The sequence below is a fragment of the Chryseobacterium koreense CCUG 49689 genome, from assembly GCF_001045435.1.
Taxonomy (GTDB): domain Bacteria; phylum Bacteroidota; class Bacteroidia; order Flavobacteriales; family Weeksellaceae; genus Kaistella; species Kaistella koreensis.
Window position 1 is genome coordinate 1 of sequence record NZ_LFNG01000014.1, and the last position, 55,601, is coordinate 55,601.

Annotated in this window: 54 protein-coding genes and 1 tRNA gene; 29 read left to right on the forward strand and 26 right to left on the reverse strand. The window is 39.9% G+C overall.

What is annotated here, in order from left to right; genetic code table 11:
• Window positions 1–233 precede the first annotated feature (233 nt).
• The 5 genes from ACM44_RS10825 to ACM44_RS10845 form a co-directional block, all read right to left on the reverse strand.
• Window positions 234–306 (reverse strand) — tRNA-Phe (locus ACM44_RS10825).
• A gap of 156 nt (window positions 307–462) precedes the next feature.
• Entirely contained in the window at window positions 463–2,286 is a 1,824-nt protein-coding gene (locus ACM44_RS10830; RefSeq protein ID WP_048500069.1) for a lysophospholipid acyltransferase family protein, read from the reverse strand.
• Window positions 2,287–2,289: 3 nt separating this feature from the next.
• Window positions 2,290–3,531, reverse strand: coding sequence for an aspartate kinase (locus ACM44_RS10835; protein WP_048500070.1), 1,242 nt, complete (start codon window positions 3,529–3,531; stop codon window positions 2,290–2,292).
• Between the two features lie 212 nt (window positions 3,532–3,743).
• On the reverse strand, window positions 3,744–5,030 hold the full coding sequence (locus ACM44_RS10840) for an adenylosuccinate synthase (RefSeq protein ID WP_048500071.1): 1,287 nt from the start codon (window positions 5,028–5,030) through the stop codon (window positions 3,744–3,746).
• A gap of 92 nt (window positions 5,031–5,122) precedes the next feature.
• Window positions 5,123–5,791, reverse strand: coding sequence for a DUF2461 domain-containing protein (locus ACM44_RS10845; protein WP_048500072.1), 669 nt, complete (start codon window positions 5,789–5,791; stop codon window positions 5,123–5,125).
• A 178-nt stretch (window positions 5,792–5,969) separates the two neighbouring features.
• On the opposite strand from ACM44_RS10845, the gene ACM44_RS10850 reads away from it, so the two are divergent.
• From ACM44_RS10850 to ACM44_RS10880, 7 genes are all read left to right on the forward strand, one after another.
• Entirely contained in the window at window positions 5,970–7,682 is a 1,713-nt protein-coding gene (locus ACM44_RS10850; RefSeq protein WP_048500073.1) for a DEAD/DEAH box helicase, read from the forward strand.
• A gap of 161 nt (window positions 7,683–7,843) precedes the next feature.
• The gene (locus ACM44_RS10855; protein ID WP_048500074.1) at window positions 7,844–8,482 is read left to right on the forward strand and encodes a DUF47 domain-containing protein; all 639 of its coding nucleotides are present in this window, start codon (window positions 7,844–7,846) and stop codon (window positions 8,480–8,482) included.
• A gap of 27 nt (window positions 8,483–8,509) precedes the next feature.
• Window positions 8,510–9,652: an inorganic phosphate transporter gene (locus ACM44_RS10860; protein ID WP_048500075.1), complete on the forward strand. Its 1,143-nt coding sequence runs from the start codon at window positions 8,510–8,512 to the stop codon at window positions 9,650–9,652.
• 136 nt (window positions 9,653–9,788) lie between these two features.
• Complete coding sequence (locus tag ACM44_RS10865; protein ID WP_048500076.1) at window positions 9,789–10,760, forward strand: polyprenyl synthetase family protein; 972 nt, start codon at window positions 9,789–9,791, stop codon at window positions 10,758–10,760.
• A 67-nt stretch (window positions 10,761–10,827) separates the two neighbouring features.
• Entirely contained in the window at window positions 10,828–11,793 is a 966-nt protein-coding gene (locus ACM44_RS10870; RefSeq protein WP_048500077.1) for a GSCFA domain-containing protein, read from the forward strand.
• Between the two features lie 92 nt (window positions 11,794–11,885).
• On the forward strand, window positions 11,886–12,413 hold the full coding sequence (locus ACM44_RS10875) for a GNAT family N-acetyltransferase (protein ID WP_048500078.1): 528 nt from the start codon (window positions 11,886–11,888) through the stop codon (window positions 12,411–12,413).
• 53 nt (window positions 12,414–12,466) lie between these two features.
• Window positions 12,467–13,237: a TatD family hydrolase gene (locus tag ACM44_RS10880; protein WP_048500079.1), complete on the forward strand. Its 771-nt coding sequence runs from the start codon at window positions 12,467–12,469 to the stop codon at window positions 13,235–13,237.
• A 2-nt stretch (window positions 13,238–13,239) separates the two neighbouring features.
• Here the strand turns inward: ACM44_RS10880 and ACM44_RS10885 are convergent, their stop codons facing one another.
• From ACM44_RS10885 to ACM44_RS14870, 13 genes are all read right to left on the reverse strand, one after another.
• On the reverse strand, window positions 13,240–13,575 hold the full coding sequence (locus ACM44_RS10885; protein ID WP_048500080.1) for a type II toxin-antitoxin system HicB family antitoxin: 336 nt from the start codon (window positions 13,573–13,575) through the stop codon (window positions 13,240–13,242).
• A 3-nt stretch (window positions 13,576–13,578) separates the two neighbouring features.
• A complete protein-coding gene (locus ACM44_RS15780) occupies window positions 13,579–13,773 on the reverse strand; it encodes a type II toxin-antitoxin system HicA family toxin (protein WP_048500081.1) in 195 nt (64 codons plus the stop codon).
• Between the two features lie 193 nt (window positions 13,774–13,966).
• Complete coding sequence (locus ACM44_RS10895) at window positions 13,967–15,250, reverse strand: DEAD/DEAH box helicase (RefSeq protein WP_048500082.1); 1,284 nt, start codon at window positions 15,248–15,250, stop codon at window positions 13,967–13,969.
• A 181-nt stretch (window positions 15,251–15,431) separates the two neighbouring features.
• Entirely contained in the window at window positions 15,432–15,917 is a 486-nt protein-coding gene (locus tag ACM44_RS10900; protein ID WP_048500083.1) for a DUF6438 domain-containing protein, read from the reverse strand.
• A 167-nt stretch (window positions 15,918–16,084) separates the two neighbouring features.
• On the reverse strand, window positions 16,085–17,068 hold the full coding sequence (gene obgE / locus ACM44_RS10905; RefSeq protein ID WP_048500084.1) for a GTPase ObgE: 984 nt from the start codon (window positions 17,066–17,068) through the stop codon (window positions 16,085–16,087).
• 80 nt (window positions 17,069–17,148) lie between these two features.
• On the reverse strand, window positions 17,149–17,730 hold the full coding sequence (locus tag ACM44_RS10910; protein WP_048500085.1) for an adenylate kinase: 582 nt from the start codon (window positions 17,728–17,730) through the stop codon (window positions 17,149–17,151).
• A 116-nt stretch (window positions 17,731–17,846) separates the two neighbouring features.
• Window positions 17,847–18,404 (reverse strand): hypoxanthine phosphoribosyltransferase, encoded by a 558-nt coding sequence (gene hpt / locus ACM44_RS10915; RefSeq protein ID WP_048500086.1) that lies wholly within the window; start codon window positions 18,402–18,404, stop codon window positions 17,847–17,849.
• Window positions 18,405–18,494: 90 nt separating this feature from the next.
• On the reverse strand, window positions 18,495–19,340 hold the full coding sequence (locus ACM44_RS10920; RefSeq protein ID WP_048500087.1) for a glycosyltransferase family 2 protein: 846 nt from the start codon (window positions 19,338–19,340) through the stop codon (window positions 18,495–18,497).
• A complete protein-coding gene (locus ACM44_RS10925; protein ID WP_048500119.1) occupies window positions 19,337–20,152 on the reverse strand; it encodes a glycosyltransferase family 2 protein in 816 nt (271 codons plus the stop codon). The genes ACM44_RS10920 and ACM44_RS10925 overlap by 4 nt, the downstream gene beginning before the upstream one ends.
• A gap of 9 nt (window positions 20,153–20,161) precedes the next feature.
• On the reverse strand, window positions 20,162–20,773 hold the full coding sequence (recR, locus tag ACM44_RS10930) for a recombination mediator RecR (RefSeq protein ID WP_048500088.1): 612 nt from the start codon (window positions 20,771–20,773) through the stop codon (window positions 20,162–20,164).
• Between the two features lie 90 nt (window positions 20,774–20,863).
• Window positions 20,864–21,973, reverse strand: a complete 1,110-nt coding sequence (locus tag ACM44_RS10935; protein WP_048500089.1) for an NAD(P)/FAD-dependent oxidoreductase — start codon at window positions 21,971–21,973, stop codon at window positions 20,864–20,866.
• A 190-nt stretch (window positions 21,974–22,163) separates the two neighbouring features.
• Window positions 22,164–23,828: an alpha-glucan family phosphorylase gene (glgP, locus tag ACM44_RS10940; protein ID WP_048500090.1), complete on the reverse strand. Its 1,665-nt coding sequence runs from the start codon at window positions 23,826–23,828 to the stop codon at window positions 22,164–22,166.
• A 62-nt stretch (window positions 23,829–23,890) separates the two neighbouring features.
• A complete protein-coding gene (locus tag ACM44_RS14870; RefSeq protein ID WP_160304018.1) occupies window positions 23,891–24,691 on the reverse strand; it encodes a DUF3667 domain-containing protein in 801 nt (266 codons plus the stop codon).
• Window positions 24,692–24,821: 130 nt separating this feature from the next.
• Between ACM44_RS14870 and ACM44_RS10950 the strand changes: the two genes are divergently transcribed.
• The 4 genes from ACM44_RS10950 to mtaB all read left to right on the forward strand — a co-directional run bounded on the left by ACM44_RS10950 (window position 24,822) and on the right by mtaB (window position 28,475).
• Complete coding sequence (locus tag ACM44_RS10950) at window positions 24,822–25,619, forward strand: hypothetical protein (RefSeq protein WP_048500091.1); 798 nt, start codon at window positions 24,822–24,824, stop codon at window positions 25,617–25,619.
• Between the two features lie 63 nt (window positions 25,620–25,682).
• Entirely contained in the window at window positions 25,683–26,273 is a 591-nt protein-coding gene (locus ACM44_RS10955) for a DUF1572 family protein (protein ID WP_048500092.1), read from the forward strand.
• Window positions 26,274–26,405: 132 nt separating this feature from the next.
• Window positions 26,406–26,987: a cysteine dioxygenase gene (locus tag ACM44_RS10960; RefSeq protein WP_048500093.1), complete on the forward strand. Its 582-nt coding sequence runs from the start codon at window positions 26,406–26,408 to the stop codon at window positions 26,985–26,987.
• 138 nt (window positions 26,988–27,125) lie between these two features.
• The gene (gene mtaB, locus ACM44_RS10965) at window positions 27,126–28,475 is read left to right on the forward strand and encodes a tRNA (N(6)-L-threonylcarbamoyladenosine(37)-C(2))-methylthiotransferase MtaB (RefSeq protein WP_048500094.1); all 1,350 of its coding nucleotides are present in this window, start codon (window positions 27,126–27,128) and stop codon (window positions 28,473–28,475) included.
• A 38-nt stretch (window positions 28,476–28,513) separates the two neighbouring features.
• Here mtaB and dgt read toward each other — a convergent pair whose 3' ends face one another.
• Complete coding sequence (gene dgt, locus ACM44_RS10970; protein ID WP_048500095.1) at window positions 28,514–29,869, reverse strand: dGTP triphosphohydrolase; 1,356 nt, start codon at window positions 29,867–29,869, stop codon at window positions 28,514–28,516.
• 51 nt (window positions 29,870–29,920) lie between these two features.
• Between dgt and ACM44_RS10975 the strand changes: the two genes are divergently transcribed.
• On the forward strand, window positions 29,921–31,015 hold the full coding sequence (locus ACM44_RS10975) for a hypothetical protein (RefSeq protein ID WP_048500096.1): 1,095 nt from the start codon (window positions 29,921–29,923) through the stop codon (window positions 31,013–31,015).
• A gap of 246 nt (window positions 31,016–31,261) precedes the next feature.
• Here ACM44_RS10975 and ACM44_RS10980 read toward each other — a convergent pair whose 3' ends face one another.
• Together ACM44_RS10980 and gcvP are read right to left on the reverse strand one after the other, a co-directional pair.
• Window positions 31,262–31,615: a hypothetical protein gene (locus ACM44_RS10980; RefSeq protein ID WP_152669342.1), complete on the reverse strand. Its 354-nt coding sequence runs from the start codon at window positions 31,613–31,615 to the stop codon at window positions 31,262–31,264.
• A gap of 89 nt (window positions 31,616–31,704) precedes the next feature.
• Window positions 31,705–34,563 (reverse strand): aminomethyl-transferring glycine dehydrogenase, encoded by a 2,859-nt coding sequence (gene gcvP / locus ACM44_RS10985; RefSeq protein ID WP_048500098.1) that lies wholly within the window; start codon window positions 34,561–34,563, stop codon window positions 31,705–31,707.
• Window positions 34,564–34,783: 220 nt separating this feature from the next.
• Between gcvP and fbp the strand changes: the two genes are divergently transcribed.
• Both fbp and ACM44_RS10995 read left to right on the forward strand, forming a co-directional pair.
• Window positions 34,784–35,800, forward strand: a complete 1,017-nt coding sequence (gene fbp / locus ACM44_RS10990; protein WP_241477175.1) for a class 1 fructose-bisphosphatase — start codon at window positions 34,784–34,786, stop codon at window positions 35,798–35,800.
• A gap of 67 nt (window positions 35,801–35,867) precedes the next feature.
• Complete coding sequence (locus ACM44_RS10995; protein WP_048500100.1) at window positions 35,868–36,893, forward strand: o-succinylbenzoate synthase; 1,026 nt, start codon at window positions 35,868–35,870, stop codon at window positions 36,891–36,893.
• Window positions 36,894–37,044: 151 nt separating this feature from the next.
• Here the strand turns inward: ACM44_RS10995 and ACM44_RS15030 are convergent, their stop codons facing one another.
• Entirely contained in the window at window positions 37,045–38,853 is a 1,809-nt protein-coding gene (locus tag ACM44_RS15030) for a sensor histidine kinase (RefSeq protein ID WP_160304020.1), read from the reverse strand.
• Between the two features lie 58 nt (window positions 38,854–38,911).
• A complete protein-coding gene (locus ACM44_RS11005) occupies window positions 38,912–39,541 on the reverse strand; it encodes a response regulator transcription factor (RefSeq protein WP_048500101.1) in 630 nt (209 codons plus the stop codon).
• A gap of 287 nt (window positions 39,542–39,828) precedes the next feature.
• Between ACM44_RS11005 and ACM44_RS11010 the strand changes: the two genes are divergently transcribed.
• The 15 genes from ACM44_RS11010 to ACM44_RS11075 all read left to right on the forward strand — a co-directional run bounded on the left by ACM44_RS11010 (window position 39,829) and on the right by ACM44_RS11075 (window position 53,565).
• The gene (locus tag ACM44_RS11010; RefSeq protein WP_048500102.1) at window positions 39,829–41,061 is read left to right on the forward strand and encodes a hypothetical protein; all 1,233 of its coding nucleotides are present in this window, start codon (window positions 39,829–39,831) and stop codon (window positions 41,059–41,061) included.
• An 11-nt stretch (window positions 41,062–41,072) separates the two neighbouring features.
• Window positions 41,073–41,573 (forward strand): hypothetical protein, encoded by a 501-nt coding sequence (locus tag ACM44_RS11015; RefSeq protein WP_048500103.1) that lies wholly within the window; start codon window positions 41,073–41,075, stop codon window positions 41,571–41,573.
• A gap of 94 nt (window positions 41,574–41,667) precedes the next feature.
• Window positions 41,668–42,144, forward strand: coding sequence for a lipoprotein (locus tag ACM44_RS11020; protein WP_048500104.1), 477 nt, complete (start codon window positions 41,668–41,670; stop codon window positions 42,142–42,144).
• 3 nt (window positions 42,145–42,147) lie between these two features.
• Complete coding sequence (locus ACM44_RS11025; protein WP_048500105.1) at window positions 42,148–43,098, forward strand: DUF6175 family protein; 951 nt, start codon at window positions 42,148–42,150, stop codon at window positions 43,096–43,098.
• Window positions 43,099–43,102: 4 nt separating this feature from the next.
• Window positions 43,103–44,035 carry a hypothetical protein gene (locus ACM44_RS11030; protein ID WP_048500106.1) on the forward strand — a complete coding sequence of 311 codons (933 nt, stop codon included), beginning with the start codon at window positions 43,103–43,105 and terminating at the stop codon, window positions 44,033–44,035.
• A gap of 2 nt (window positions 44,036–44,037) precedes the next feature.
• Entirely contained in the window at window positions 44,038–44,643 is a 606-nt protein-coding gene (locus tag ACM44_RS11035; RefSeq protein WP_083993717.1) for a porin family protein, read from the forward strand.
• A gap of 59 nt (window positions 44,644–44,702) precedes the next feature.
• Window positions 44,703–44,837 (forward strand): hypothetical protein, encoded by a 135-nt coding sequence (locus ACM44_RS15860; RefSeq protein ID WP_262486480.1) that lies wholly within the window; start codon window positions 44,703–44,705, stop codon window positions 44,835–44,837.
• Between the two features lie 24 nt (window positions 44,838–44,861).
• Window positions 44,862–46,535: a glutamine--tRNA ligase/YqeY domain fusion protein gene (locus ACM44_RS11040; RefSeq protein WP_048500108.1), complete on the forward strand. Its 1,674-nt coding sequence runs from the start codon at window positions 44,862–44,864 to the stop codon at window positions 46,533–46,535.
• Between the two features lie 413 nt (window positions 46,536–46,948).
• Window positions 46,949–48,121 carry a thioredoxin family protein gene (locus ACM44_RS11045; RefSeq protein WP_048500109.1) on the forward strand — a complete coding sequence of 391 codons (1,173 nt, stop codon included), beginning with the start codon at window positions 46,949–46,951 and terminating at the stop codon, window positions 48,119–48,121.
• Between the two features lie 6 nt (window positions 48,122–48,127).
• The gene (locus ACM44_RS11050) at window positions 48,128–48,760 is read left to right on the forward strand and encodes a DUF3575 domain-containing protein (protein ID WP_048500110.1); all 633 of its coding nucleotides are present in this window, start codon (window positions 48,128–48,130) and stop codon (window positions 48,758–48,760) included.
• Window positions 48,760–48,963: a hypothetical protein gene (locus ACM44_RS11055; protein WP_048500111.1), complete on the forward strand. Its 204-nt coding sequence runs from the start codon at window positions 48,760–48,762 to the stop codon at window positions 48,961–48,963. Before ACM44_RS11050 ends, ACM44_RS11055 begins: the two co-directional genes overlap by 1 nt.
• 124 nt (window positions 48,964–49,087) lie before the next feature.
• On the forward strand, window positions 49,088–50,080 hold the full coding sequence (dusB, locus tag ACM44_RS11060) for a tRNA dihydrouridine synthase DusB (protein WP_048500112.1): 993 nt from the start codon (window positions 49,088–49,090) through the stop codon (window positions 50,078–50,080).
• Between the two features lie 151 nt (window positions 50,081–50,231).
• On the forward strand, window positions 50,232–51,134 hold the full coding sequence (locus tag ACM44_RS11065) for an ABC transporter ATP-binding protein (RefSeq protein WP_048500113.1): 903 nt from the start codon (window positions 50,232–50,234) through the stop codon (window positions 51,132–51,134).
• Window positions 51,135–51,231: 97 nt separating this feature from the next.
• Window positions 51,232–52,548, forward strand: a complete 1,317-nt coding sequence (locus ACM44_RS11070; RefSeq protein ID WP_048500114.1) for an ABC transporter permease — start codon at window positions 51,232–51,234, stop codon at window positions 52,546–52,548.
• A gap of 192 nt (window positions 52,549–52,740) precedes the next feature.
• Window positions 52,741–53,565, forward strand: a complete 825-nt coding sequence (locus tag ACM44_RS11075; RefSeq protein WP_048500115.1) for a flavin reductase family protein — start codon at window positions 52,741–52,743, stop codon at window positions 53,563–53,565.
• 1 nt (window position 53,566) lies between these two features.
• Here ACM44_RS11075 and ACM44_RS11080 read toward each other — a convergent pair whose 3' ends face one another.
• The 3 genes from ACM44_RS11080 to ACM44_RS11090 form a co-directional block, all read right to left on the reverse strand.
• Window positions 53,567–54,415 (reverse strand): alpha/beta hydrolase family protein, encoded by an 849-nt coding sequence (locus ACM44_RS11080; protein ID WP_048500116.1) that lies wholly within the window; start codon window positions 54,413–54,415, stop codon window positions 53,567–53,569.
• 27 nt (window positions 54,416–54,442) lie between these two features.
• The gene (locus tag ACM44_RS11085; protein WP_048500117.1) at window positions 54,443–54,931 is read right to left on the reverse strand and encodes a hypothetical protein; all 489 of its coding nucleotides are present in this window, start codon (window positions 54,929–54,931) and stop codon (window positions 54,443–54,445) included.
• A gap of 77 nt (window positions 54,932–55,008) precedes the next feature.
• Window positions 55,009–55,601, reverse strand: a 593-nt coding sequence (locus tag ACM44_RS11090; RefSeq protein ID WP_053215462.1) for a hypothetical protein, incomplete at its 5' end; no start/stop codon positions are given.

Genomic DNA, 55,601 nt, shown 5'->3' on the forward strand with positions numbered 1-55,601 from the left:
TTTTTTTCTTCAAAAGAAATATGTAAAACATCATCAATATTACTAATGGCGGTAATATCGAAATGTTCTATCAAAAATTCAGGTAATAAAAGTCGGAGGATTTCGTAGCTACTTAACATCCAGCAAAATTAATGCTTTCCATAGCTTCCCCCAAGTTTTAAAACTGATCCCAAATTTCGGGGATAATCTCGGCAGCGTAATTAAAAAAACCGCCCTGTTTATGGGGCGGTTTGTGGTTTCTCCAGGAATCGAACCAGGGACACACGGATTTTCAGTCCGTTGCTCTACCAACTGAGCTAAGAAACCATTTGGTAATTGAGTGCGGCAAAAGTATAAACTTTATCGGGATTACACAAACTTTTCAGAAAACTTTTTTGCTTTGGATAAAAACCCGTTGATTTTCAGAAGGATTATTTTCACAAAGTGCTATCTGCAAATATTTATTTGTGGACAGCTGCCCGCTTATTCACCTTCCTCCTTGCGGATTTGTTCGCTTAATTCTTCCAAAACCGGTTTAATGGTGCTTTCCGGAATCTCGCTGATTCGGATATACATCAGTCCGTCTATCGCATCATTGAAACTTGGATCCACATTAAATGAGATCACTTTTGCATTTTGCTTAATATATTTCTTGATCAAAACCGGCAGTTTCATTTGCGGTTCCAGGTCGTCAATAATCTTATCCAGCTTGTTCAGATCCGACTCCACTTCATCAAAAAATAAACTTTTGTCCCGATCTTTTAGCCTTACTTTGAATTCTTTCTTCGGATGAACATATTGGGCAACCGCAGCATCGTAGTAATTCGAACGCATGAACTCGATCATCAGCGATTTTGAAAATTCGGAAAACTTATCAGAGATACTTACCCCGCCCATCAGAAATTTGTATTCGGGGTTTCTCACGCATACATGGATGATTCCGCGCCAGAGAAGGAAAAGCGGCAATGGTCTCTGCTGATAGTCTGCCGAAATATAGGCCCGTCCCATTTCGATGACCTTGCGGAAAAACGGTCTCAATTCTGGATCAAATTCAAAGAGCGAACTGGTGTAAAACCCATCAATTCCGTATTTCTTTAATACTTCCGCTCCTAATGCCATCCGGTATGCGCCCACAACTTTCTTTTCCGCACTGTCCCACAGGAAAAGATGGTGGTAATGCTGGTCATACTCATCCAGGTCGAAAGGCAGGTTGCTTCCCTCTCCCACTTTTCGGAAGGTGAGTTCACGCTGTCTCCCGATCTCCCGCATAATTGATGGGATTTCGGAATAGGTCGCGAAAAAGACTTCATAATTCCCATTTCGGAAGAGCATTTTATCTTTTGGGTATAGCGATTCAATATCTTTCACAATATCGTCTTGTGGGGTTTCGTCGATAATGTTCTGAACCACATTTTCCCGCTTCAATACAGGTATGTTGATCTTCAAATTCGGAATATTGAGCCGCTCTGTAATGGATTTTCGCTTATCATAATAGCTTTTCAGCATATAGATTTTCTTCTGCAGAAACTCCCCCAATTCCTCCACGGATTCGTATTCATCCATCACTTTTACGGAAACGCATTTCCCGAAACGGATTCTGATCGGCTTCTCCCTTTTGTTCATCATTTCAGATGGCAGCATCAAGGTTTGCAGGTCCGGATGGATTTTTGCGGCCTGATAAAACAGTGCACTGTTCTTGGCATGGAAATACATGGGAACCACCGGAACTTTAGCCATTTTGATCAGCTTCAGAGCTGGCTTCTCCCATTTTTTATCTAAAATATCACCGAACTCATTATTCCTGTTTGAAACCTCGCCGGCCGGGAAAATTCCGACACAGCCACCGTTTTGAAGATGGGTGAGCGTTTCGCGCATGCCGGTGGAACTGTTCCTGATTTCCTTTCTGTTTTCAAAAGGATTCACCGGAATCACATACGGTTCCATGGGTTTAATTTTCTCTAAGAGGAAATTTCCCATTACTTTAAAATCGGGACGGATTTCGGTCAAGATTTTCGTCATCAGGATTCCGTCAATCGCACCCAATGGATGATTAGAAACCAAAATGAAAGGACCCGTTTTTGGAATCTTCGCCAGATCTTCCTCAAAGACCACATATTTCAAATCCCTTTCCCGAACGAAAGAATCAAAAAAATCCTTCCCGGTCTTATCTTTCAGAACATCGTAAAGGCGGTTCACCTTATCCAGTTTCGTGAGACGCATCAAGACCGAAGCGATTGGAGTTTTCAAAAACCCAACCTTATTCAGTCCTGAAGCAAGGATTAAATCGTTTTTAGAAATAAGACTCATTGGTTATCCGTTTGTTACGACCTGAATGACTTTATTGGAACTTTGCTCAAAAAGAACATTTTTGTCTTTATAAAAAATATTCAAGTCGTCTAATTTAGCATTTCTAATCGTATAAAGAGACACATTTTTCAAAAGTTCGGTCTGGAAATCTTTTTGAAGCTCTGAATTAAATTCATCGATTTGTCCGTATTTGTCTTCCAGACAAAGTTCCAGGGAAATCGCGGTATTCTGCATCAATGAGATTTTAATTTTATTTTTGACCAATAAGGCGAAAATTTGCGTGAGGTGCTGCTCCGCAATAAAGGAGAAATCCCTGGTAGAAATCCGCAGCATATGTTGATTTTCCTTTAAAATATAGGATTCGGCTTTCTGCGCATCTTCGGAATTTCCAATTTTGGTCCCACTTTTTTTCGGTTCCAAAAATGACTTGACAAAAAATGGGATATTCTTCTGTTTGAGCGGCTGCAATGTCTTTGGGTGAATTACCGAAGCTCCGTAATACGCCATTTCGATCGCCTCTTCATAAGAAATCTGAGAGAGCAGCTGCACATTTTCAAATTTCTGGGGATCGCCGGTCATCACTCCCGGAACATCTTTCCAAATCGTCATCTCTTCGGCGTCCATGCAGTATGCGAAGATTGCCGCAGAGTAATCCGAACCTTCCCTTCCCAAAGTCACCGTGAAATTGTTTTCCTCGGAACCGATGAATCCTTGAGTTACATAGCAAAGGGACTGATCCAGTTTCGAAATATTTTTTTCGGTTGCTTCCCAGTTGACGTTTCCTTCCCGGTAAAAGTTATCCGTTTTGATGTAATCTCTGGCATCAATCCAAGTGTTGGTAAACTGAATGTCATTCAAATATTCACTTAAAATCTTGGAAGAAATCATCTCGCCACAGCTGACGACCTGATCATAAACAAAATTGTAATTCGGCGATTTATTTCGTCTTAAAAATGATTCGATGTCGTCAAAAAACAAAGATATTTCTGCAAAAACCGGGTGACCTGCAGCAAAAATCCCGTTTGAAATCTCCAGGTGGTTTTGCTTGATCTTTTCAATTTCCTGTTGGTAATCAAGTTTGTCAAAATAATTGTGGACCACCTTTTCAAGCGCATTCGTGGTCTTTCCCATGGCGGAAACCACCAACAGACATTTCTGGAAACCCTGAGATTCCAGAACCAACGCCACATTTTTCACGCCTTGTGCATCTTTCACAGAAGCACCTCCAAACTTAAAAACCTTCATCTAAATATTTAAAAATCAATAATTTATTATTAAAAATATTCCTTACAAAATTTATCTTTTGGACAAAATATTTGAGGTCTCAAAAATACTTATTTCACATGGGATATGAAAACCTATTTTTAAGAAAAAGACTTTTGAAAAAACATAGTGAACCGTTAATTCCATATTCCGCACATCGGCATAAAAAAAATCCCGAAATCGGGACTTTTAATTTAAAACAATTCCTTGCGGATGATATTCTGACTTCTTTCCGGACCTACGGAAACCAAGTAAACATTGATTCCCAAATATTCCTCGATAAACTCAATGTATTTCTTGGCGTTTTCCGGAAGTTCGTCATAGCTTCTGGCGTGGGAAATATCCTCTTGCCAACCGTCGAGTTCCTTATAAATCGGCTCGTAATCATAAAGTTTCGTGGTAGAAGAGGTGAAATAATCGATGATTTTTCCATCTTCCGTTTTGTAAGCGGTGGCTATTTTCAGAGGCGAAATTCCAGAAAGCACGTCCAATTTCGTAATCACCAAATTATTGATCCCGTTGATCATGGTCGCGTGACGAAGTGAAACCAAATCGAGCCAACCTGTTCTTCTGGGCCTTCCTGTAGTGGCACCAAATTCGGCACCTATTTTTCTGATTTTTTCACCAAGCTCATTGTCCAGTTCGGTCGGAAAAGGTCCGTGCCCAACTCTGGTGGTATAAGCTTTCGCCACTCCGATGAGATTTTGCAGACTGGTCGGCGGAACTCCTGCTCCCGCACAAACGCCGCCGGTGGTGGGAGACGAAGACGTGACAAAAGGATAAGTCCCAAAATCGATATCCAGCATTAATGCTTGTGCACCCTCGAATAGAATGTTTTTCCCATCGTGGATCGCGTGGTTCAATTCCACTTCGGTATCCACAATCCGGTCTTGCAATTTTTTACCTAACTCTAAGAATTCATGGTAGATTTCGTCAAATTCCAGCCCAGGTTTTTCAAAATATTTCTCAAAAAGTGAATTTTTGATTTTAAGGTTCTTTCTAATTTTTTCGGCTAAAATATCCGGATTCAAAAGATCAACCATACGGATTCCTACTCTGGCGATTTTATCTTCATAGCAAGGTCCGATTCCTTTTTTGGTGGTGCCGATTTGGGTTCCGCCCTCTTCCTCTTCGCGGTACTGGTCGAGCAAAATGTGGTAAGGCATGATCACGTGTGCCCTTCTGGAAATAAAGACGTGGTCGGTTTTCAGTCCTTTGCTTTCAATCTGCTCAATTTCGCGGATAAAGGATTTTGGATTCACCACCACTCCGTTTGCAATAATGCATTTTCCTTTGCACTGCAGAACGCCGGATGGAAGAAGGTGCAGGACGAATTTTTCATCGCCCACATAAACGGTGTGACCCGCGTTGTCTCCGCCTTGAAATCGAACGACGTAATCTGACTTTGCGGAAAGCACATCCGTAATCTTTCCTTTGCCTTCATCGCCGTACTGAAGACCTACAACCACATAAGTTGCCATAAATTTTTACTTTTTTAGATTTCCACAAAATTAGTTTTAATAAAAATAGCGGGCAAAAATTGTGGAAAAATAATTACTTGTACAGGAATGACTTAATCGAAAAATGCCGCATCCAAAAAATCATTGAGGGGTTTTATGGATTGATAAATTTTGGAAAAATGATGGATGGCTTTCTCGGAATGAAGCGCAGAATCGGAAACCGGGTGCATCACCACGAAACTCTTTAGTTTCAGGTATTCCCCCATCGGATCGTCTTTTTCAAAACCTTGCGGAATTTTTATCAGTTTGTTCTCCACGCTCAATCCACGGAAATGATTACGAAAATCATCTTTTTCCAGAATTTTTAAAAAATCTTTGCCGTTCCTTGATATTTCTTTGCGAATTTCCTTTAAATCAGAACTTACAGGTTGATAAACTCCGCCTGCCAAAAAAGATTTCCCCGGTTCAATATGGAGATAATATCCGGATTTTCGATTTCCTTTTCCCATTCCTAAACTCGCACCGAAATTGGTTTTGTAGGGGGATTTATCTTTTGAAAAACGGGTATCGCGATAGATTCTGAACAGCGATTTTTTGGCATCCATTTTTCCGATTCCCTCATCGAATTCCGAAATCTCTTCGATCAAACCTTCCACAAACGCAATGACGTTCTGGTGTGCAGAAACATAACTCATTGTGTTTGCATTGAACCAGTCGCGGTTGTTATTCCTTGATAATTCCCTGAGGAACTGCAGGGTGGAATTTTCGATTGCCGGTTTCATGTGTCGTAAATTTTGATCAAAATTAATTTAAATCGTGGACTTTACCAAGATTCTCATTTAACAAAAAATTAAAAATAAGCACCAATTTTTATCAAAAATAAAAAAAACTTCGTTTTCACTGCCTTCAACTCCCAAATTTATCCGTATCTTTGCCGCCAAATTATAGACGATCATTTACATGAATTTATTTACGGAGACCAATCTAAGTCCTGAAATATTGCAGGCAATTGGCGAATTGGGCTTTACTAGCCCGACAGAAATCCAAAAACAGACTATTCCTTTTATCTCTACAGATACCCGCGATCTCATCGCACTTGCGCAAACAGGAACAGGCAAAACAGCAGCATTTTCGCTTCCGATTTTGGATATGATTGACGACGGGAGTCGCAAAATCCAACTTTTGGTGCTGTGTCCTACAAGAGAACTTTGTTTGCAAATTACCAAAGACATTAAGAATTATTCGAAATACATGAAAAACATCAAAACCACAGCGGTTTATGGTGGAAGCAGTATTACCGAACAAATCCGATCACTACGTGAGAAACCACAGATTATTGTGGGAACTCCAGGTAGGGTTATTGACTTAATCAACAGAAAAGCACTCGACTTCTCTGAAATCAACTGGTTGGTTTTAGACGAGGCCGACGAAATGCTTTCCATGGGCTTCAAAGATGATTTGGAAACCATTTTGCGCGAAACACCGGAAACCAAACAAACGCTTCTGTTTTCGGCAACGATGAACAAAGAAGTGGAAAGGATTTCTAAGAATTACTTAACCACTCCTCATCGTATTTCCGTGGGATCTATCAACGAGGTGAAGAAAAACATTAAGCATGAATTTTATGTGGTAGGTTACCGTCATAAGAAAGAAGCTTTGAAAAGATTGATCGATGCAAATCCTAATCAATACTCGATTATTTTCTGCCGTACCCGTATGGAAACCCAGGAAGTTGCCGACTTTTTGATGCAAAATGGATACGGTGCAGACGCACTTCACGGCGATTTATCTCAGGCGCAGAGAGATACCGTGATGAAAAAATTCCGACTCAAAAATATTGAAATTTTGGTAGCGACAGATGTGGCGGCAAGAGGTTTGGATGTGAATTCTCTGACACACGTGATCCACTACTCCCTTCCTGATGACCCGGAAGTTTTCGTGCACCGAAGCGGAAGAACCGGTAGAGCCGGGAAAGACGGAATCTCGATGTCTTTGATTAAACCTGAAGAATCTAGAAAATTAAAGCAAATTAGATCTTCCACAAAAATTGATATTGTTGAAAAGAAAATCCCAACCGGAGAAGCGATAATCAAAGCTCAGGTAGGTGGTGTTTTCGAAAAATTATTTACTGAGCATGAAGAATTTTTCACTTTCGATGACGCTTTAATTCCTGATTTATCTGAATTTTCTAAAGAAGAATTGGTTCACAAATTATTGCAATTGCAATTGAGAGATTTAGCTATGTTCTACAAAGATAAGAACGATTTGGCTGATCAGAAATTCAACAGTGATGACCGTGGTGAAAGAGGCGGAAGAGATCGTGATCGCGGAAGAGACCGTGATCGTGGAAGAGACCGTGACAGAGGAGAGAGAAGAGACAGCTTCAGAGAGGGAGGAAGAGATCGCGACAGAAAGCCAAGAAAAAGCAATGGGGAAATGACTCGTTTTTTCTTTAATCTTGGAAAAAGAGACCATTTGAAAAAAATTGATATGCTCGACATCCTGAACAAGGCGACCTCGAAATCCAAGAAACGACCGGACATCGGAGATATCGAAATCATGGAGAAGTTTTCATTCTTCGAAGTGGAAAAATCCTTCAAAGAAGATGTTTTAAGAGGATTGCAATCCTTGAAATTCAAGGGCAAGGAAATGCGGGCGGAAGTCGCAAATTAATACAAATTCTTATTCACCAAATATAAAATCAGCAAAAATTTGCTGATTTTTTTATTTTATGCGAATTTGAATTTCCAATGTTAACAAAACTTAACATTAAAACAAAAATTAGCCATAGACTTTTTCGGAAATTTGCAGCAGTAATTTTAAACTAAAAAAAAATGGGAATCGGAAATATTTTTAAGGCATTCCAACCTAAAGACAAAGTGTTTTTTGTATTGTTTGAAAAAGTGGCAGAAACATTGGTTTCCATGTCGAAAGAATTTCATGAAAGTTTGCTGGAATTCGATATCAATGACGACACGATGCTGAAAGATATGAGCGATTACGAACACAAACTCGATGATTTGACCCACGAGATCTTCGTGCAGCTTGGCGAAAACTTCATCACTCCGTTTGACCGGGAAGACATCAGTACTTTGGCTAGCGGACTAGACGATATCGCAGATTTCATGTATGCCTCAGCAAAATATATTTATCTGTACAAAACTCCGCTGGACCCTTCATACACAGAATTCTCCCTGCTTATTTATAAGTCATGTGTAGAGATCGAAAATGCGATTAAAAACATGAAGGATTTCAAGAATCCTAGAGAAGTAAAAGAATCCTGTATCAAAATCAATTCATTCGAAAATATTGCCGATGACGTTTTGAGCCAGGCTACCGTAAAACTTTTCGAAACTCAGGATGCGATCAACATCATCAAAATCAAATCTGTTCTGGAATACCTTGAAACGGTGACTGACAAAGCAGAAGACGTGGCAAACACGATTGAGAACATCATCATCAAATACGCATAATCTGTTCATTAACACAAAAAATAAAGAATGGATTTACCTATATTATTAGTGGTCATTATTGTTCTGGCATTAATTTTCGACTACATCAACGGATTCCACGATGCGGCGAACTCCATCGCCACCATTGTTTCCACTAAAGTTCTAACGCCTTTCCAAGCAGTACTTTGGGCGGCAGTTTGGAATTTTGCGGCATTTTTTCTCGCTGCGTATGTCATCGGAGAATTTAAAATCGGGAACACCATCGCGAAATCAGTCAATGAGAACTTCATCAACCTGGAAGTAATTTTTGCCGGACTGATCGCAGCCATCGCATGGAACTTACTGACTTGGTGGTTCGGAATTCCTTCATCATCTTCGCACACCTTAATCGGAGGATTTCTGGGAGCAGCACTTATGTATGCATTGGTTTCTGATTACCATGTCATCGCTTTGGCACAGCCGGATCTGGGGTTTTACGAAAAAGTTAAACTATCCATCCATCAGCTTTTCACGCAGAATGTAGTCAAATATGATAAAGTCATTCCGATTTTCCTTTTCATCTTTTTGGCGCCAATCATTGGTATGGTCATTTCGGTGTTGATTACCTTGCTTATTGTAAATATCGCCAAAAAGACCAATCCGAGAAAAGCGGACAACATCTTCAGAAGGCTTCAATTGGTATCATCTGCACTTTTCAGTTTGGGACACGGAACAAACGATGCGCAAAAAGTAATGGGAATCATCGGAGCGGCCGTGATTTACTACCATGTATCAATCTTGGGAGATCCTGTTTACACTTCGATGGACGGGGCGCACCAATTCACTTATTTTGTGGAGCATTACTATTGGGTTCCATTCACCTCATTCCTGATGATCGCCTTGGGAACCATGAGCGGCGGTTGGAAAATCGTGAAAACCATGGGAACCAGAATTACAAAAGTAACACCGCTCGAAGGAGTCAGCGCTGAAACAGCGGGTGCCATCACCCTGTTTTTGACAGAGCATTTCGGGATTCCAGTTTCTACTACACATACCATTACCGGTGCAATTATCGGAGTGGGATTAACAAAAAGAATTTCGGCGGTTCGTTGGGGAATTACCGTGAGCCTTTTGTGGGCCTGGATTTTAACGATTCCAATTTCCGCAATCGTAGCCGGGATCACCTATTTACTTGTGATCATGGTCAAGTAAAATCAAAGGTCTTTCTAGCCTAAACTTTATTACAAACAAGAAAATAATAAAAGTCATTCCTGAAGGAGTGGCTTTTTTCATCTTAAATTTTAAACCCACACTATTAAATCGTATTTTTGCGAAAACAGGAAATTTTATGCAGTTTTTAGACGATTACCAAAGAATTGTGGCAGAAGCCATCGACAAATATACCTTCAAGGACAAACCTGCCGAATTATATGAGCCGATGAACTATATCATCTCGCATGGCGGGAAAAGACTCCGACCAATCATGGTTTTGATGGCCAATGATATGTTTGACGGCGAATTGGAAAAAGCCCTAAAACCGGCTTTGGCAATTGAATTTTTCCATAACTTCACCTTAATTCATGACGACATCATGGATGAAGCTCCACTGAGAAGAGGCAAACCGACCATCCACACCTTGCACGGAGTGAACGTGGGGATACTTTCCGGAGACGCATTACTTTTCAAGGCATACAAATTTTTTGAAGATCTGGAGCCCAATCTGTTCAAAGCATGCATGCGCGTTTTCAACCATACCGGACTTTTGCTTTCCGAAGGTCAGCAATATGACATTAATTTTGAAACCAAAGGTGATGTCACCTTCAATGACTATATCCGAATGATCACCTACAAAACCGGAATCTTGAGCGCATCTTCATTTGAAATCGGCGCATTGATCGCAGGTGCCAATTTCACAGATGCGAAAGCCATATTTAATTTCGGAAAACACGTAGGAATCGCATTCCAAATCATGGATGACTACCTGGACGTTTTCGGCCAACAGGAGTCTTTCGGAAAAATGCATGCGGGAGACATCGTGGAAAACAAGAAAACCGTACTCTACCTTTTGGCAAAAGAACATGCTACTGAAGAGGAACGGAAAGAACTGGAATTCTGGTACTCGAAAAAGACGGATAATCTCGATAAAATATACAGTGTAGAGAAAATTTTCCGCCGCACAAAAGTGGATGAAAAAGCACTTTTGCTCATCCAAAAACACAACGAAATCGCCCAACATTACCTCAACAAAATCAATGTGCCCGATGAAAAGAAAAAACCGTTTATCGAACTGGCAAATTACCTGTTGAGAAGAGATTCATAGTAATACCCAATACGAATTACAATATTTTACGCTCGATTCAAAAAGTCAATGAATCGCAAGAAGAGAAATGAAATTCCGCACAGAAGTTAAAATAAAGGATTCTGAAAAGAAAATTGAAATTGAAGACCGGATCTTTTCAATCGGATCGTGCTTTGCCACAGAGATTTCGGAATTGCTGGAAACGGGGCAAATTCAGACGCTGAATAATCCTTTCGGGACCATATTTAATCCGTATTCTATCAATTTTGCCTTAAAGAAAATTCACGATGCCGATTTTTATACCGAAGAAAATCTGGTTGGCTATGATAATCAGGTGATTTCGCTGGATCATCACAGCAGTTTTGATTCCCGATTTTCGCATAAGACCCTCGAAAAAATCAACTCCAAAATTGAAGAGGCCAACCTTTTTTTACAGGAAACCAGCTGGATACTAATTACTTACGGAACCTCATTCATCTATGAGTTTTTGCCCAAGAAAAAATTGGTCGCGAATTGCCATAAAATTCCCGGAAAATATTTCGAGAAGCGACTTTTAACACACCAAGAAATTGTGGATTCCATTCGGGAAACCATTGAAAATTTGAACGATATCTGTAAAAAAGACGTCCAAATCTTATTCACGGTTTCGCCGGTTCGCCACACGAAAGACGGAATGGTTGAAAATAATTTAAGTAAATCCAAACTCATTTCTGCGATTCACGAAGTTTTGCCACCATTTGAAAACTGCCATTATCTCCCTGTTTATGAGGTTTTGATGGACGACCTTAGAGATTACCGTTTCTATAAAGAAGACCTGATTCATCCCAATTCACAGGCGGTTCAATACATTTGGGAAAAGTTTGGAAACGCCTATTTTTCAGATGCAACCATGGATTTTGTAGAAGAAAATTTCAGGATCATGAAAGCATTGGAACATCAACCCAACGATGAATCCGATCCAAAATACCAGGAATTTTGCGAGCATTTAAAAGGTAGAATGAAATTGCAACAAGCGCAAGTGAAGTTTCCAATATTCCAAAAAATTACGGATTAAGCCTTATTTTTCATTTCATAACAAAGGGCTATATCAAGTTCAGAAAACGAATATCCCGAATGAGGATTTAGCCGAAAACTATTTCAACGAAAATGAAAATCATCGTCAGAAAAATATCTATTCCCGATTTACCGCACTTAATCAAAATCAGCCGGCAAACATTTGCAGAAACTTTTGCAGAGGTCAATTCCGAGCAAGACATGCAAAAATACCTTTCCGAAAATTTGAGTGAAAACCAACTTCGTTCAGAACTGGAAAATCAAGACTCCGAATTCTATTTCGCTGAAAATGAAAATGAAATTTTAGGGTATTTGAAACTCAATTTTGGAAAAGCACAAACCGAAAATCAGGGAAACCAGTCGATAGAAGTCGAAAGAATCTATGTTTTGAAGGAGTTTTTAAGGATGAAAATCGGCCAGCTTCTTATGGAAAAATCCCTCGAAATAGCCAAAGAAAAAAATGCCGAATTCATTTGGCTCGGTGTTTGGGAAGAAAACGAAAGAGCCATTAAATTCTATGAAAAAAACGGATTTGAAATCTTCGGAAAACACGATTTCATTCTTGGGACCGACCATCAAACCGACTTATTAATGAAATTGAACTTAAGAAATAACATTTAAATTAAACACTCGAAGTCCTTCTCTTTCGCAGGGGAATTTCGGGTAAAGAAAAAATGATAGATACCCACACTCATCTGTACTCCGACCAATTTGATTCCGACCGCGACCAAATGATTCAACGGGCGATGGATAAAGGAATTACCAAATTTTACCTTCCAGCGATTGATTCCCAATATCACCAAAAAATGTTGGATTTGGAATCGAAATATCCCGGACAGATTTTCGCAATGATGGGACTTCATCCATGTGACGTAAAACCAGAAACCTGGGAAAAAGAGCTGGAAATTGTAGCGCATTACCTCAATGAAAGAACTTTCCCCGCCATCGGAGAAATTGGAATTGACCTTTATTGGGACAAATCTACTTTGGAAATCCAAACCAAAGCGTTTGAAAAGCAAATCGATTGGGCGATTGAAAAAGATTTGCCGATCGTGATTCACACGCGAGAAAGTTTTGACGAAGTTTTCGAAGTGCTGGAAAAGAAAAAACATCCGAAACTTCGCGGAATTTTTCACTGTTTTTCCGGAAATCTGGAACAGGCTAAACACGCCATCGATTTAAACTTCGTGCTCGGAATCGGCGGAGTGGTGACTTTTAAAAACGGGAAAATAGACCAGTTTCTGCATGAAATCCCACTAGAAAAAATCGTTCTGGAAACCGACTCGCCTTATCTTGCGCCGGTTCCTTTCCGCGGAAAAAGAAACGAGAGTTCCTATCTGGAACTGGTTGCCGGAAAACTCGTCGATATATACGGATTGGATTTTTCTGAAATCGATCGGATTACGACCCAAAATGCGGAACGGGTTTTTGCCAAGAGCAATTAATTTCACATCATCGCTTTTTGCAATGTTTCCTTTATAAATGCGTTAATAGACAGACCGGCTTGCTCCGCAAGTTGGGCAATTTTCGCATGAATTTGTGGGGTTAACCTTACATTCAGAGTTCCGCTGTAAGATTTATGAGTTGGCAAATTATGCTCTTTGCAATGTTCTAAATAGTCATCAACTGCATTTCTGAAATCCTTTTTCAACTCAGCAACCGTATTTCCTTCATAGGTAATCAGAACGGATTTCTCCAAACCTAGAACTTTTCCATACAAAGTGTCATCTTCTTGGTTTACCTCAATACTACCGTAGAAATCTTTATATTTTAGCGTTTCCATTTCTTATTTTAGCAAATTATTTTCCATTAAAAAGTGCGTGATATCTTTCAGGGCCTTTTCTTTAATGATATTTTTTGGATGTGGTTTATGTGCAAGATATTGCAATTTTTTTTCCTTGTGATAGAACCTAATCCGCGACCCTGAAGTTTTTCCTTTATTTGACAATTCGAACCCGAGATAAAGAAAAACCTTGGTCAATTCTTCAAAAGTGAAATCTTTCGGACTTGAAATTAACCTGAGTAATAATTACTCAATCTGGCTCATTTTAAAATTTTATGGTACCGTTTTTCAGTTGCTAATTTAAACATAAAATCTGAAAATTCATTATATAGTCAACAAAAAAACCTTCCAAATAAAATTACTTGAAAGGTTTTTAGTTCAATTATTCAGTTTATTTTTTTCTAAAAAAATTCTTGTTTTTCACTTTTCTAAAGCCTATTTCTTCCTTCTCTTGCGGTCGGGTTTTTTTCGCATTGCCCGAGCTTTGCTGACCTTGATTAGGGTTAAAAGGTTTGTTGTTGGAATCCCTTTTCTGAACCACCAAATCATCGGTATGGAACGGGTGGTCTCTCTCCACAGGAATTTTTTTGCCGATGAGTTTTTCTGTATTTTTCAGGTTCACCAGATCCAGACCGTCCACAAACGAGATCGATTTTCCCTCCGCTCCTGCCCTTCCGGTTCTTCCAATTCTATGGACGTAAGTTTCAGAAACATCAGAGAGCTCGAAATTCAGCACGTATTTTAATTCGTCAATGTCGATTCCCCGCGCTGCAATATCGGTTGCCACAAGGATTCTGGTTTTTCCAGATTTGAAATTATTGAGCGCATTTTGTCTGGCATTCTGCGACTTGTTTCCATGGATCGCTTCCGCTGAAATCTTGCTTTTCTGGAGTTTCCTGGCGATCTTATCGGCACCGTGTTTAGTTCTGGAAAAAACCAAAACCGATTCGGAAATGTCATGCTGCAAAATATGCGTTAGCAAATCCAGCTTATTTTCTTTTTCCACGAAATACACTTTCTGCTGAATGGTATCCGCAGTTGCGGAAACTGGTGCTACTGCCACTTTCACCGGATTGGTGAGCATGGAGTTGGCTAAATTCTTGATTTCGTCTGGAAAAGTAGCCGAGAAAAATAAAGTCTGCCTTTTTGCCGGCAAGAGTTTCAAAACCTTTTTCACATCATGCACGAAACCCATGTCGAGCATTCTGTCGGCTTCGTCAAGCACAAAGATTTCCAGGTTTTTTAGTGATATCAAACCTTGTGAAATAAAATCGAGCAACCTTCCCGGAGTTGCCACCAGAATATCGACTCCTTTTTTCAGTCCGGCTTCTTGCGCACCTTGTTTCACCCCGCCGAAAACCACCAGTGTTTTCAGGGGAAGGTGTCTTCCGTAAGCTTTGAAGCTTTCCTCAATCTGGATTGCCAATTCCCTTGTTGGAGTGAGAATCAAAGCCTTGATGTGTCTGTTTTTTTCTTTTTTCAAAGATAAGTTCTGCAGGATTGGAATCCCGAAAGCCGCTGTTTTCCCGGTTCCCGTTTGTGCTGTTCCGAGTAAATCTCTTCCCAATAAAATACTGGGAATTGCCTGCTCCTGAATTGGGGTGGGCTGCGTGTAACCTTCTTCCTTTATTGCCTTTGCAATAGGGTCGATAAGTTTTAAGTCTGTAAAATTCAAATGAAATGATTTTTGGTTAAAATGAAACTTGCGTCATTCTTTTAATGTAACGAAGAAATGAATGAAAAGAATTTTTCAGTACCGCCAGAAAGCGGATTCATTAAGAATGACTACGTTCATAAAAAAACCTTCTACAAAAGAAGGGTTTTGTGCTGCAAATTTACGTTAATTTTTTTTAATGCTATTTTACCTTGGTCCAAGTCTGGGTTTTCGTCAAACCTTCGATGAATGTGTAAAGACGGTGCAAGTCTTCGGTTCCGTTTTTTCCGTAATCTTCCACATGTTTGGTGGAATTATCGATGAAGGTAATGCGGAGATATGATGTAGGTAAATCTGTAATATTCTTGTTTCCGTAGTAATTTTTCAGGGATTTTAAATTCAAAGAATCTAACATTCCAACCAGTTTATCGAAACTTTCCTGGTCCAAAGTTGTTTTAAAGGTTCCTTCTTTAGGTTTTGAAAAATCCGCTTTTGAATTTCCGTCGTAAAACGTAAATCTTTCAGCATCGATAATCGCTGTTCTATCGGGATTAATTGTCATTTTGAAAATCGGACAAAACCCGAAACAGGCACCTGCATCATACTCTATTTTTGAATAGTTCGTCTTGTTTGAAGTTGCGCAGGAAATCATAAGAAATGCTGAAATGAAAGTCAATAAATAATTCATATCCTGGATTTAGGTGAAATACACTTCAATAAACGTTCCATCAATCAAACGAGACCAACCTTCGTAAAAAAGAGTCTAAATTGTTATTGCAAAACAGACTTCATTTCGGTGAATCCTTTGGTTCGCTCACAAAGACCTCATGAAAAAAGCCGAATACCTATCGAGGTCTATTCATGCAAATGCTTCCAAATCACATCTTTCAATTCCATCAAACCTTCTCCTGTAACTGCGGAAAAGAAAATCGGCTTCTTATTTTCCGGGAACTCTTTTGCGATTTCGGTTTTTAATTCCTCATCCAGCAAATCCGATTTTGAAACAGAAAGGATGAATTCCTTGTCTAAAAGTTCGGGATTATATTCTTTCAATTCATTTTCAAGGATTTTAAATTCCTCAAAATGTTCCTGGGAATCTGCCGGGATAAGAAAAAGTAAAATAGAATTTCTTTCGATATGCCTCAGAAACCGGTGACCAAGACCTTTTCCTTCCGCCGCACCTTCGATGATTCCGGGGATATCCGCCATCACAAAGGATTGATGATTTCGATATTCCACAATTCCGAGATTCGGCGTTAAAGTAGTGAACGCATAATCTGCAATCTTTGGTTTCGCCGCCGAAACCGCCGACAATAGCGTAGATTTTCCGGCATTCGGAAAGCCGACTAAACCTACATCAGCCAAGAGTTTAAGCTCAAAAGTGATGAAGCCTTCCTCACCGGGAAGTCCGGGTTGTGCATATCTCGGTGTTTGATTGGTTGCGGATTTGAAATGCTCGTTTCCGAGTCCGCCTTTTCCACCCTTCATCAATACAATTTCCTGTTGGTCTTCCAGAATCTCGCCGATGATTTCACCTTCTTCGTTTTTAGCAATTGTTCCCACGGGAACCTCTATGTACACATCTGCTCCTGCAGCTCCGGTCAGTTGGTTTTTCCCACCGTTTTCTCCACGTTCGGCTTTGATGTGTCGCGTGTAACGAAGCGGGAGAAGCGTCCATTCGTGGGAATTCCCTTTCATGATGATGCTTCCTCCTCTGCCGCCATCGCCACCATCCGGTCCACCTTTCGGAATGTATTTTTCACGCCGAAGATGCGCCGAACCGGCACCGCCGTGACCGCTTTTGCAATGTATTTTTACGTAATCTACGAAATTGCTCATAAATGCTTAGTTTCAAGTTTTTTTGGTTTCAAGTTTCAGGTTTTCCCAACTAGAAACTTGAGATTTGAAACCCGAAACAATTATTTTTTTATTTTTTCTACTTCCGCAATAAGTTTCTGCGAAATTTCCTCAATTCCGCCCACTCCGTTTACTTCTACATATTTTCCCTGTTTTTTGTAGAGTTCGGCAACTTCTGCGGTTTTTGCGTAATATTCCTTAATTCTGTTTCTAACAATTTCTTCATTGGAGTCGTCAACTCTGCCGGAAGTTTCACCTCTTTTCAGAAGTCTATCCACCAGGATTTCATCTTCCACCACCAAAGAGAGGCACACCGAAATATCAGAATTCAAGACCTCTTTCACGATTTTCTCCAAAGCTTCCGTTTGGTTTGCGGTTCTTGGGTAACCGTCGAAAATAAAGCCGTTGCTTTCGGTTGGTTTTTTAACCTCTTCTATCAACATATCTGTTGTCACTTGGTCTGGAACAAGCTCTCCTTTGTCGATATACGATTTTGCCAATTGACCGAGCTCCGTATCATTTTTCATATTGTAACGGAACAAATCCCCGGTTGAAATCTGTTTCAGGTTAAACTTCTCAATAAGGTTCTGGGCTTGAGTTCCTTTCCCACTTCCGGGAGGACCAAAGAGTACGATGTTGATCATTTCTTTTGCTTTCGGCTTTTGGCAATGAGCTATTGGCTTTTTGCGAACGCCATTTTTATTAGATTTAAATTTAAATATCTGTAAAGCCAGTCGCCATGGGCAACCAGCTCATCAAATTAATGGTTTATTCTTCCTTCCGCGAGCTGATATAAATCGGGGAGATTTCTACCGAGTTCATCATAGTCTAATCCATATCCAAGCACAAATTTGTTTGGGATTTCTTTCGCTATATAATCAATTTTGAACTCCTTGTTATAGACTTCGGGCTTCATCAGCAATGTCGCAATTTTCAGGGATTTTGGTCGCTGGGTATTTTTAAAATAGGCATGCAAACTTTCAATGGTGTTTCCCGTATCCACGATGTCTTCCATCAAAATAATATGTCTTCCCTCCACTTCTTTGGTGAGTTCCATTTTTTTGTACACGATTCCTGTGCTTTGGAGCCCACCCAAGTAAGAACTCATCTGGATAAAGGCAATTTCACATTTGCCAGGATAATGTTTTAAGAAATCCGAAAAAAACATAATCACCCCGTTCAAAACTCCGATGAAGACAGGTGTTTCGTCTTTGTAATCCTCATAAACCTTTTCTGCAAGGTCTTTGATGATCTGCTGGATTTCATCATTTTTAAGGTATGGGACGAATTCTTTGTCGTGGATTTTGACTGTTTTCATAGGAATTTTAAAAAGGCAAATTTAAGGTTTTTTAAGTAATCCTTAAAAGAATTGAAGCGCATTCCAAAATTAAGCAGCAAAGTTATGGGACTATTTCGGCAACTTTCTTCTTTCTAGAAAGTGCTTAAGTCGAAGCCCTTTAGTCAAAACAAAATGCTGCACCGGTTTTTTAGACCGATAATATTTATCCACAAAAATCTGCATCGCCCCAAAAAATCGTTGCAGGTAAATTTCATCTTTCACCGTGCTTTCTCCCTTATGATGAAGGATAGAGACTTTCCCATAATACCAGTTTCGTTTTTTTGCGCGAAGAAGCGAATAGCACAGATCGATATCTTCACCGTACATAAAATAAGTTTCATCTAATCCGCCAACTTCCTGATAAGTTTGCTTTCTGCACAGAAAAAATGCACCCGTAATGACTTCTACCTCGGCAATCTCGGATTCCAAGATATCATTTCTATAATAGGTTTTCCTATTGCCGTTTCCGAAACAAACAAATAATTTGTTGAAGGAATTGACAACTCCGGGAACCGAACGTTTGCTTTCGGGAAGAAAATGCCCGAGTTTGTTATGCATCCGAACTCCAAGACAACCGAAATCTTCCATAGCATCAGCGAAATCCAGGATTTCCTTCATGCTGTGACTTTCAAATTCCGTGTCTGGATTGAGTAAGAGCACATATTCTCCTTTCGCTTTTTTCACCGCTAAATTATTGGCAACGGCAAATCCGAAATTATTTTCCTGTGGAACAAACTGAACCTGCGAAAATTCGGGAATCAATGCTTTCCAAGAAGTATCGGGAGAAGCATTGTCCACCACAATAATTTCATAATCAACATCTTGCACAAATTTCTCAATGGACTTCAAACAAGCCCGAAGTAAATCTGTGACATTATAATTGACGATAATAATGGAGAGTTTCTTCAATCTCATTTAGTATTTAGGTTGTAATAATTTCTTCGGAGGACCAAAATAAAATATTTAATTCTATAAAAAATCCGCAGAAATTTATATTTCAGATAACTGATATTTCCCGCTTTATACATATCCTGCACGTTTTTTTGATAACCGCGCATCATTTCCAAAAGATTTGCAGAAAGACCAGAAACTCCGAAAGAACGTTTTCCGCCACCGGCAATCACTAGACTTTCACCCAAGATATAGAGGTCGTGATGCTTTGCAGCGTTCAGAAAAAAATAAACATCTTCGGCATACCTTTGTCGGGCATCAAAAAATCCTGTTTTTTCCAAAATATTTCTTTTAAAAACCACGGTGGAAGGATGCATCTCGTTTCGCATGAGCAACTTGTTGAAGGTTACTTTTGCCAAATTATTTTTGTCTAGGATATAGGGAAATAATATTTTCGAATTGTTCCTGGAAGATGAGATCAAATCTATTTTGGGAGCATTTCCATTAAGGAGCGCCATTTGTTTTTCCGTTTTATTTGGAAGCCATTCGTCATCTGCATCCAAAAATGCAATGAAATCGCCCGTCACCGCTTCCAAACCGGTATTTCTGGCCGCTGAAACCCCACCATTTTTTTGGTTTTTCAGGTGGATTTTCACCTGTGGATTTTCCGCAATGTATTCCTCAATCATTTTCGCGCTTTCATCCGTGGATCCGTCATTGACCACAATAATTTCGAAATCAAAACCGCCATTTTGATTTCTGATCGAATCCAGCGCTTTCACGATGGTTTCCTGGGCATTGAAAACGGGAATGATGACCGATATTTTTGTTTCCATAAGTAATATCTACCCTGCTTCGTTATACGGAATTCTGTTCTGAATAGACTTTCCGAGTGAAATTTCGTCGGCATATTCCAGTTCGTCACCGATTGAAATTCCACGTGCGATGGTAGAGAATTTCACACCAAAATCCTTAAATCTTTTGTAGATATAATATGCGGTAGTATCTCCCTCCATCGTTGCACTTAATGCAAAAACGAGTTCTTTCACCACTTTAGTATTCAATTTTCTCTCAATCGCCGAAATATGGAGCTGATTGGGACCGATTCCTTCCATGGGTGATATTTTTCCGCCCAAAACCAAATATTTACCACGAAACTTATTGGTGTTTTCTATGGCCATTACGTCCCGAACATCTTCCACTATGCACAGAATTTCGTCATTCCTGGTGGAATCTGCGCAGATATCACAAATCTCATCATCTGAAAAATTATGGCATTCCCGGCAATATCTAATTTCTGTGACCAGATTTTTCAGTGCGTTTGCCAAAGCGATTGCCTGGCTTTCTGGTTGTCTCAAAAGATGCAAAGCCAAACGGAGCGCCGATTTTTTGCCGATTCCTGGAAGTCCGGAAATTTCCTCGACTGCTTTTGCCAAAACCTTACTCGAATAGTCCATTTCGCAAAGATAGAATTCGGTGGTTGAATATGCAAAACAGGAATGGATATTTCAAGCCAACCTGCCATTTTTTTGCACCGGGTTTTTTACTCAAACTAAAGCGGCCACCATTTCACCGATTTTCGGGGCGAGTGCAACTCCCATTCCGGAAAGTCGAACTGCCACGATTTGCCGGTCGGAAATCTTTGTGATGATTGGCGATTTTTCTTTTCCCATCGCCATGATTCCGCTCCACCGGTTTGAAATCTTGAAATCCTGATTTGGGAGGATTACGGTTTTCAAAAAGTTTTCCAGGTGGTTTTGGAGGAAAACTGTGGTGACGAGCTCATCAGTTTCTTCATTCTTAAAATCCTGATTCCGGGCGCCTCCCAACAGAACGCGGTTTCCCAGATTTCGGAAATAATAAAAACCTTCGTCATAATGGAAAGTCCCCTTCAATTTCAGATTTTCGACTGGTTCAGTCAAAAGGATTTGTCCACGAGCGGGAACCAAATCGATTTCCGGCAAAAGATTTCTCGTAAAAGCATTGGTTGCGATCACGAGTTTTTCAGCTTCAATTTCAAAATTTTCAGCAATGATCTTTACCGAACTTTCACCTTCTTCCAGGTCTAAAACTTCTGTCCCAAAAAGAAATTCAACGCCCCTATTTTGGCATTTTTCCAAAAGTTTCTGCAATAACTTTCCCGAATGAAGAGATCCTTCCACAGGGTTTTCAACCAGGAATTTGGAGTTTCCTAATCCGAACTCTTCTAGTTTTTTTGGGTTTAAAGAATAGGTTGCTGCTAAACCTGTGATGGGTTTCAGTTTTTGGTTGACTTCATCAATTCGCTGCAAAGGTTCTTCATCATTAATGATTTCAAAACCGCCGCATAACTCGAAATCGATTTCTTTGGCTTTAAAATAATTCTGGATTTTCTTTAAACCTTCGAACCTCATCTTTACCAATTCCAAAGTTTTTTCCCAACCCATCTTTCCGGAATCGGAAATCACCTCGGTCAAACTTCCAAAACACGCGAAACCCGCGTTTCTGGTGGAAGCTCCGATGGGAATGGCACTTCTATCCACCACCAAAACTGACCTTTCGGGAGAATTCTCTTTTAGTGAAATCGCGGTCCACAATCCGGTAAAACCTGCACCGACGATGACAATATCCCTTTTTCTGTAAAATGTTTCTAGTTCCCAAATGCTCGGATTCACCATATTTTTGTTTGGTTAAAAATAAAAAGAAATTTCGAGTAAAAATGGCCGGTGAAAAAGTAGTTTACTTCAATGCTGCCTAAAACCAAATTCCTATTCATCAAAAAAGCGGACTTACTTCTCAAGAAAGCCCGCTCTTATTGATTTTTTTTGATATTAAAATCGACTTGATTCCGTCAATACGAAGTGTTTGTTATCTCAAATCGTCGTAAATCTGTTTGTAATATTCATCGGCCATTCTATCGGAATTGAAATCCAGTTTCACGTCTTCCATTGCAGTTTGCTGAATCTTTCGCCATTGATCGGGATGATCATAATAGGTTGGAATAATTTCATTTTCCAGAACATTGTACAGGTTTTCCAAATCGTACTGATCTTGATCATAAACACTAAGCACATTGTAATCCGCTTGTGGGACTACAAATCCATTGATTCCATTTTTCACAAATTCCGGAATCCATCCGTCATCAGTGGACAAGTTCACCGATCCGTTCATTGCAGCCGTCATTCCGGAAGTTCCGGATGCTTCTCTTGGAACACGCGGATTGTTGAGCCACAAATCTGAACCCTGTTTCAGCAATTTGCTCAAAGAAAGTTCATAACCTGTGAGCACCGCCATATTTTTGTAATATTTCCCTTCCTCCACCAAAGTATTGAAAGTAGAAATCGCTGAATAATCCATTGGATAAGGCTTTCCAGCCCAAATAATCTGAACCGGATATTTCGGATTGTTCAGTAACCGCTCGAAACGTGATTTATCATGCAGCAACAAATCTGCCCTTTTGTAACCGGCGAATCTCCTTGCCCAAACAATGGTGAAGACATTTTCATCAAATAAATTCCCTGTCTGATCGGCAACAATTTTGAACAAACGCTTTTTCAAATGTTTTTTTCTGAAATCAAACAAGGTTTTATCGTCTTCATCTTTAGCACTGTAAAGTGGTTTGTCTGACCAGTACTTGAATTCCTGTGCATTCGTGATCGCCTTGATTTCGCAGATTCCAGGATATTTGCTCCACATCAGTCTGGAAACTTCGCCGTGAAGTTGAGAAACGCCATTGGCTACTCTGGCCATTCTCAATGCGCAAAGGGAATGGTTGAAACGGTCATCTTCAACTCCTTCGATGGTTTTCACCTCATCAATGGTCAATCCAGAGAAATAGGACATGTCATGACACATGAAGATATTGTGTTTTTCATTTCCTGCCTCTTCCGGAGTATGTGTGGTGAAAACTAATTTTTCTTTCACTTTAGATAGATCGCCGCCAAATTTTTTCAGAAGGTAAAATGCAGCTGGAAGTCCGTGTGCTTCATTCAAATGATAAACATCTCTTTCGAAATTCATCACATGCAGCAGTTTCGCCCCACCTTTTCCGAGCAAAATATATTGCGCAATTTTGGTAGATTCATTGGCATCATAAAGTCGGTGGCAAATGGTTTTTGAGATATGGTCGTTTTCCGGAACGTCTGTGGAAAGGAAAAACATCGGTGCGGTGTGGAAAATCTCCGGATCCAGGTAATAAACCTTCACCCAAACCGGTGCGGAATGAATCTCAATCTGAAACTTAATTCCGGTATCCTGCAAAAAGGAATACATTTTTCTGGTCCAGGTGGGCTGCAAAGTCTGGTCGTGGTTTCTGGCTTGGTCATAGTATCCAAACTTCCAGAGAATACCGATTCCCACCAAATCCTGTTTCAGGTTGTATGCACTCCTCATGTGTGAACCTGCAAGAAAACCAAGTCCGCCGGAATATATTTTCAGCGCCTGATCAATGGCAAATTCCATCGAAAAATAGGCTACTTTTTTAGAATAATTGGGGGTGATGCCAAAAGGCATTTGAAAGTTGTTAAAATCCATTTTCTACTTTAATTAAAGCAGCAAATTTAAATATTTTAATCCTTTCTAAAAGTTAATTTTTATCATCTATTCTGCAGAATGATTGCAAAAATGAAGACTAAAATAATCCCGACAAAAATGGCGTAATAAATAAAAAGTGCCCACAAAGTGCGCAATACAATGCTTGTCTTTCGGCTTTTATTAAAATATTGAAGCATGGTCCACACAATTACACCCACTAAAGAAAGAAAAAATATGCTGTTTAAATTTGCAAATTTTTTGCCCAGCACGATCAAAACCATGTAGAGCAACATTCCCTGTCCGGTAATGAAGCAGGAAATCACCAACCATTCGGGAAAATTGAGCCTGAATTTCCGGAATGCCAACCAAAATGCGAAGGCAAAAAATGGGATCATCAGCAGCATTGAAATTGCAAAATGCTCGTTGATCCAAGTCAACACGATATTGAAATTTTCCCCGATCGAGTTTGCAATTTTCACGAACTGTTCGTCGTTGATTTCGCCGGTTTTATCTATCCCGTTCACCGACACCGTATCGCCCATCAAATATTTTCCGCCATTGATCCAGTGATTCAGAAGAACCGTCACAGTTGCAAGAATCATGATCAAAAGTGCCGGTTTAAAATGGCTTTGTCTTTTCCCCTCGATATATTCCCGGATAGAATGTCCAGGTCTTGTGAATAGTTCCTTGATGGTGAACAAGATCCCTTTGTCAACATGAAAGATTCCATGCTGGATTTCATGCAGTAAGAAATGATAATTGATCCGGTGCGTATCAGCTCTCTGTCCGCAATTGTGACAATATTTTTGTTCTAAAACAAGGTGCTGACTGCAGTTTTTGCAATATTTCTCTCTCTTTTCCAATGCAAAAGTTTTGGTAAAAATACTTTTTTTCAAGATTAATTCAATCTTAAATTTTTTGTCAGTTGACTTATGTATTGTTTTTTTTCTTAACTTTAAAATCGTAAAATATTGGTTTTCAAAATTTAATGTGATGAAAAAAGTATTTTCCGAAGAAGATTTGATCAAAAATCTCTCACTGTATTACCTGAACCGGCATCTGAAAAAGAAGCCGATGGAGAAATATCACCGCGAAATAGACGACTCAGCGCTTCACGAGCGAGATAAATACAGAAAAAAATCTGAAATACTCCTGCTCAATTCGTTCCTTCATCACTTTCCAGAAGTTCAGTTTGAAAACCTCACCTGCGAAAGTCCCGACTTCATCGCCAAACTGAATGAAAAAAAAATCGGCATTGAACTCACCGAAGTCATCAATCACCTGGAAACCAAAAAAATAGAAAGCCAGCTCAATAAAATTTTCCGTCAGGCAGAAATATTGCTCGAAAAAGAAGACACCCCGAAATACCGCGGTGTCTATTTTTTGGAATTTCGGAACCTTGCGAAATTGGATCTGCTCGAAAAACAAGCGGAAATCGTGCAAAACATTAGGAACTGCATCAGAAAAGGCAAAGCGGTTGGCTGCGTGAAAAAAATCCGAAAATCAAATCACCGAAGAAATGTATTCATCACCCATGATTTCAATCTGGGGCTTTTTGATGGATTGTGTTCGGATAAAATCATTGAAATCATCGAGAAAAAAAACCAGAAACATGCTTACTATGACAGAAGTTTGGACGAATGTTGGCTCGTGATTGTTTCGGATATGAATTCTTTGGCATCCCGCTACACTTTTATCCAAAACAAGGAAAATCTGCAAAAAATCCAGTCGCCTTTCGATAAAATCTTTCATTTGGAGAATCTATCTGGAAATTTAACCAACATCAAATAATTGGTGCCAAAGAACTTCAGCAATCGACAGCCTTTTGTAAATTTGGAATGAAAATTAACTGAAATGAAAGATTTATTCATCAAACGATTTCTTTACTATAAAGAACTTGGCGACAAAACTTTTGAACAGCTCAATGACGAAGAAGTTTTGTTGCAATATAATCCGGAAAGCAATTCAATCGCGACCATCGTGAAACATATTTCCGGGAATATGCTCTCCCGATGGACTAATTTCCTGACCGAAGATGGCGAGAAAGATTGGCGAAACCGGGACTCAGAATTCGAAAACGATCTCCATTCCAAATCTGAAATGCTGGAAGTTTGGGAAAAAGGCTGGAAAGTTTTCATCGATTCCCTTAACCAAATCACCGACGAAACCTGGCAAAAAGAAATCACCATTCGCGGTGAAAAGCATTCCGTTCTGGATGCCGTTCTGAGGCAACTCGCTCATTATCCTTACCACATCGGACAAATTGTTTACGTGGCCAAAATGCTGAAGGACGACAAATGGAAAACTCTTTCAATAGCAAGAAACAAGTCAGAAGAATTCAATATCGAAATCCTGAAAAAGCATAAACCGGAAGAAATCCAACAGAATTCCTCGCCGGTTTGCTATGCAAAAAGTAACGAAATTCGAGACGATTATAAGATTTGAAAACCAGCAATATTACCGTAAAAATCGTTTCCAAAATTAAACTGATATAAATCAAGGTTGACATAAATCAACACTTCGCAGCACCGTATTTCAGCGCACCGCAACTAATTTTGTATAACCAAATTACACAACATGAAGAATACGGCTGGATTACAGAGTTTAAGGCAGGTTTTGGATGATCTGGTCACCAAAAAACCCCTTAGTTTCGAGGAGATTTGTGATTTACTTTTCACCTACGACTATAACGATTTCAACAAAATATTTCCACTTTCGGTAACAGAAGTGGAACGCGGAACCTATCAGAGAATTCCGATTTACAGCGGCGATGTGGTCGCATTCATCATGCTTTGGGGAATCGATAACTGTTCGGCCATCCATGATCACGGCAATTACGACGGAAGAATCAAAATCCTGAAAGGAAGTTTGACGGAAGTCAGCTACCGAAAAAATTCAAATTTTATAGAATATGACGCGCGGACTTTTGCAAACCAAGGCGATATTTTCGCCGAGGAATTGGGCGGAATCCATTCCATCATCAATAATTGCGAAGAAATTTCAGCGAGTTTGCACATTTACAGAACCAGCAAACTAGACCTGGAAGGCTGCAAAATATTTGACACCGAAAACCGGAGAATCGCGATTCTTTCAAAAGAAGCAACATCGTGTTCATGGGATCTCCCTGAAAATTGCTACAAGGAAATCTTTTTCATTTAGGATATAATTTCTTAATATATCAAATTAAATTTTTTCATTATTAACCACAACTTCGGTAGTGGTTTTTTTATTTTAATTTCGGATCAACTTATCCGAATATCGATAAAATAAATTCCGTAAATTTGCGGTCTCAAAATTATGGAATATTCAACACACAAAACCGCTGCATTTCACACACTTGGCTGCAAATTAAATTTTGCGGAAACTTCCACCATCGCCCGTCAACTGACCAATTCTGGCTACGAAAAGGTAAGCTTCGACGATAAGGCGGATGTCTATATCATCAATACCTGCTCGGTTACTGAAACTGCAGATAAAGAATGTAGATTTCATGTGAAGCGCGCAATGAAGGCAAATCCCGATGGTTTGGTGATCATCATCGGTTGCTATGCACAACTGAAACCTGAAGAAATTGCCAGAATGGAAGGCGTTGACATGGTTTTGGGCGCTACAGAAAAGTTCAATATTTTGAGTTATCTCGACGATTTGGAAAAATCTCATTCAAGCGGAATCGTTCATTCCTGCGAGATCGACGAGGCAGACTTCTTCATCGGAAGCTACTCCATTGGCGACCGAACCAGAGCATTTCTGAAAGTGCAGGATGGTTGCGATTACAAATGCACCTACTGCACGATTCCTTTGGCAAGAGGGATTTCCCGTTCAGACACCATTGAAAACGTCATTAAAAACGCCAAAGAAATTGCTGAAAAAGGGATCAAGGAAATCGTTTTAACCGGCGTAAACATTGGCGATTACGGAAAAGGCGAATTCGGGAACAAAAAGCACGAACACACTTTCCTGGATCTGATCTCCGAACTCGACCAAGTGGAAGGAATTGAAAGAATCCGGATTTCTTCGATTGAACCGAACCTTTTGAAGGATGAAAGCATAGATTTGGTTTCAAAATCCAAAAGTTTCGTCCCTCATTTCCATATTCCGCTGCAAAGTGGAAGCGACGAGCTTTTGAAAAAAATGAAACGCCGCTATTTGACCAAACTTTACACAGACAGAATCTCAAAAATCCGTGAAGTGATGCCGGATGCCTGCATCGGTGTGGATGTGATCGTGGGATTCCCCGGTGAAACTGAGGAGGAATTCCTTAAAACTTATCACTTCCTCAACGAACTTCCGATTTCCTACCTGCACGTCTTCACCTATTCTGAAAGAGAAAATACCGAAGCCGCCGAAATGGACGGAATCGTCCCGATTGCCGACCGCAAGAAACGAAACAAAATGCTGCGAATCCTTTCCGAAAAAAAGAAAGTGGCTTTCTACCAAACCCAGCTCGGAAAAACGCTGCCGGTACTTTGGGAACATGACAACAAAGACGGATTGATGCATGGTTTCACCGAAAATTATGTGCGCGTTCAAAAACCTTTTGACGAAAACTCAGTAAATCAAATCGAATTTGTAAAACTAGACAAAATTGAAAACGATGGAACGGTTTCTGTGATTCCTGCTTTCGAGGAGTTTTTGGCTAAAGTGTAGCGGTATCCAATATTTCAGATTGGTTTTCCACGGCTCTTTTACATGGTCATCCCAATATCAATCCCCTTGATTTTCCGGTAAAGGTCGGTCGCAAAATTGTCCGTCATTCCCGAAACAAAATCGATGATGCCGAGTACTTTCTGGTAATCGGTTCCGTCTTCATAGAGAAATTGATTCGGCAGCAGTTTCAGCGCCATTTTGTCGTAGGATTTACGCTCGGTCTTTGCCTTCAAAACTGAAGGAATAAAATGGTCCAAAAGTTCATACATTACGTTGTATCCGGCGTTTTCGATTTCTACTACCGCTTTGTGTCCATAAATTTTTTCAATGGAAAAGGATTCAATTTCCTGCAGGGATTTGTTTTCGGATTTATAGATATCCAGCAATGCCTGATCCAACGTCCCATTCAAAATCTGGTCGAAATTTTGTCGGTAGATTTCCAAAGAATTGTTGATCAAAGCATTGATGACTTTCGCCCTTAAATAGGAAATCCGCTCATTTGCATTGGTGAGAATCGCCAGTTTATCTTCCACCCTCTTCGTGTTTTGGTTTTCGGATTTGATGAGTTCAAAAAACAGGTTCTCGCAATCAGACGTGGAAACAATTCCCAAGCGGTGAGCATCTTCCATATCGATGATGTTGTAGCAAATATCGTCGGCCGCTTCCACGAGCCACACAAACGGATGCCTTTTGAAAATCACCGGTTCTGAACTTTCGCGGATCAGATTCACCGATTGGGCCACCTGCAAAAAAGTCTCCTTTTCATTCTGAAAAAACCCGAATTTCTTTCTATGGATCGTTCCCTTTTGCTTTGCCAACGCTTCGCACGGATATTTCGCGATACCCGCCAAAGTGGAAAAAGTGAGTTGGGTTCCACCTTCATCTTTACCATTTTGCCGGTTGGTCAAAACCCGGATTGCATTGGCGTTTCCTTCAAAATTTACCAGATCCGCCCATTCTTTCTCGGAAAATTTCGGTTTTAAGTCTTTCTCATTTTTGTCGAAATAGCTTGCAATGGCATCCTCGCCGGAATGTCCGAATGCGGGATTCCCTACATCGTGGCAAAGACAAGCAGCCGCAATGACATTGTGGAGATTGTGCTGATAAAAATTCTTGGAATCATCATTCAAATCTTTCTCAAAATCTTTAACGATAAATTCACCGATTGCACTTCCCAAACTTCGGCCAACAGAGGAAACCTCCAAAGAATGGGTAAGTCGGTTATGCACGAAAACGCTTCCCGGAAGCGGAAAAACCTGGGTTTTGTTTTGTAATCTTCTGAAGGCAGACGAAAAAATGATCCGGTCGAAATCCCTTTGAAAATCCGTTCTGGAAACAATGTTTTGGGGATGGTTTCCGGTGCGTTGGTTGGTGAAAATGCTGTTTAAAATCATAATGAGTTATCAAAAATAAGTCTTAATTTTAAGAAAATAAAAAAACTCGGAATGAAATCGCATCTTTGGCTTTTACTCCCGCTCTTTTTTTCTTGCAGTAAAAAAGAAAATACCGCTGCCCAAAAGCAAACCACGGCGCAGAATTGCTTCATCCTAAAGCAGGGAATTAATGTTGAAAGTGAGAAAAAAGCAGCCGTAATCCCAACCAATGAAGATATTCTGAAAAAACTGCCAACACATATTCAAAGGAACAAACTCCCTGATTTTAAACTTTTTTTCTATGAGCGGAAAAACACTGAAATCCTGGTTGAAAATGAAAAGAAATATTTTGAATCCAAATCCTATAAAACCAAGTTTTCAGCATGGATAAAAGCGTTACCGGAATTCAGATACCTTTCTGTCAACGAGAATTTTGCTTTAGCTAAGAACAAATACGGACTTTGGATTGTGGAAAATCAGGGAATAGATTTCAAGCCGTATTTCCTGGGTTTTACCCCTAACTTTTTCCTTCAGGATTTCTATGGAAAAGACCAGAAATTTTTGATGGGGCAACAAGTGGTTTTCAACGGCACTTTGGTCAATGAGCAACGGCTTTCGGAAGTCCCGATGCTGCCAAAATACGAAGTGATTGAAGACGGACTGCAATTCTCCATCCATCTCGAGGACTTGCGAAAAGACAGTGACCATGATGGTTTCAACGATTTGTTTGAAAACTTCATCGGACTGAATCCAAATTCTGCAGATACCGATGGAGACGGAATTAATGATTTTCAGGACAGCAATCCGAAATACAGATCTGCCACATCGAAATTCACCAAAATGTATGAAGCAATTGCAGATGAACCCTCAGAAAAATACAATTATTCCTTTACGGAAATTTTGACCAACTGCGAATATTTCCACAGCATCGATCCGAAAAACCGGAAAATCCTGCTCTACACCACTAATGAGCGGTATCCGCTAATGGAGGATTTACTGGATCATTTTTTCCCGAGGAAATACAGCAAGATGCAGACTTACAAAGATTATCCGGATGCCTATTTCACAGATTATGCCGATGCGACCGGAAACGGAACGATTTCTGCGGAATACATCGGTGGGAAATGGAAAATCTACAAGAAATCCACGGTGACTTTTGGGATGTAAGTTGGAATTATCTTTTGGGTATTTTCTGTAGAATCAGGAAAACTTCGTCTTAGTCGTTATCCTTTCAAGCAGAAAACTTCTTTCTAATTCTAACGATATCAATCGTGAAGATTTGGTCTAAAGCAATCTTTTGCCATTTTTCCTATCAGCACGCAGTTTACTTGGAAAAGGTAATTTTTTAAGGTTCTACTAAACAATGAAATTCCCAACCTTTCGATTGGGAATTTCAAATTTTTTTGCATGTTTCTATTTACTTCCTCCAACTGGTTCGTTTTTAGCGTAAGCCGGAATAATAATTGCCACTGCAACCGCTACAACACCGATTAAAACAGTTTTACCAAAACTAAATTTTGCAATTTTATCGATATCATTTTTAGAAATGACAAGGTCATTAGTTCCGACTCTTCCTTGAATCTCATTGTCATTTTCACTTACAAACTCGAACTGCCTTACTTTTTCTCCATCCTTCTTAGTGATGATATATTCTGTGAACGTTTTTAAACCAGAATAATTATAGTTATTTTTCGGACCCACTTTATTTGTTACACATGATGACAATAACAAGAAGCTCAAGAAAGCTGAAAATATTTTTAATCTCATTTCAAAAAACTAACAATAAAAAATTTTAAAATTCACTGCGAAGCAAATCCACCCGAAGAAAAGATTCACTCCGCAGGAAATTCACTTGCTTACATATACTCCTCAATCGGCGCACAAGTACAGATCAAGTTTCTATCACCATACGCTTCGTCCACTCTGGCAACAGTTGCAAAGAATTTGTGGTCTCTCACCCAGTCCAAAGGATATGCTGCTTTTTCGCGGCTGTAAGGTTTGTCCCAGGAATCGGAAATCACCAGTTGTTCGGTATGCGGGGCATTTTTCAAAACATTATTTTCTGCATCCGCGGTTCCGTCTGCGATTTCCTCGATCTCTTTTTTGATGGAGATCAATGCTTCGGCGAAACGGTCGAGCTCTGCCTTACTTTCAGATTCTGTAGGTTCGATCATCAATGTTCCGGCAACCGGGAAACTCACTGTTGGAGCATGGAAACCGTAATCCATCAATCGTTTCGCCACATCTGCCACTTCAATTCCCAGTGGTTTGAACTGTCGGAAATCCACGATACATTCATGGGCAACCCGCCCTTTTGCATTGGCATAAAGGATTGGGAAATGCTCCGCCAGGATTTCTTTTAGATAATTGGCATTCAAGATGGCGTGTTCTGTTGCTTTTTTCAAACCATCGGCACCCAGCATTTTGATGTAGGCATAAGAAATATTCAAGACCAAAGATGATCCGAAAGGAGCTGCGGAAATTGCTTCAATAGCTTCTTTTGAGCCAATTTTGATATTGGGATTGGAAGGCAGGAATTTCACCAAATGTTCCGCCACGCAGATGGGTCCAACTCCAGGACCGCCTCCACCGTGTGGAATCGCGAAAGTCTTGTGCAAATTAAGGTGACAAACATCTGCACCGATATTTCCGGGCGAGGTGAAACCCACCTGCGCATTCATATTTGCACCGTCCATATAGACTTGTCCGCCGTGTTGGTGGATGAGTTTGGTGATTTCAATGATATTGTCATCAAAAAATCCATAAGTTGACGGATAGGTGATCATGGCAGCTGAAAGGTTTTCGCTGTGTTGTTCAGCTTTTGCCTTTAAATCTTCAAAATCGATTTCTCCGTTTTCAAGGTTTTTCACTACCACCACTTTCATTCCTGCAATCACTGCGGATGCTGGATTTGTGCCATGTGCAGATTGCGGAATCAGAACGATATTCCGGTGTGATTCACCGCGTGATTTGTGGTATTCCCTGATCACCATCAAACCGGCGTATTCTCCTTGCGCTCCGGAGTTCGGCTGCAAAGAAGTCCCTGCAAATCCGGTGATTTCTGCCAAATCTTTTTCCAGTTCCTGGATTAGACTTTGGTAACCACCTGCCTGTTCGATTGGAACAAATGGGTGCACACTTCCCCACTCCGGCCAAGAAAGCGGCAACATTTCGGTAGCGGCGTTTAATTTCATGGTACACGATCCCAGGGAAATCATGGAATGGGTCAAAGACAAATCTTTTCTTTCCAAACGTTTGATGTAGCGCATCAATTCGGTTTCGGTGTGGTATTTATTGAAAACCTCGTCGGTCAGGATTTCATCTGTTCTTAGAAATTCTTTTGGGATTTCAACTTCTTCTTTAAATATCAATTTGAAACTTTGCTTGTCTTTCACATTCGCAAATGCATCAAACAATGTTTGAAGTTTCTCTTTGGTAGTAGCTTCATTGACGGAAATGCTCACCACGCCTTCCGTGAAATAATTCAGGTTGATTTTGTAATCGCGCATCATCCGCATCAGGATGTTTTTTTCCTCCTCTTGCATCCTGATTTTCACGGTGTCAAAAATCGGCTCCTCCACGGTATCAAAACCAAGCACCTTCAAACCGTCTCGCAACGCGTTTGCCTTGAAATGAATTTGGTTGGCGATAAATTCCAATCCTTTCGGACCATGATAAACCGCGTACATTCCTGCCATCACCGCCAAAAGAACCTGTGCGGTGCAGATATTTGAAGTAGCTTTTTCTCTTTTGATATGCTGCTCCCTGGTTTGCAGCGCCATTCTTAATGCCCGTTTTCCGTAAGCATCCTGCGAAACGCCGATGATTCTTCCGGGAATATCGCGTTTGTATTCTTCCTTGCAGGCAAAAAATGCAGCGTGAGGACCTCCATAACCCATCGGAATACCGAATCTCTGGGTAGTTCCCACCGCGCAGTCAGCTCCCATTTCTGCAGGAGATTTCAATTTCACCAAAGCCATCGGATCACAGGCAACAGCAACCTGAAGGTCTAATTCCTTATAATATTTAATGTGGTCTGTATAATCTATAATAATTCCGTTTTTTCCCGGATATTGAAGCAAGACCCCAAAATAGGACTCATCGAACTGATGGTTTTTGTGGTCTCCGACGATGATGTCGATTCCCAAACCTTCCGCTTTTGTCTTCAAAACGGCAATGGTTTGAGGTAAAACCAAATCAGAAACAAAGAACTTGATGGCTCCATTTTTCTTTTGGTCTTTGGTTCGGCTCTCAAAAAACATGTGCATTGCTTCTGCTGCAGCCGTGGATTCGTCTAAAAGGGAAGCGTTCGCCAATGGCAGTCCCGTCAAATTGACGATCACCGTCTGGAAATTCAGCAGCGCCTCTAATCTTCCCTGAGCTATTTCCGCCTGATATGGCGTGTATGCAGTGTACCAGGAGGGATTCTCCAGAATATTTCGCTGGATTGCGCTGGGCAAGATCGTGTTGTGGAATCCAAATCCGATATAGTTGTCAAATGGCAGGTTTTTTTGCGCAAGATCTTTAGAGTGCATCAACATTTCATGCTCCGAAAGTGCCTCAGAAATGTTTAATTCTTTCTTTAAACGGATAGAATCCGGAATGGTTTGAGCGATCAGCTCATCGATTCCCGAAACGCCTACTTTCTTTAACATGGCCTGTTTATCGGCATCGTTCATGGAAATGTGGCGGTTTACAAACTTAGTGGTGTCCATATAATTTTAGTAGATTTATTTTGAAAATAAGGTTCGTAAAATTACAAATTTTAAAGGAAAGTGCCAATTGATTTGAAAAGCCAAACAATGATATAAATCTTATTTCCATCATTTCCAAAAGTGGAGATTTAAAGGCGGAAAATAATCATGAATCTTGGAATTGATGCGAAAAAATCCAAAGTTTTTTCCGAAATTTGTACGAAATCAAAAAAACATGGAATTGACAGATAATTTTCGAACGCTGGGTGAATTTATTATTGACAAACAGGAGGATTTTCAATATTCCACCGGTGAACTTTCAAGATTATTAAGCGCAATCCGACTTGCCTCAAAAGTGGTGAACCGCGAAGTGAACAAAGCGGGGATCGCAAATATCATCGGGAAGGTGGGAAACCAAAACATTCAAGGCGAAGAACAGCAAAAACTGGATGTGATGGCCAATGAAATCTTCATAGAAGCGTTGTCTCAGCGAGAAGTCGTTTGCGGAATCGCATCCGAAGAAAGCGACCATTTTATTGAAATCAAATGCGGCACAAACGCCCATCTCAGCAAATATGTAGTGTTGATCGATCCTTTGGACGGTTCGTCAAACATTGATGTGAATGTTTCTGTGGGAACTATTTTTTCCATATACCGCCGAGTGACCGAACCCGGAACACCTGTAACTCTGGCAGATTTCCTACAAAAAGGCGTCAATCAAATCGCCGCAGGATACGTGGTTTACGGATCTTCAACGATGATTGTCTATACCACCGGAAATGGGGTAAATGGTTTCACACTCGATCCAAGTTTAGGAACCTTTTATCTTTCTCATCCCGATATGACTTTCTCTAAAAAAGGAAAGATTTATTCCATCAACGAGGGAAATTATTTCAAGTTTCCGCAAGGGGTTAAAGATTATATTAAATATTGTCAAAAAGAGGAAGACGACCGTCCATACACCTCTAGATATATCGGAAGTTTGGTTTCAGATTTTCACAGAAATATGATTAAGGGTGGAATCTATATTTATCCATCCACATCCCAGTCGCCAAACGGAAAATTGAGACTTTTGTATGAATGCAATCCCATGGCGTTCTTGGCCGAACAAGCAGGTGGAAAATGTACTGATGGGTTCAACAGAATTCTGGAAATTCAGCCGACCGAGCTGCACCAAAGAGTTCCCTTCTTTTGCGGAAGTTTCGAAATGGTGGAAAAGGCAGAAGAATTCATGCGGAATGCTGCCGAACAAGAATAACAACCTAAATAAGCAACTTGGTAAAGGCGCGATTTTTCGCGTCTTTGCTGTTTAAAAAACCTTTAAAATGAAATCCGCAAATTTTTCAAAGCACCTGCTGGAATTTAAAAATCCCAGCGGAACTTCACGGGGGATTCTGCACACGAAAGAAACCTTCATCCTGGAAATCTCTGAAAATGGCAGAAAAGGAATCGGCGAATGTGGAATTTTCCGTGGATTGAGTTTTGACGATGTCCCTGATTATGAAGAAAAACTGAGCTGGCTTTGCGAAAACATTAATGAAGATGAAGCGTTTCTAAAAAAAGAACTGCTTTATTTTCCATCGATTTGGCTGGGTTACGAACAGGCGACTTTAAATCTAAAACATGGCGGAAAAATTTATTTTCCAAGCGAATTCACAGAAGGAAAATCCGTCATCAAAACCAACGGACTGATCTGGATGGGAAATCCGGATTTTATGCAAAGACAAATTGAAGAAAAGCTAAAATTGGGCTTTGACTGCATCAAACTGAAAATCGGTGTGGATTGGAGCGCTGAGAAGGCAATCTTAAAACAATTGAGAAATCGCTTTCCAAAGGAAAAACTAGAACTGAGGGTGGATGCAAATGGCGGATTCACTTTCGATGAGGCAGGAACCGTTCTGCAGGAGCTTTCAGAATTGGGAATCCATTCGATCGAACAACCGATAAAAGCTGGCAGCTGGAGAGCGGGATCCGAAAATGAAATCGCAGCATTATGCGAGAAAACGCCGATTCCCATCGCTTTGGACGAGGAATTGATCGGGGTGCTAGATTTTGAAGAAAAGGCAGCGCTTCTGGAAAACATCAAACCGCAATACATCATTCTGAAACCATCTTTAATTGGTGGTTTTTCAGGAACAGACGAATGGATTTCACTCGCTGAAAAAATGAAAATCGGTTGGTGGATTACCTCTGCGCTGGAAAGCAATATCGGTCTAAACGCTATATCGCAGTACACTTTCACCAAAAATCCAAAAATCCCGCAGGGATTGGGAACGGGTGGACTTTTTACTAACAATTTTGAATCCGCACTGAAACTAAATGGCGACCGGCTTTCGATGGTTGCTGGATAATCTTTTGGACCTCATCATTGACAAAAACAATATGCATCTCCTTTCGTTTTCAATTGAAATCTTGAATATTTTACGAGGAATTCGCGAATAACACGGGTACGCTCTCTCCCCATTTTCCAAATTGAAGGTATAAGGTGAGGCGAGATGCATTTCATAGATTTAGGATGAAGCATAGATGAACTCCTTTTTCAGATTCAATGATGTGAAAGTCACCCGCCAAAAGCGCCATCCTTCGTTTCATACTTGAAATACCGTTTCCCTTCATGAATTTTTGGGGGGATATACCGACTCCATCATCTTTTAAGGTGATGATAAGCTGACAATCGGTCTGCTCAAAATTAAAGTTTACGTTTTTCGCAGAACTATGTTTGTAAACATTGTTCATTCCTTCCTTCAGACAGAGAAACAGATTTCTTCGGGTTTCTGCCGAGATCATCGCATTTGAAAGGTTTGATGAATGAAAGTGGACATCTGTAATGGCTTTATTAAAGAAATTCTGCGCATAATTTGTTACATAAAAAACAAAATTCTGCACATTGTCATTTTTAGAATTGAGACTCCACAACATTTCCCTCATCGAAAGATGCATGTCCGCCGAGGTATTCAGAAGGTCATCTAAATCTTCTCTCACATTTTCGTCCCGCACCTTATTTCGGATATACTCGATCTGCAATTTCATGGCGGAAATTCCCGCTCCCAAATCGTCATGCATATCATCTGAAATCCTTTCGCGTTCGCGCTGAATATCTCTTTCTCGCTCTAGTTCGTGGGTCAACAGCTGTAGCTTTATTTCACTTTTTTCTTTCTCTGACTTGGTGTAGTTGTAAATCATTGTGGTAATAAAGGCCATAAGGTTGACCAAAATGGCGAATTGAAGCAATTTGAAGGAACTAAGACTTAGGTTTACCCAGCCAGCTTTTCCGTCGAAGATTCTGTTCCATAACACTTCTAGAGAACTGATGGTGATCAAGGTCAAACCGATTGCACCCAATTTATAAAAAGCGGTGTTCAGCCGATTACCATAGACAAAAATCAAAATAGTCACCAGGACCAACGAATCTAAGATTGAAGCAAAACCGAGATAATGAGAAGCAAAAAAGGCAAGATTATGATTTGTGAAATCAGTCAGTTCCACTAATATTTGCACGATCCAAAATATAATCCCGATTGTGGTGACTTTATGAACGAGTGATTTCTTCGGGATATCAAAAAAATTTCGATAAAAAAGGTAATACAGCAGCATATTCACATCGCCCAATGCGTTCCAGAAATGACTGTTGGTCATAAAGGGTACAAAAGATGGTTCAACGATCAAAAAGTTGGATCTGGAGAGAAAGTAAACAGCATCTGTAATATTAATTAGGAGAAAGGGTATCACATAATGCGAGAACTCCTCGCGTCCGTTGAACAACAGGAACAGAACCGCAATTAAGAATAAACAAAATTCAAAACCTGCGGTTAACAGAATGATGGAATTAATACTAAAAGAATCCGGATTATTATAGAGAAAATAGGACGCATAAAAAGTGGGAACCGACAGCATATATCTTTCCGAGGAGATTTTTAGAAGAAATGTTTTTTCGCTGAAGGGAGCAACTGCAATCGCTCCATAATTTTTTCTGATAGAGTTTTCAGAAATTCTTCCTGCAAAGCCGGAACTTCCAATCCGTATAGGTTTTGTGTTTTCCATGCTATACAGTTCCATTTTTGCAATTTGATTTTTGCAAAAGATGAAAACGGTATCCCTTGCCGTGCTTTTAATAGAGAACTTGATCCACACCGCCTTTTTGGATTCCACATCCATTTTGCTGAATTCATCATAAGGGATGAACACTTTTGGAATTTCATTTTTGGAATCAATCACAGCAAATTGAGCATGTTCATTGAGCGGAATTCCATTTAATGAGTTTGATTGGTTGATAACAATATCCTTGCCTTTGACGCAGGAGAATGTCATCATGAGAAATAATAAGAAAAAGAGATTGGACTTTATTCCGTTAATCATTGCTCGCAGGATATTACTTGAACGGCTGGCTCAGTTTATTAATCGCCTCAATTTTATTACTGACCTGCAATTTGCGATAGATACTCCCAATATGTTTTTTCACGGTGTCCAGTGCAATGCATTTTTTATCCGCAATTTCTTTATAGAGCAACCCTTGAGCTAGCATTTCCAACACCTCTTTCTCGGTTTGGGTGAGGATGGTGGTTTCATTATTTCTTTTCTCCTCCCGAAAAAACTGCAAAACTTTTTTTGCTACTGAAAAGCTCATGGGTGCACCGCCATTATGGACTTCTTTCACAGCATTAATAATTTTGCCCATACTGTCTCCCTTCACCAAATAGCCAGACGCTCCAGATTTTAGAGATTTAAAGATATTCTCTTCATCTTCGAAACTGGTGCACATGATAAATTGGGTTTTTTCCATCTCGGCACTCAATTTATGCACGATATCTGTACCCGAAATATCCGGCAGCTTAATGTCAATCAGCACCACGTCGGGTTTGCAGAAAGCCAGTTCGCGCATCGCTACTCTACCTTCAAAAAATTGCTGAACGCAAAGTAGTTCTTCATCGAAATCTACAATTTTTTTCAATGCGTTATTATAGTGTCGGTCGTCCTCCACAATGGCTATTTTGATTGGCATGGTTCAAGGTTTAAAAAAGCAAATATCCTTTAAAAACAAAACGTGTACAATTACCCTTTTGGGTGATATTGCAAAACTGTATGGATGTTTTTGTTTCGATAAAAGTAACTAAAAAAACATTGCCTTGAAACCAAAATTATTAAACGAATGTTTAATTAAAAATCACCCTTTTGTGGTATTGCAGATCATGTTGTAATAACAGAGCTTTGGGGCTTTATTTGAAAAAAACTGTATGATCACACCAAACAAAAATGAAAACAAAAAAATCAACTAACTATTTGTAAGCCATGAGAAAATCTACCCTTTTATTTACGTTTTTTTGTGCAGGTTTATTTTTTGCACAAAAATATTCCATTTCAAAAAAAGACTCTGTAAGCATAGATTACCGGAGAAGTTCCCTTTCTACATTCATGCTGGACAACAAATCGATCGAGTATGACGATGCAGTTCAGAATGCATTTATGACCAAATTCACCCCGGACAAATATAACAACCACAATTTGCCTGACGACACCCGATTAATTCCCAAAAATGAGTTGAACATTGATGATGTGAAATATCTTGAAAATTTCCTCAATGAACAGAAAATCGGAAACGAACTGGTAGCAAAATGGTTCAACCGAAGTAAAAAAGGCGCATTTGATGCCGATCTGGTGTTGAAAAGAGGATTTTATGATGCCAAGGAACTGGACCGGAAAATCGCACAGAACACCTCCCGCGGAGAGTCATCTTTGGGAGATAAGGGTGCTGAGTTAATTGATAATACCTTCGTCATTGTCATGAAATCCAATTACACCAACAAGGAAAATATAGCCAAAGGTCTTGGAGCAGGACTTTCATTGCTATCGCAGAGCTTTCTACAAGAGGGAAACCAACTCGCGTCCTCATTGACGGATCTCACAAAACTGACCACCGACACTTTCGGCAAAGGTTTTTGGGTAGGGACCAAATCCTACCTCTTCAAGCTGGTTTGGGATGCGGATACCAGAGATCGCTTCTACAACGAACTTTGGGCTGATGAAAAATCAATTACTCCCGAAAAGAAAGCAGCTTTTGATAACGCTGATTATTTCAAAGTAAAATTTGTGGGCCAAACAAAAACTGGTGCAGATATTCAATCCTCCACGCTATCTGGCAAATCAAACGAGCAACTGGTGGAAAGAGCGACCATTAAATCATTTGATAAGGCCATCAACAATCTTCAAAAATCTTACGATGTCTTTTCCGTTAAAATCCCCGTGTTTACAGTGGATCCGGTAATTACCATTAAAGCCGGGATGAAAGAGGGAATTGATAAGAAGTCGAAATTTGATGTTTTGGAGAGGGTCATTAAAGAGGATGGTACAGAAGAGCTTGTGGTAGTAGGGAAAATGAAAGTGGATACCAACTATCCGATCTGGGACAACAGATATGGTGCAGATGAAGAAAATCCAAATCAAGAAGTGGATGTAACCGTATTGAAGGTGAGTAAAATGAAAGGCGACATTGTTCCCGGAATGTTATTAATGCAAACAAACTAAAATAAATTGCTATGAAAAAATTAATCCTAATCCTTATCTTGTTTCTGTCTGTAAACTCATTTGCACAGAATGGAAAAAATGACAAAAACACCCGGGAATGGAAATATGAAATCGAATGTGCCGGTGTTGGCCAAGACGGAAGCTATCTGGTGAGGGTTTTCTCTTTCGAGAAAACAAGGAAATTGGTCATTGAGCAGGCAAAGAAAAATGCGGTACACGGTGTGATTTTCAAAGGATTCATCGGAAATTCCGAATGCGGCACACAAAAACCACTGGCCAAAAACCCAAATGCAGAAGCTGAAAATGAACATTTCTTCAACAATTTCTTTATGGATGGAGGAAAATACATGAAATACGTAACACTATCTACCGACGGGAATGTAGATCCAAAAGACATCGTGAAAGTTGGGAAAGAGTACAAACTAGGAATTATCGTTACCGTATCAAAAGATCTCTTGAGAAAAGACCTAGAAGCCGCAGGAATCATCAAGAGTTTCTCATCCATGTTCTAAAAATAATCAGCCGAAATCAAATCCGGAAAAAAACACCCAAAGGAAAATTCCTCCGCAAAAAAAACAACGGTCCAAAAACCAAAATTATCGGAAAATGAAAAAATTAATACTTATCACCTCTGCCCTCGTTTTTCTGAGCAGCTGTCAATCCTACAAGCCAGAATATGACTTAGGCAATTATTCGCTTAAAACCATCGGCATCAGAAATGAGCTCGATGGAAATATACTGGTAAAAGTTTCCGCTCGTGGAACTACCTACGAAGAAGTAAAAGCTAATGCATTGAAAACTGCACTCAACGATATTTTCTTAAAAGGCATCGATCAGGGTCCAAAAGACTGCATCAAGCTCCCGCTTTTTCAAAACAAGCAAGATGCCCCCGAAACAAAGCAGTGGCTGCTTGCCTTTTTTTCAAATGAAGGAAATATAGGTGATTACGCATCCATCTACCGGGAATTTGCCACTTATGAACAAAAGCGCGATTTAAAATACACCCAAAACCAAGCATTAAGTTTCGAAGTCCTGTTAAAATACAGCGCTTTAGAAGGTTTGGTAAAAAGACTTAACCCATAAACTATGAAAACAAAATTATTACCGATTGTGCTGGTTTTGATGGCACAAGCATTTTTTGCACAGGGTGCGAAAAAACCAATCCTAATGCTTTTCCCTGAAGACAGTTGGTGTACCCGAAACGGATTTATGGAAAAAGATGGAAATGGTGAAGACCAATGCAACTACACCAGAGCTTTCAAGGAAAGTGATGAACTAAACCTGGTGATGAGCAAAATTGGCGAAATTTTCACTGACCGAACCGATGGGAAATTCAACATCAGAGCATTCGCACAAAACCAGAAAATTCAGTCTAAAACAAATGCCAGAGCTGGGATGGAAAGTAAAGACGGAGCCCAAATCAAGACCTCTGCCGTAAATGATTTGGTTTCCGGGCAAAGCAATTTTGATTTAGGCATCTATGTGAATTTCTATTTTGCGAAAGAAGGACCGAAAAATTCTCTGAAATTCGACTTCAACGCCAAAGATAATTATACCGGTGAACAAGTTGCCAGTTCACCCGACCTGGTCGGAAAATCTACTTATTCCAGCGATATTTTGTCCATGGTGGCAGAAACCATCAATAACAAAGTGGATCCATTTTTTAATCAAATCGAGAACTATTTTTCCGATATGGCAGAAAATGGAAGAAAAGCACAGTTCGTGTTCGGGTTGTTCAATGATATGAAAGAGGATTTCGAAACAGAAATAAACGGTCAGACTCTCGATAATCACATTGAAGACTGGTTCTCCAGCAATGCGGTGAAAGGAAAATACAATCTCACTGAGTCTTCGGAAGTGATGCTCAATTTTGAAGAAGTCAGAATCCCCGTTTTTGATGCAAACGGACGTGCAGTAAGTGCCGATATTTTTGCGAGAGGAATCAAGAAAACCTTCGAAGCAGCCCCATATAATTTCAAAGTTACTGTGAAAAGAACTGGAATGGGCAAAACATCAATCTACTTTTCAAAAAAATAAAGTCATGAAAACAATAAAATTAATCGCACTTATTCTGGCATTTACTCCGTTGTCATTTTTTGCACAAGATGATACCGGAATAGAAATCTCCACCGCTGCAGGTTCAAGTGATTTAGCCCAAACCTATTCTAGCCTTATCGAGAATAAACTTGGTAGCCTACTCGCTCAAAACGGAATTGTTCGTGGAATAAATTCGCAATTCGAGATCTCAACCGATTTTAATGTTTTGAACACTAAAACCGCAGGTGGGGCACCACCAATGTATATTTACGAAATCATGTTTACCACAAAGATTATGAATATTGTGGACAAAAATACCTATGCACAGGTATCTAAAGTATCAAACGGTGTGGGAAATACTTTAGCAAAAGCAGTAAACAACGCGATCAACCAGATGAATTTCAACACGCCTGAATATCAAAATTTCTTGGCCGACGCTAAAACAAAAATAGTGAATTACTATACAAAAAACTGTTCTACAATCATCAACGAAGTAAACATGCTCGAAAAAACAAACCAATACGATTTTGCACTTTATAAACTTACTTCAATTCCGTCTGCCGCAAAAAGTTGCTATTCTCAAGCCATGGCAAAAGCACAGGCTGTCTATGTGAAAAAAATCAATTATGAGTGCAAATCCAATCTGGCACAGGCCAAAATGGAATGGAGTAAAAACCCCAATGCCGAAGGTGCCGAAGCCGCTACAGCATATCTGTCACAAATTGACCCAAGTTCATCCTGTTTCAAAGAGGTGGAAGCTTTCTCAAAAACAGTTGGCACAAGAATGAAAGAGATAGACGGCAGAGAATGGAACGTGTATTACGAAAAAGAAGTGGGTCTGGAAAAAGACAGAATCCAAGCTATCAAGGAGATCGGAAAAGCTTTTGGAGCAGGACAACCAAAACAAGTTATTCATAACACCAAAATAAAGTTATAACGATGAAAAATCTACTATTAAAACTGTTTGCTCTTAGTACGTTAATGGTTTTCACCGGAATTCAGGGGCAGAAAACCAGCAAATACAAGAAAAAATCAGGTCCGGATTTTAAGTTTGGGGCGCTGGTTGGTGCAAACTACGCCAATATCAATGGATGGGATTCCTCTGCAGATCCAAAATTTATTTTTGGAATCAATGCCGGAATGTACACCTACTATCAATTCAGTGAAAAAATAGGTTTGCAACTTGAAGCGACATATACAAATTTTGGATCCGATGTGAAATTTGAAACTGCAGGGACTACCTTAAAGGAAAGACTTGATTACATCGCAATCCCGCTTCTTTTGAAGCCGCGATTCGACAATTTTTACATTACCGCAGGACCACAATTACTGATTTTGGTTTCTGCAAAAGAAAATGGACACGATATTAAAGAAAGTCTGAATACCACGGATTTCGGTTTGACAGGCGGTTTGGGATATTACTTCACAGAAAATTTCGGTATTGATTTAAGATATACACATGGAATGTCCGACATAGTAAAAGACAGCACATTTGAAAAGTTAACCAACAATGCGTTTGCTGGAAGGCTTTTCTATCAATTTTAAAGTTTAAATTTTAGTTTTCACACCGAATTTCTTTTAGATTTCGACCATTGAATCAAAAAATGATTACAAAATTCACTGCCAAAGCTTTTGCTTTGGCAGTGCTGCTTTCTAATCTTGCAATTCCGCCCCTGCATATTCTGTTTCTGAATATTCACAAAACGCCACCAGTTTTTCTTTTCCCCAAGAATCCGTAAATTCGCACTCTACAATTCTAAACAATGGAAGAAGAAAAAAAAGCACTCAACTTTATTGAGCAGATCATAGAAGAAGATCTCGCAAAAGGATTAGGAAAAGACCAATTGCGATTCCGTTTTCCACCTGAACCGAATGGATATCTTCATGTGGGTCACACCAAAGCAATCTGCATCAATTTTGGCCTGGGTGAAAAATATGGAGCACCCGTAAATCTTCGTTTTGATGACACCAATCCTGAAAAAGAAGAACAGGAATTTGTGGATTCCATCAAGGCAGATATCGATTGGCTTGGCTTTAAATATGACCAAGAACTTTACGCATCCGATTATTTTGACCAACTCTACGATTGGGCGGTCCAAATGATCAAGGAAGGGAAAGCTTATGTGGACGAACAATCTTCCGAAGAAATTACCGCCCAAAGAAAAAACCCTTTCGAAGACGGAATCGAATCACCTTTTAGAAACAGACCGATTGAAGAAAGTCTGCAACTATTTGAAAAAATGAAAAACGGAGAATTTGCTGAAGGCACCATGTCGCTTCGTGCAAAAATCGACATGAAATCTCCCAACATGAATATGCGTGATCCGGTGATGTACCGAATCCTGAAAAGACCACACCACAGAACCGGTGATAAATGGAAAATCTACCCAATGTACGATTGGGCGCACGGAGAATCCGACTATATCGAGCAAATTTCGCACTCGCTTTGTTCTTTGGAATTTGAAAATCACCGTCCACTTTATGATTGGTATCTGGATCAAATTTATGACCCGTCCAAGGTGAGAAACAAGCAAAGGGAATTCGCCAGAATGAATGTGACCTACATGATTACTTCCAAAAGAAAACTGCAGAGACTGGTCGCAGAAAAAGTAGTGACAGGATGGGACGATCCCAGAATGCCTACCATTTCCGGAATGCGGAGATTAGGTTTTACCCCGATTGCCATTAAGAACTTCATCGAAAGAGTGGGAGTTGCTAAAAGGGAAAACATGATCGACATACAGCTTTTGGAATTTTTCGTGCGCGAGGATTTGAACAAGATTTCCACCAGAGTGATGGCGGTGGTTGATCCTGTGAAACTCGTCATCGAAAATTATCCTGAAAATGAAGAAGAATGGCTGGAAACCGAAAACAATCCGGAAGATGAAAATGCAGGAACCCGAGAAATCCCTTTCAGCAGAGAACTTTACATTGAGCGCGAAGATTTCAAGGAAGAAGCCAATAATAAGTTTTTCCGCTTAAAATTAGGTGGTGAAGTCCGTTTGAAATCCGCATACATCATCAGAGCTGAAAGAGTGGAAAAAGACGAAAATGGCGAAATCACCACGATTTATGCAACTTATGATCCAAAATCAAAATCCGGAAGCGGAACCGAGGAAAGCTTAAGGAAAGTAAAGGGCACCCTACATTGGGTTTCTGCAAAACATGCAATTCCGGTGGAGGTGAGAATCTATAACCGGCTTTTCACCATTCCTGAACCGGATTCGGAAAAGGAAACTGACTTCATGGAATTCCTCAATCCGGAAAGCATGCAGACCGTTCATGGATTTGCTGAACCAAGCCTTAAAAATGCGGAGATTGGCCATCCTTATCAGTTTCAAAGGATCGGTTATTTCACCAAAGACAGAGATTCCTCTGAGGAGAAATTGGTGTTCAACAGAACCGTGACTTTGAAAGACGGCTACAAACCCGAATAAATTTTAGACAAGTATTTTACAAAAAACTTCGGACTTCCGAAGTTTTTTTGTCAGATGACATCCCGAATGAAAATGGCTTCCTTAATCGATTGCAAAAGTTTTCGATAACGTTGTTTAACTGTGATTGAAAATGAGTTCATCTTGTGTATTTATTAGCTATCCCAAAAATAGGAAACACCCGCCAAACTTACTTTAAACCAATATTAATAACTGATTAAATCTTGTGGATACCGTATTTCAGTCTACAGCAAATTCCTTTTTTGGTGCGAAAGCATCTTCCATTTCACAAAGCACAGCATTACATTAGAATCATCGGAACTGCTCAAATTCGCTTAAAATAATCTTATAATTTCCCAAAATCTTCTTTGCTCAAATTTTTTATAATTATATTCGCACAGATTTTTCCTAATGAAATGAAAAAAATCCTGTTATTCCTATTCGTCACTATCTCAATTTCCATTTTTGCACAAGAGGGCATAAATTTTGAAAAAAGCAGCTTTAAAGATATTTTGGCTAAGGCAAAAACCGAGAAAAAACTGGTTTTTCTGGATGCTTATGCTTCCTGGTGCGGTCCATGCAAAATGATGGAGAAAAATATTTTCCCGCTCAAATCGGTGCGTGAGTTTTTTAACTCCAATTTCATTAACGCCAGTATCGACATGGAAAAAGGAGAAGGACGAGACATTGCCAGAAAATACAATATCTACTCCTATCCTACTTACCTTTTTCTGAATGGAGATGGTGAAGTAGTGCTAAAAGATTATGGCTATAAATCAGAAAATGAATTCCTCGATTTCGCCAAGGAAGCCAATAATCCTAAACTGAAAAATGGTTCTTACAAAGAGCTCTTTGCGAAGGGGGAAAAAGATCCTGAACTGCTGCTCAATATGATGCGGACCTATTCAGACAGTGATCCCGAATTCGCCAAAAAAGTCTCCGAGCGGTACTTTCAGGGGAAGGAAAAACAACCATTAAGCCCGGAAGAAATCCGATTACTTCTATATTATATAAAATCACCGGAAGACCCGAATTACAAGGTTTTTGTTGAAAGAAAAGACGAAATCAGCCAAATGATCTCTCCTGAAAAATACCGGGAAATTGATTCAAGCCTAAAGATTTCAAAGGCGTTTGAGGCTGCTTTCGATCAGAAAACCGGCACCATCGATGAGGAAAAATTCTTTCAGTCCGCCACTCCGTTGGTAGGAAAAACCGAAGCTGAAAATGAACTCAATAGGTTTAAGGTAAATTACTACGCCAATGTGGGGAATTTTGCCGGATTTGAAAAAGCTGCTCTTGCATATTATTCAGATCCTGAAAAGTTTACGACCGACGAGCTCATCAAAGCAGCCTGGATTTTCAGCGAACACGTCACTGATCCGCAATCTCTGAAAAAAGCGGTGGAATGGGCAGAGAAAGTAAACATGAATGTTCAAAATCCACAAAACACCTATATCCTGGCAAAACTTTATGCCAAAACCGGTAATAAAGATGGTGCTTTACTGTACGCAAAACTATCAAAGTATCTTGCCGAAAGTCAAGGCCAGGATTCCTCTTTAGCCACGCAATTATTAGAAACCCTAAAATAAAATAACTTGAAAAAAATCTTTTTACTCCTTGCTTTTTCGGCATTTGCCTTTCTTAGCGCACAAACCAATGATTCGGTCAAGACTCCAAAAAAACTTTATGTAAAAGCCAACGCCCTTTTTCTGCCAATCGGAATGCTGAATGCAGGAATTGAGCACCAACTTAGTGAAAAATGGACCCTACAGGAAGAAATTTTCATTTCACCATGGGAATCATTCGCAGGAGTTCCTGCGCAAATCTATATGGGTGGAATTGAGGCCAGATTTTATTTCAATAAAGCTTTTAAACATTTTTATTTGGGAGCAAATTTGCATGTTGCCGCGTTCAAAATGAGGAAGTATAATTATTGGGGTGACGGAGATTATCAATATGGACCGGAATATCCTGTTTACAAATTAAACGACATCTATCAGTCAGGATTTGCAATAATGGGCGGCGCTACAGTGGGTTACCAGTGGCAAATCAATGAAAACTGGAACTTGGATTTGTTTCTTGGTGGCGGTCATTCAGAAGGGTTTTATCATGGTTATGTAACCAGTACCGGCGAAAGATATGATGTAGATTATGTGGACGGCGCTAACAGAAGTGGCGAGTGGATTCCCTATAAAGGCGGTTTAATGATTTCATACAGGTTGAGATAATGAACATTAAAAGCACCAAATTCGTCGTGATCGCAGTGATCACCTTTATTATTTTATTCCTGATGAACTACATCGGCAATGATTTACCGGACAAGGTTGAAAGAGCCTTGATGACGGCAGTTGCAGGAGTTGTCGGTTTGACAATTGGAATGTGGTTTGTGCACCGGAACTCAAAAGACGATACCCACCACGACTTCGATTAAAAAAATTTCAGATAAAAGCAGCTTCCTTTGAAGCTGTTTTTTTATCACGCACACTTGAAACTTTCGCCATTAAACTTCTTTGTTGCGGTCTTCCGACTTCTAACTAATTTCGTAATTTTGCGCCATGATAAAAATCGGCAACATAACGCTTCCAGACTTCCCGCTTCTGCTCGCTCCGATGGAGGATGTTTCTGATCCGCCATTCCGAAGACTCTGCAAAATGCACGGAGCAGATCTCATGTATTCTGAATTCATCTCTTCGGAAGGACTGATTCGCGACGCCATGAAAAGCCGAAAAAAACTGGATATCTTCGATTATGAAAGACCCGTGGGAATCCAAATTTTTGGCGGTGATGAAGAAGCAATGGCACTTTCCGCAAAAATCGTGGAAACCGTGAATCCAGATTTGGTGGACATCAATTTCGGTTGCCCGGTAAAAAAAGTCGTTTGCAAAGGAGCCGGCGCAGGTGTTTTGAAAGATATCGACTTAATGGTCCGACTGACCAAAGCAGTGGTAAATTCCACCCATCTTCCGGTGACCGTGAAAACCCGTTTAGGTTGGGACACGGAAACCATCAACATCATGGAAGTTGCCGAAAGATTGCAGGAAGTTGGCATAAAAGCATTGACCATTCACGCCAGAACCCGATCCCAAATGTACAAAGGTGAAGCCGATTGGGATTATATTTCAAAAGTGAAAAACAATCCGAATATTGAAATTCCAATTTTCGGAAACGGTGATGTGGATTCTCCCGAAAAAGCTTTAGAATACCGCACAAAATATGATTGCGACGGAATCATGATCGGTCGTGGTGCAATTGGCTATCCGTGGATTTTTAACGAGATCAAGCATTTTTTTGCGACGGGTGAAAAACTTCCCGAACCGACTATTACACAACGTTTGGAAGCGGTTCGCCAACATGCGGAATGGAGCGCGGAATGGAAAGGCGAAAGATTGGGGCTGATTGAAATGAGGCAGCATTACAGCAACTATTTCCGGGGAATTCCACATTTCAAGGAATGGCGCATGAAGTTTTTAGAGGTATTCACTTTGGAAGAAATGGGCGATGTAATTCAACAAGCCAAAACGTTCTATGAGGAAGGAAATTTCGTGTAGCACTTTTTTAGCGAGCTCCCTTTTCAGACTCACTTCTTAAAATACCGCAGAATTCTTCTAAACGCTTTCCGAAAGGAATAGTACAAAGTCATTTATTGGCTGCACCGTAACATTTTCATGAATCCAAGTACTAATATCTAAAAGAATTTTCATGCTCAAAGCAGAACACGTCACCAAAACTTACAACGCCGGAAAAAAACTGGCACTCCATGATTTTTCCATTAATGTTCCGGAAGGCAGTATTTATGGGCTTCTTGGTCCAAATGGTGCCGGAAAAACCACATTCATCAGAATTATCAACCAAATTACGCAAGCCGATTCCGGTGAAGTATTTATCAATAACGAAAAACTAAATCCGGAACACATCAAGCAAATCGGTTATATGCCGGAAGAACGCGGGCTTTACAAAAATATGACTGTGGGCGATCAGATCCTTTATTTCGGGGAGCTGAAAGGAATGGGAAAAAATGACGCACTGGACCAGGCAAAATACTGGTTCGGGCAACTTCAGATTGACCAGTGGTGGAAAAAGAAACTCTCTGAACTTTCAAAGGGAATGGCACAGAAAATACAGTTCGTGGTCACCGTTTTGCACCGCCCGAAATTGCTGATTCTGGACGAGCCGTTTTCAGGTTTTGATCCGGTGAACGCAAATTTGATCAAAGACCAAATCCTAAACCTGAAAAACCAGGGAACCACAATCATCCTTTCCACCCACCGAATGGAAAGCGTGGAGGAAATGTGCGATTACGTAGCCTTGATCAATAACGCGAAAAAAGTTCTCGATGGGAAAGTCTTCGAAGTGCGTGAAAAATTCAAGAAGAATATTTTCAAGGTAACCCTTTCAGATGTGGATAATGATCATTTTGAATCTTTCAAAAATCAGTTTCAAATTGAAGACTATTCTATTGAAAACCAACTGATTTCATTTGACATCAAAAATGGAGATCACCAAAACCTATTACTGAATGAACTGATGAAAGTAGGGAAAATCAGATCTTTTGATGAGAAAATTCCAAGCATGAATGAGGTGTTTATTAATGCAGTGCAATAGGTAGTTTTTCTTTAGAAATTGAAATCCAAAGATTATCTTCGGATGAATCCATTGCCTATTTTGAGCCTCAAACCTTAAACTTTAATCCAAAATTTAGATGAAAAACATATTCCTAATTACAAAACGTGAATATCTAACCCAGGTCAAAAAGAAATCCTTCGTGATTCTAACGCTTCTCGCGCCCATTTTGATGATTGGTTTCGGTGCTTTGATCGCGTTTATGTTCAAGGCCAACGAAAGTTCAAGTACTTTCAACGTCATTGATAAAAGCGGGATTTTCGTAGGCCAACTTAAAAATGATAAAAATATCAAGTACGTTTTTGTTCCCCAGGAAAATGAAAGAGCACTCACGGAGACTTTGAAAGATATGACCGGAATTGAGGGATTGCTGGTGATTCCGGAATTGAGAAACAACAACTTCGACGAACTTGAAAAAGGAAGCAAACTGCTGATCAACAAAAAGATTGGTTTCGATACGAAACTGAGCGTCATCGCAGATCTTTCCAGAATCATCAAAAAAGAAAAAATCAAAACCCTCGGAATTTCTGAAAGCCAGATCAAGGATTTGGATAAAAATTTCGAGCTCTACACCAAAAATATCGTGGATGAAAAAAGTACCGACAACGACCTCTCTTTCGGCGTGAAATCCGGATTGAGCATGGTTTTGATGTATGCGGTTTTCATGTTCATCATCATTTACGGAGTTCGCGTGATGAGAAGTGTTTTGGAGGAAAAAAACAACCGCGTGGTGGAAATCATCATTTCCTCGGTGAAACCATTTGAACTGATGATGGGCAAAATTTTGGGCGTTACTTTGGTCGCTTTAACCCAATTTTCAATTTGGATCACGATGGCTGTACTTGGCGCAATCACTTTGAACACTGGTTTTTCAGCCATGCAAAATCAAATTCCCGGCGGCGAACAATCTGCAGAAATGATCCAGAAATTCGACTTTAAACAAATGGCGGGCGAAGTTTCCCACATTCTTTTGGACATGAATTTCCCGCTGATTATCTTCGTATTCATCGTTTTCTTTTTGCTGGGATATATTTTTTACAGCTCCATGTATGCCGCGATCGGTTCCGCTGTGGATAACGAAACTGAAACACAACAGTTCACCTTATTCGCCATCATTCCTTTAATGCTAGGAATGTACGGAAGTTTCACCATCATGAATAATCCTGAAGGTCCGCTTGGTTTTTGGCTGTCCATCATTCCGTTCACTTCGCCGGTTGCCATGATTGCCAGAATTCCATTTGGTGTGCCTTTATGGGAAATCGCACTTTCCATGATATTGCTGATTGTTTCAACATTGCTCATGATCTACATCGCCGCAAAAGTCTATCGCGTGGGAATTCTCATGTATGGAAACAAAGCGAGCATGAAGGAGCTTTGGAAATGGATTCGGAGTTGAAAAGAAAATGCAACAAAAAACTTTCGTCATCGGAAGTTTTTTTAATTTTGATGACTTATGGTCTTCATTTCGTCATTAAAGACTGATTGGACCGAAAAATGAATAAATATTTGAAATTCCTTTTCCACTGTCGCAAATTCTCGGAATAACCATTATTTTTGTCGGAAAGTAAATCCTATTTTAAGCAATTCAATGAAAACGATTTCTCCAAAGGAATTAAATAACCTTCAACTTCAAACGCTTTTGCAGACAGCGATTGCACCGCGTCCTATCGCATTGGCTTCCACGGTTGATCAAAACGGCTTCATTAATCTGAGTCCGTTCAGTTTCTTCAATATGTTCAGCAGCAATCCGCCCATCGTGATTTTTTCACCGGCGAGAAGAGTTCGTGACAATACGACGAAACATACTTTAGAAAATGTTTTGGAGGTTCCGGAAGTGGTGATTGGAATCGTGAATTTCAAAATCGTACAGCAGATTTCACTGGCATCCACGGAATATGAGAAAGAGGTAAATGAGTTCGTGAAATCCGGATTGACGATGAAAGATGCCGATTTGGTGAAACCTAAACTCATCGAAGACTGTCCGGTGAATTTGGAATGTAAAGTTTTAGAAATCAAACATTTGGGAACTGAAGGCGGTGCCGGTAATTTAGTCATCTGCGAGATCATCAAAATCCATGTTCGTGAAGAATATTTGAATGATTCCGGAAACTTAGACCAAAAGAAACTCGATTTGGTCGCAAGATTAGGCGGAAACTGGTATTCCCGAAATAATGAAAACAACCTTTTTGAAGTTCCAAAACCTTTGGTAACGAAAGGAATCGGTTTCGATCTGCTGCCGGATGAAATCAAATTCAGCAAAGTCTTTACCGGAAACGATTTGGGAATGTTGGCTAATGTAGAGGAATTGCCGGCTGCAAATTTTCATTCCGAAAAGGAAAAACATTTGGAGGCACAGCAACATCTTCAGGAAAGCCGAATTGAAGAAGCGTGGAAAGTTTTGGTTAAAAATTAGATCAAAGCTGAAAAACCAAAGCTAGAAAATCAATAGATTTCATCGTGGCTTTTTCAAGATCTTTCGGCAAAAAATCACCTGACCACGGTTCTTTTGCGCCAAAAGTATGGTTCGAATCTTCTATGATGAAAAGCTCCGAAGTTTTGCACCATAAGTTCAGCAATTCCGCTTCTTTGACATTCACCGCCAAATCATCGGTTCCCTGAATGATGAGGAATGGCTTCCTGAAATGTTGTGCGGCAAACTGGATATTGAAACGGTTTTCGTTGTTCTTAAAATCCTCAAAATACTGGTAATAATGCGGCATCTGCTGTTTGGTTCTGCCGTTTTCGGAATACATGACCCCGGATTTTTTCCAAGCTTCCAGTTTTTCGCTCCTCGGGAAACGGTTGGCGAAATTACTCACTCCGGCTAAAGTAACCAACGCTTTTATTCTTTCATCTTCAAATGCCTTGATTACCGAAATTCCTCCTCCCCGACTGTGACCGATGATTGCGATTTTCGATTGATCAATTTTCGGATTTTCATAAAAATGATTTAAAACCGCATCGTAATCCGACATTTCTTTTGAGAAATTATTGTTCCCGAATGCTTCCAAATCTGCAAACTCGGTGGGGTTTTCTAAAGTGGTCCCGTTGTGCGAAAAATTGAATTTAACGAAGAAGAATCCTGCTTCTGCAAACTTTTCTGCCATCAGATTCCACGCTCCCCAGTCTTTGTAACCTTTATAACCGTGTGCAAAAATTACGAGCGGAAGTTTAGTTTCTGAATTTGGGTAGAAAGCGTCCGCGAGGAAACTTTTTGTTTCAGCGTTTTGAATGATGATGTTTTTTTCCTGATGAACGGCCATAATCTCAATTTTTAACGGAGCTTAAAGTTACCAATAAATCTTTCTGGAAAAATAATTGATAGGAACAAAAACACCATTTTGCAAAGTGAGGTTGCCATTATTATTGTCTTCTTCATCATAGTTCAGGTAGGCACATTTGGTGCTGATGATGCCAATCGGTATTTCTACGGCGGGGGTTACGATACTTTCAAAATTTGGTAAAGTGTCCTCATTTGAAAAATAATTATGCCCCGAAGCCGTGTAGAGTTCAAATAAAGCCTGACGGAAATGGCCGTTATTACTTACATTGTGTTCGGGATAATTGAAATTATACAGATCGGCAAACATCGGTGCTTTATCCAAAAGTACTTTTTCCGGAGCAAATCCAGGTTGTGGCACATAGATTTGTGAAAGCGCATTATCCCAATTGAAATTTTGTGCGAAGATTGATTTCGTAAATAGTATAATACCGAAAAGAAATAGTTTATTCCATTTGGAACTACAAAATATTTTTTCTCTTGTAATTTTCGATTTCATAATTTTGTTTTTGAGTTAGAGTCAGTTATTTATTAATTCGGTTGAGGGAGCAATGACAGTTGCTCCCTTTTAACTAGTTATGGGAAATTTGTTGTATTAATAAGGCTATTAAAATCAAAACGACCTTCAGAAATATCAATAATATCAGATGGGTCGTTTACATTTTTGACCTTACAATAAAATGTACCCGATAAAATGGCATTATCATTTCTGGTTAATATAATTTTCCCTGTACCAGCCATGGATTTGTAATTATTTGAAATACCATTTTTATATGCACTTACATAAATGTAGTTGTTATAATTGTCATTTAGGAAACTTGGTGAGATGCCATCAAAAATTTGATATTCTCCTGTAGAAAAATAATTGTTACCGGAAAAATTTTGTAAATAAATAAATACTGCTCCTCTATTGGTTTCTCTTCGATCCGAGGCTTGGATATACATATATTCATTGTTTGTACCTCCGGCTACAGTTATTGGATAATGATTGCTTCCCGGCGGCACATAACCAATAGAGTTTCTCGGCACCATCACCACACCGTTTATCTTGCAACCAAAGGTGTTAGCACCGGTCTGGGTAATGGGAGGCAGTTGTGGGTTGTAGGTGTCCTGCTGGTTTTCGCTGCTTCTGCCGCAGGCAAGCGATAGGGTTGCTAAAGCAAAGATTA

Excerpts from the sequence above, each read along its gene's own strand:
- ACM44_RS10830 (WP_048500069.1), bottom strand. The coding sequence starts at position 2,286 with ATGAGTCTTATTTCTAAAAACGATTTAATCCTTGCTTCAGGACTGAAT.
- ACM44_RS10835 (WP_048500070.1), bottom strand. The coding sequence starts at position 3,531 with ATGAAGGTTTTTAAGTTTGGAGGTGCTTCTGTGAAAGATGCACAAGGC.
- ACM44_RS10840 (WP_048500071.1), bottom strand. The coding sequence starts at position 5,030 with ATGGCAACTTATGTGGTTGTAGGTCTTCAGTACGGCGATGAAGGCAAA.
- ACM44_RS10845 (WP_048500072.1), bottom strand. The coding sequence starts at position 5,791 with ATGAAACCGGCAATCGAAAATTCCACCCTGCAGTTCCTCAGGGAATTA.
- ACM44_RS10850 (WP_048500073.1), top strand. The coding sequence starts at position 5,970 with ATGAATTTATTTACGGAGACCAATCTAAGTCCTGAAATATTGCAGGCA.
- ACM44_RS10855 (WP_048500074.1), top strand. The coding sequence starts at position 7,844 with ATGGGAATCGGAAATATTTTTAAGGCATTCCAACCTAAAGACAAAGTG.
- ACM44_RS10860 (WP_048500075.1), top strand. The coding sequence starts at position 8,510 with ATGGATTTACCTATATTATTAGTGGTCATTATTGTTCTGGCATTAATT.
- ACM44_RS10865 (WP_048500076.1), top strand. The coding sequence starts at position 9,789 with ATGCAGTTTTTAGACGATTACCAAAGAATTGTGGCAGAAGCCATCGAC.
- ACM44_RS10870 (WP_048500077.1), top strand. The coding sequence starts at position 10,828 with ATGAAATTCCGCACAGAAGTTAAAATAAAGGATTCTGAAAAGAAAATT.
- ACM44_RS10875 (WP_048500078.1), top strand. The coding sequence starts at position 11,886 with ATGAAAATCATCGTCAGAAAAATATCTATTCCCGATTTACCGCACTTA.
- ACM44_RS10880 (WP_048500079.1), top strand. The coding sequence starts at position 12,467 with ATGATAGATACCCACACTCATCTGTACTCCGACCAATTTGATTCCGAC.
- ACM44_RS10885 (WP_048500080.1), bottom strand. The coding sequence starts at position 13,575 with ATGGAAACGCTAAAATATAAAGATTTCTACGGTAGTATTGAGGTAAAC.
- ACM44_RS10900 (WP_048500083.1), bottom strand. The coding sequence starts at position 15,917 with ATGAATTATTTATTGACTTTCATTTCAGCATTTCTTATGATTTCCTGC.
- obgE (WP_048500084.1), bottom strand. The coding sequence starts at position 17,068 with ATGAGCAATTTCGTAGATTACGTAAAAATACATTGCAAAAGCGGTCAC.
- ACM44_RS10910 (WP_048500085.1), bottom strand. The coding sequence starts at position 17,730 with ATGATCAACATCGTACTCTTTGGTCCTCCCGGAAGTGGGAAAGGAACT.
- hpt (WP_048500086.1), bottom strand. The coding sequence starts at position 18,404 with ATGAAAACAGTCAAAATCCACGACAAAGAATTCGTCCCATACCTTAAA.
- ACM44_RS10920 (WP_048500087.1), bottom strand. The coding sequence starts at position 19,340 with ATGAGATTGAAGAAACTCTCCATTATTATCGTCAATTATAATGTCACA.
- ACM44_RS10925 (WP_048500119.1), bottom strand. The coding sequence starts at position 20,152 with ATGGAAACAAAAATATCGGTCATCATTCCCGTTTTCAATGCCCAGGAA.
- recR (WP_048500088.1), bottom strand. The coding sequence starts at position 20,773 with ATGGACTATTCGAGTAAGGTTTTGGCAAAAGCAGTCGAGGAAATTTCC.
- ACM44_RS10935 (WP_048500089.1), bottom strand. The coding sequence starts at position 21,973 with ATGGTGAATCCGAGCATTTGGGAACTAGAAACATTTTACAGAAAAAGG.
- glgP (WP_048500090.1), bottom strand. The coding sequence starts at position 23,828 with ATGGATTTTAACAACTTTCAAATGCCTTTTGGCATCACCCCCAATTAT.
- ACM44_RS10950 (WP_048500091.1), top strand. The coding sequence starts at position 24,822 with ATGAAAAAAGTATTTTCCGAAGAAGATTTGATCAAAAATCTCTCACTG.
- ACM44_RS10955 (WP_048500092.1), top strand. The coding sequence starts at position 25,683 with ATGAAAGATTTATTCATCAAACGATTTCTTTACTATAAAGAACTTGGC.
- ACM44_RS10960 (WP_048500093.1), top strand. The coding sequence starts at position 26,406 with ATGAAGAATACGGCTGGATTACAGAGTTTAAGGCAGGTTTTGGATGAT.
- mtaB (WP_048500094.1), top strand. The coding sequence starts at position 27,126 with ATGGAATATTCAACACACAAAACCGCTGCATTTCACACACTTGGCTGC.
- dgt (WP_048500095.1), bottom strand. The coding sequence starts at position 29,869 with ATGATTTTAAACAGCATTTTCACCAACCAACGCACCGGAAACCATCCC.
- ACM44_RS10975 (WP_048500096.1), top strand. The coding sequence starts at position 29,921 with ATGAAATCGCATCTTTGGCTTTTACTCCCGCTCTTTTTTTCTTGCAGT.
- ACM44_RS10980 (WP_152669342.1), bottom strand. The coding sequence starts at position 31,615 with ATGAGATTAAAAATATTTTCAGCTTTCTTGAGCTTCTTGTTATTGTCA.
- gcvP (WP_048500098.1), bottom strand. The coding sequence starts at position 34,563 with ATGGACACCACTAAGTTTGTAAACCGCCACATTTCCATGAACGATGCC.
- ACM44_RS10995 (WP_048500100.1), top strand. The coding sequence starts at position 35,868 with ATGAAATCCGCAAATTTTTCAAAGCACCTGCTGGAATTTAAAAATCCC.
- ACM44_RS15030 (WP_160304020.1), bottom strand. The coding sequence starts at position 38,853 with ATGATGACATTCTCCTGCGTCAAAGGCAAGGATATTGTTATCAACCAA.
- ACM44_RS11005 (WP_048500101.1), bottom strand. The coding sequence starts at position 39,541 with ATGCCAATCAAAATAGCCATTGTGGAGGACGACCGACACTATAATAAC.
- ACM44_RS11010 (WP_048500102.1), top strand. The coding sequence starts at position 39,829 with ATGAGAAAATCTACCCTTTTATTTACGTTTTTTTGTGCAGGTTTATTT.
- ACM44_RS11015 (WP_048500103.1), top strand. The coding sequence starts at position 41,073 with ATGAAAAAATTAATCCTAATCCTTATCTTGTTTCTGTCTGTAAACTCA.
- ACM44_RS11020 (WP_048500104.1), top strand. The coding sequence starts at position 41,668 with ATGAAAAAATTAATACTTATCACCTCTGCCCTCGTTTTTCTGAGCAGC.
- ACM44_RS11025 (WP_048500105.1), top strand. The coding sequence starts at position 42,148 with ATGAAAACAAAATTATTACCGATTGTGCTGGTTTTGATGGCACAAGCA.
- ACM44_RS11030 (WP_048500106.1), top strand. The coding sequence starts at position 43,103 with ATGAAAACAATAAAATTAATCGCACTTATTCTGGCATTTACTCCGTTG.
- ACM44_RS11035 (WP_083993717.1), top strand. The coding sequence starts at position 44,038 with ATGAAAAATCTACTATTAAAACTGTTTGCTCTTAGTACGTTAATGGTT.
- ACM44_RS15860 (WP_262486480.1), top strand. The coding sequence starts at position 44,703 with ATGATTACAAAATTCACTGCCAAAGCTTTTGCTTTGGCAGTGCTGCTT.
- ACM44_RS11040 (WP_048500108.1), top strand. The coding sequence starts at position 44,862 with ATGGAAGAAGAAAAAAAAGCACTCAACTTTATTGAGCAGATCATAGAA.
- ACM44_RS11045 (WP_048500109.1), top strand. The coding sequence starts at position 46,949 with ATGAAAAAAATCCTGTTATTCCTATTCGTCACTATCTCAATTTCCATT.
- ACM44_RS11055 (WP_048500111.1), top strand. The coding sequence starts at position 48,760 with ATGAACATTAAAAGCACCAAATTCGTCGTGATCGCAGTGATCACCTTT.
- dusB (WP_048500112.1), top strand. The coding sequence starts at position 49,088 with ATGATAAAAATCGGCAACATAACGCTTCCAGACTTCCCGCTTCTGCTC.
- ACM44_RS11065 (WP_048500113.1), top strand. The coding sequence starts at position 50,232 with ATGCTCAAAGCAGAACACGTCACCAAAACTTACAACGCCGGAAAAAAA.
- ACM44_RS11070 (WP_048500114.1), top strand. The coding sequence starts at position 51,232 with ATGAAAAACATATTCCTAATTACAAAACGTGAATATCTAACCCAGGTC.
- ACM44_RS11075 (WP_048500115.1), top strand. The coding sequence starts at position 52,741 with ATGAAAACGATTTCTCCAAAGGAATTAAATAACCTTCAACTTCAAACG.
- ACM44_RS11080 (WP_048500116.1), bottom strand. The coding sequence starts at position 54,415 with ATGGCCGTTCATCAGGAAAAAAACATCATCATTCAAAACGCTGAAACA.
- ACM44_RS11085 (WP_048500117.1), bottom strand. The coding sequence starts at position 54,931 with ATGAAATCGAAAATTACAAGAGAAAAAATATTTTGTAGTTCCAAATGG.